General features: G+C 36.4%; 53 protein-coding genes and 1 pseudogene (2 of these 54 running past the window's edge). 53 read left to right on the top strand and 1 reads right to left on the bottom strand.

Annotated features, from left to right (window positions below):
• The 45 genes and pseudogenes from flhB to FG384_RS05120 all read left to right on the top strand — a co-directional run.
• Nucleotides 1–449 carry the final stretch of a flagellar biosynthesis protein FlhB gene (gene flhB / locus FG384_RS04900; RefSeq protein WP_142641467.1) on the top strand. 637 nt of this gene lie to the left of the window's left edge, so 449 of the gene's 1,086 nt are visible here — the last part of the coding sequence; its start codon lies beyond the left edge, outside the window; its stop codon occupies nt 447–449.
• A gap of 24 nt (nt 450–473) precedes the next feature.
• Nucleotides 474–2,507, top strand: coding sequence for a flagellar biosynthesis protein FlhA (gene flhA / locus FG384_RS04905; RefSeq protein ID WP_142641468.1), 2,034 nt, complete (start codon nt 474–476; stop codon nt 2,505–2,507).
• Nucleotides 2,504–3,619 carry a flagellar biosynthesis protein FlhF gene (locus tag FG384_RS04910; RefSeq protein ID WP_142641469.1) on the top strand — a complete coding sequence of 372 codons (1,116 nt, stop codon included), beginning with the start codon at nt 2,504–2,506 and terminating at the stop codon, nt 3,617–3,619. Before flhA ends, FG384_RS04910 begins: the two co-directional genes overlap by 4 nt.
• Nucleotides 3,603–4,469: a MinD/ParA family protein gene (locus FG384_RS04915; RefSeq protein WP_142641470.1), complete on the top strand. Its 867-nt coding sequence runs from the start codon at nt 3,603–3,605 to the stop codon at nt 4,467–4,469. The genes FG384_RS04910 and FG384_RS04915 overlap by 17 nt, the downstream gene beginning before the upstream one ends.
• 4 nt (nt 4,470–4,473) lie before the next feature.
• Nucleotides 4,474–5,583: a protein-glutamate methylesterase/protein-glutamine glutaminase gene (locus tag FG384_RS04920; RefSeq protein WP_142641471.1), complete on the top strand. Its 1,110-nt coding sequence runs from the start codon at nt 4,474–4,476 to the stop codon at nt 5,581–5,583.
• 14 nt (nt 5,584–5,597) lie between these two features.
• Entirely contained in the window at nt 5,598–7,652 is a 2,055-nt protein-coding gene (locus FG384_RS04925) for a chemotaxis protein CheA (protein ID WP_142641472.1), read from the top strand.
• A 33-nt stretch (nt 7,653–7,685) separates the two neighbouring features.
• On the top strand, nt 7,686–8,141 hold the full coding sequence (locus FG384_RS04930; protein WP_142641473.1) for a chemotaxis protein CheW: 456 nt from the start codon (nt 7,686–7,688) through the stop codon (nt 8,139–8,141).
• Nucleotides 8,142–8,144: 3 nt separating this feature from the next.
• Nucleotides 8,145–8,774 carry a chemotaxis protein CheC gene (locus FG384_RS04935; RefSeq protein WP_142641474.1) on the top strand — a complete coding sequence of 210 codons (630 nt, stop codon included), beginning with the start codon at nt 8,145–8,147 and terminating at the stop codon, nt 8,772–8,774.
• 1 nt (nt 8,775) lies between these two features.
• The gene (locus FG384_RS04940; RefSeq protein WP_142641475.1) at nt 8,776–9,273 is read left to right on the top strand and encodes a chemotaxis protein CheD; all 498 of its coding nucleotides are present in this window, start codon (nt 8,776–8,778) and stop codon (nt 9,271–9,273) included.
• Nucleotides 9,273–9,566 carry a hypothetical protein gene (locus tag FG384_RS04945; protein ID WP_142641476.1) on the top strand — a complete coding sequence of 98 codons (294 nt, stop codon included), beginning with the start codon at nt 9,273–9,275 and terminating at the stop codon, nt 9,564–9,566. Before FG384_RS04940 ends, FG384_RS04945 begins: the two co-directional genes overlap by 1 nt.
• Before the next feature lie 368 nt (nt 9,567–9,934).
• Complete coding sequence (locus FG384_RS04950) at nt 9,935–10,708, top strand: FliA/WhiG family RNA polymerase sigma factor (protein WP_142641477.1); 774 nt, start codon at nt 9,935–9,937, stop codon at nt 10,706–10,708.
• A 165-nt stretch (nt 10,709–10,873) separates the two neighbouring features.
• A complete protein-coding gene (locus tag FG384_RS04955) occupies nt 10,874–11,176 on the top strand; it encodes an RNA polymerase subunit sigma (protein WP_142641478.1) in 303 nt (100 codons plus the stop codon).
• A gap of 8 nt (nt 11,177–11,184) precedes the next feature.
• Complete coding sequence (locus FG384_RS04960) at nt 11,185–11,667, top strand: DUF6115 domain-containing protein (RefSeq protein ID WP_142641479.1); 483 nt, start codon at nt 11,185–11,187, stop codon at nt 11,665–11,667.
• 149 nt (nt 11,668–11,816) lie between these two features.
• The gene (gene rpsB, locus FG384_RS04965; RefSeq protein WP_142641480.1) at nt 11,817–12,536 is read left to right on the top strand and encodes a 30S ribosomal protein S2; all 720 of its coding nucleotides are present in this window, start codon (nt 11,817–11,819) and stop codon (nt 12,534–12,536) included.
• Between the two features lie 89 nt (nt 12,537–12,625).
• Nucleotides 12,626–13,510, top strand: coding sequence for a translation elongation factor Ts (gene tsf, locus FG384_RS04970; RefSeq protein ID WP_142641481.1), 885 nt, complete (start codon nt 12,626–12,628; stop codon nt 13,508–13,510).
• A gap of 264 nt (nt 13,511–13,774) precedes the next feature.
• A complete protein-coding gene (gene pyrH, locus FG384_RS04975; RefSeq protein ID WP_142641482.1) occupies nt 13,775–14,500 on the top strand; it encodes a UMP kinase in 726 nt (241 codons plus the stop codon).
• Entirely contained in the window at nt 14,500–15,057 is a 558-nt protein-coding gene (gene frr / locus FG384_RS04980; protein WP_142641483.1) for a ribosome recycling factor, read from the top strand. Before pyrH ends, frr begins: the two co-directional genes overlap by 1 nt.
• A 296-nt stretch (nt 15,058–15,353) precedes the next feature.
• The gene (locus FG384_RS04985; RefSeq protein WP_142641484.1) at nt 15,354–16,148 is read left to right on the top strand and encodes an isoprenyl transferase; all 795 of its coding nucleotides are present in this window, start codon (nt 15,354–15,356) and stop codon (nt 16,146–16,148) included.
• On the top strand, nt 16,145–16,936 hold the full coding sequence (locus FG384_RS04990; protein ID WP_142641485.1) for a phosphatidate cytidylyltransferase: 792 nt from the start codon (nt 16,145–16,147) through the stop codon (nt 16,934–16,936). The genes FG384_RS04985 and FG384_RS04990 overlap by 4 nt, the downstream gene beginning before the upstream one ends.
• A 17-nt stretch (nt 16,937–16,953) precedes the next feature.
• Complete coding sequence (dxr, locus tag FG384_RS04995; RefSeq protein ID WP_142641486.1) at nt 16,954–18,102, top strand: 1-deoxy-D-xylulose-5-phosphate reductoisomerase; 1,149 nt, start codon at nt 16,954–16,956, stop codon at nt 18,100–18,102.
• Nucleotides 18,103–18,147: 45 nt separating this feature from the next.
• On the top strand, nt 18,148–19,407 hold the full coding sequence (rseP, locus tag FG384_RS05000; RefSeq protein ID WP_142641487.1) for an RIP metalloprotease RseP: 1,260 nt from the start codon (nt 18,148–18,150) through the stop codon (nt 19,405–19,407).
• Nucleotides 19,408–19,679: 272 nt separating this feature from the next.
• Nucleotides 19,680–23,999, top strand: coding sequence for a PolC-type DNA polymerase III (locus FG384_RS05005; protein ID WP_142641488.1), 4,320 nt, complete (start codon nt 19,680–19,682; stop codon nt 23,997–23,999).
• A gap of 360 nt (nt 24,000–24,359) precedes the next feature.
• Nucleotides 24,360–24,839: a ribosome maturation factor RimP gene (gene rimP / locus FG384_RS05010; RefSeq protein WP_142641489.1), complete on the top strand. Its 480-nt coding sequence runs from the start codon at nt 24,360–24,362 to the stop codon at nt 24,837–24,839.
• Between the two features lie 22 nt (nt 24,840–24,861).
• Nucleotides 24,862–25,992, top strand: a complete 1,131-nt coding sequence (gene nusA / locus FG384_RS05015; protein WP_142641490.1) for a transcription termination factor NusA — start codon at nt 24,862–24,864, stop codon at nt 25,990–25,992.
• Between the two features lie 19 nt (nt 25,993–26,011).
• The gene (rnpM, locus tag FG384_RS05020) at nt 26,012–26,290 is read left to right on the top strand and encodes an RNase P modulator RnpM (protein ID WP_142641491.1); all 279 of its coding nucleotides are present in this window, start codon (nt 26,012–26,014) and stop codon (nt 26,288–26,290) included.
• Entirely contained in the window at nt 26,287–26,607 is a 321-nt protein-coding gene (locus FG384_RS05025; protein ID WP_142641492.1) for a YlxQ family RNA-binding protein, read from the top strand. Before rnpM ends, FG384_RS05025 begins: the two co-directional genes overlap by 4 nt.
• A 4-nt stretch (nt 26,608–26,611) precedes the next feature.
• On the top strand, nt 26,612–28,837 hold the full coding sequence (gene infB / locus FG384_RS05030; protein ID WP_142641493.1) for a translation initiation factor IF-2: 2,226 nt from the start codon (nt 26,612–26,614) through the stop codon (nt 28,835–28,837).
• Nucleotides 28,837–29,115 carry a DUF503 domain-containing protein gene (locus tag FG384_RS05035; protein ID WP_142641494.1) on the top strand — a complete coding sequence of 93 codons (279 nt, stop codon included), beginning with the start codon at nt 28,837–28,839 and terminating at the stop codon, nt 29,113–29,115. The genes infB and FG384_RS05035 overlap by 1 nt, the downstream gene beginning before the upstream one ends.
• Nucleotides 29,116–29,138: 23 nt before the next feature.
• Entirely contained in the window at nt 29,139–29,489 is a 351-nt protein-coding gene (gene rbfA / locus FG384_RS05040) for a 30S ribosome-binding factor RbfA (protein WP_142641495.1), read from the top strand.
• Between the two features lie 75 nt (nt 29,490–29,564).
• Nucleotides 29,565–30,485 carry a tRNA pseudouridine(55) synthase TruB gene (gene truB / locus FG384_RS05045; RefSeq protein ID WP_142641496.1) on the top strand — a complete coding sequence of 307 codons (921 nt, stop codon included), beginning with the start codon at nt 29,565–29,567 and terminating at the stop codon, nt 30,483–30,485.
• Nucleotide 30,486: 1 nt separating this feature from the next.
• A complete protein-coding gene (ribF, locus tag FG384_RS05050; protein WP_142641497.1) occupies nt 30,487–31,434 on the top strand; it encodes a riboflavin biosynthesis protein RibF in 948 nt (315 codons plus the stop codon).
• A 133-nt stretch (nt 31,435–31,567) separates the two neighbouring features.
• On the top strand, nt 31,568–31,837 hold the full coding sequence (gene rpsO, locus FG384_RS05055) for a 30S ribosomal protein S15 (RefSeq protein ID WP_142641498.1): 270 nt from the start codon (nt 31,568–31,570) through the stop codon (nt 31,835–31,837).
• Between the two features lie 294 nt (nt 31,838–32,131).
• A complete protein-coding gene (pnp, locus tag FG384_RS05060; RefSeq protein ID WP_142641499.1) occupies nt 32,132–34,249 on the top strand; it encodes a polyribonucleotide nucleotidyltransferase in 2,118 nt (705 codons plus the stop codon).
• 96 nt (nt 34,250–34,345) lie between these two features.
• A complete protein-coding gene (locus tag FG384_RS05065; RefSeq protein ID WP_142641500.1) occupies nt 34,346–35,575 on the top strand; it encodes a M16 family metallopeptidase in 1,230 nt (409 codons plus the stop codon).
• 686 nt (nt 35,576–36,261) lie between these two features.
• On the top strand, nt 36,262–36,534 hold the full coding sequence (locus FG384_RS05070) for a YlmC/YmxH family sporulation protein (RefSeq protein WP_142641501.1): 273 nt from the start codon (nt 36,262–36,264) through the stop codon (nt 36,532–36,534).
• Nucleotides 36,531–37,331 carry an NAD(P)-dependent oxidoreductase gene (locus tag FG384_RS05075; protein WP_142641502.1) on the top strand — a complete coding sequence of 267 codons (801 nt, stop codon included), beginning with the start codon at nt 36,531–36,533 and terminating at the stop codon, nt 37,329–37,331. Before FG384_RS05070 ends, FG384_RS05075 begins: the two co-directional genes overlap by 4 nt.
• The gene (locus FG384_RS05080) at nt 37,331–37,918 is read left to right on the top strand and encodes a dipicolinate synthase subunit B (RefSeq protein ID WP_142641503.1); all 588 of its coding nucleotides are present in this window, start codon (nt 37,331–37,333) and stop codon (nt 37,916–37,918) included. Before FG384_RS05075 ends, FG384_RS05080 begins: the two co-directional genes overlap by 1 nt.
• Before the next feature lie 78 nt (nt 37,919–37,996).
• Entirely contained in the window at nt 37,997–39,043 is a 1,047-nt protein-coding gene (locus FG384_RS05085) for an aspartate-semialdehyde dehydrogenase (protein WP_142641504.1), read from the top strand.
• Between the two features lie 4 nt (nt 39,044–39,047).
• The gene (gene dapA, locus FG384_RS05090; RefSeq protein ID WP_142641505.1) at nt 39,048–39,929 is read left to right on the top strand and encodes a 4-hydroxy-tetrahydrodipicolinate synthase; all 882 of its coding nucleotides are present in this window, start codon (nt 39,048–39,050) and stop codon (nt 39,927–39,929) included.
• Nucleotides 39,930–40,511: 582 nt separating this feature from the next.
• Nucleotides 40,512–40,742, top strand: a pseudogene (locus tag FG384_RS05095) (transposase); the annotation flags it as partial.
• A gap of 195 nt (nt 40,743–40,937) precedes the next feature.
• Nucleotides 40,938–41,627, top strand: a complete 690-nt coding sequence (locus FG384_RS05100; RefSeq protein WP_205961745.1) for a response regulator transcription factor — start codon at nt 40,938–40,940, stop codon at nt 41,625–41,627.
• Nucleotides 41,624–42,970, top strand: coding sequence for a HAMP domain-containing sensor histidine kinase (locus tag FG384_RS05105; RefSeq protein WP_142641506.1), 1,347 nt, complete (start codon nt 41,624–41,626; stop codon nt 42,968–42,970). Before FG384_RS05100 ends, FG384_RS05105 begins: the two co-directional genes overlap by 4 nt.
• Before the next feature lie 263 nt (nt 42,971–43,233).
• Entirely contained in the window at nt 43,234–44,148 is a 915-nt protein-coding gene (locus FG384_RS05110; protein WP_142641507.1) for an ABC transporter ATP-binding protein, read from the top strand.
• The gene (locus tag FG384_RS05115) at nt 44,148–44,858 is read left to right on the top strand and encodes an ABC transporter permease (protein WP_142641508.1); all 711 of its coding nucleotides are present in this window, start codon (nt 44,148–44,150) and stop codon (nt 44,856–44,858) included. Before FG384_RS05110 ends, FG384_RS05115 begins: the two co-directional genes overlap by 1 nt.
• Nucleotides 44,859–45,593, top strand: coding sequence for an ABC transporter permease (locus tag FG384_RS05120; RefSeq protein ID WP_142641509.1), 735 nt, complete (start codon nt 44,859–44,861; stop codon nt 45,591–45,593).
• A 195-nt stretch (nt 45,594–45,788) separates the two neighbouring features.
• Here the strand turns inward: FG384_RS05120 and FG384_RS05125 are convergent, their stop codons facing one another.
• Nucleotides 45,789–46,718 carry a LuxR C-terminal-related transcriptional regulator gene (locus tag FG384_RS05125; protein WP_338101317.1) on the bottom strand — a complete coding sequence of 310 codons (930 nt, stop codon included), beginning with the start codon at nt 46,716–46,718 and terminating at the stop codon, nt 45,789–45,791.
• 430 nt (nt 46,719–47,148) lie between these two features.
• Between FG384_RS05125 and FG384_RS05130 the strand changes: the two genes are divergently transcribed.
• The 8 genes from FG384_RS05130 to yfmF all read left to right on the top strand — a co-directional run.
• Nucleotides 47,149–48,816: a ribonuclease J gene (locus FG384_RS05130; RefSeq protein WP_142641511.1), complete on the top strand. Its 1,668-nt coding sequence runs from the start codon at nt 47,149–47,151 to the stop codon at nt 48,814–48,816.
• Between the two features lie 121 nt (nt 48,817–48,937).
• On the top strand, nt 48,938–51,172 hold the full coding sequence (locus FG384_RS05135; RefSeq protein ID WP_142641628.1) for a DNA translocase FtsK: 2,235 nt from the start codon (nt 48,938–48,940) through the stop codon (nt 51,170–51,172).
• Between the two features lie 155 nt (nt 51,173–51,327).
• Complete coding sequence (locus tag FG384_RS05140; protein ID WP_142641512.1) at nt 51,328–52,056, top strand: GntR family transcriptional regulator; 729 nt, start codon at nt 51,328–51,330, stop codon at nt 52,054–52,056.
• A 47-nt stretch (nt 52,057–52,103) separates the two neighbouring features.
• Nucleotides 52,104–53,171 carry a BMP family lipoprotein gene (locus FG384_RS05145; RefSeq protein WP_142641513.1) on the top strand — a complete coding sequence of 356 codons (1,068 nt, stop codon included), beginning with the start codon at nt 52,104–52,106 and terminating at the stop codon, nt 53,169–53,171.
• A 257-nt stretch (nt 53,172–53,428) separates the two neighbouring features.
• The gene (locus FG384_RS05150; protein ID WP_142641514.1) at nt 53,429–54,979 is read left to right on the top strand and encodes an ABC transporter ATP-binding protein; all 1,551 of its coding nucleotides are present in this window, start codon (nt 53,429–53,431) and stop codon (nt 54,977–54,979) included.
• Nucleotides 54,969–56,015: an ABC transporter permease gene (locus FG384_RS05155; protein WP_142641515.1), complete on the top strand. Its 1,047-nt coding sequence runs from the start codon at nt 54,969–54,971 to the stop codon at nt 56,013–56,015. Before FG384_RS05150 ends, FG384_RS05155 begins: the two co-directional genes overlap by 11 nt.
• A 1-nt stretch (nt 56,016) precedes the next feature.
• Nucleotides 56,017–56,976, top strand: coding sequence for an ABC transporter permease (locus FG384_RS05160; RefSeq protein ID WP_142641516.1), 960 nt, complete (start codon nt 56,017–56,019; stop codon nt 56,974–56,976).
• A gap of 148 nt (nt 56,977–57,124) precedes the next feature.
• A protein-coding gene (gene yfmF / locus FG384_RS05165) for an EF-P 5-aminopentanol modification-associated protein YfmF (protein ID WP_142641517.1) crosses the window boundary here: on the top strand, nt 57,125–57,671 show its start. 734 nt of this gene lie beyond the right edge of the window; 547 of the gene's 1,281 nt are visible here — the first part of the coding sequence; its start codon is at nt 57,125–57,127; its stop codon lies beyond the right edge, outside the window.

Here is a 57,671-nt window from a genome sequence, read left to right on the forward strand (position 1 = left end):
TCTTAGACTATTTTTATCAACGGTTTGACTACGAAAAAAATCTAAAGATGTCGAAACAAGACATTAAAGATGAACATAAAAATTCCGATGGCGATCCGATTATTAAATCTCGTATTAGGCAGAGACAAAGGGAAATGGCTATGCGTCGAATGATGCAAGAGGTTCCTACTGCAGATGTAGTTATCACAAATCCGACTCACTTTGCAATTGCTCTTAAATACGATGATGAGTCCATGGATGCTCCAACAGTTGTTGCTAAAGGTGCTGATTTTGTTGCACAAAAGATAAAGCTTATCGCAAAAGAAAATGATGTAGTAATGGTAGAGAACCGTCCACTTGCTCGTGCTATGTTCGATCAAGTAGAAGTTGGTCAACGAATTCCGGATGAATTTTTCAAAGCCGTAGCTGAAGTACTTGCTTATGTATATCGTATTAAACAAAAAATTTAAAGGTAAAGATTGAGGTGGAAGTATATGCAAGTCCGCGATATAACTGTATTAGCATCTGTAATATCAATTGTGGCGATGCTAGTAATACCTCTTCCTCACTGGTTATTGAGCTTCCTAATAATTATTAACATAACCATCGCATTGCTCATATTAATGACTGCAATGAACATGCAAGAGGCTCTTCAATTTTCTGTATTCCCTCCTTTACTTTTGCTAGTTACTTTGTTCCGACTTGGACTAAATGTATCGACAACGAGAGCGATATTGTCGGAAGGGGATGCTGGAAAAGTTGTTGAAACCTTTGGTACTTTTGTAACTGGAGGCAACATTCTAGTAGGTTTAGTTGTATTCTCAATATTAGTGATTATTCAATTCATTGTTATTACTAAAGGTGCGGAGCGAGTATCTGAAGTAGCTGCTCGATTCACATTAGATGCAATGCCTGGTAAACAAATGAGTATTGATGCGGATTTAAACGCTGGAATGATTTCAGAGAAGGAAGCAAGAGAAAGACGAGAGAAGGTTAGTAGAGAAGCAGACTTTTACGGAGCAATGGATGGAGCAACAAAATTCGTAAAAGGTGATGCTATCGCAGGTATTATTATTGTTCTCATAAACTTAACAGTTGGAATTATTATTGGTGTAGTACAGTTAGGACTTCCATTCGGAGAAGCCGCAGTATTGTTCTCTACCTTGACGGTTGGGGATGGATTAGTTTCTCAAATTCCTGCATTATTAATTTCAACTGCAACTGGTATTGTTGTTACGAGAGCAGCTTCTGAAGGAAATCTAGGTAGTGATATTACGAGTCAGTTATTTTCACAACCTAAATTACTTTATGTTGCAGCAGGTACGATTGCTTTACTTGGTATAGTTACTCCAATTGGAGTATTTATTACTTTTCCAATTGCGATTGCATTAGCAGCTGGAGCATATGTCATGAATAAGTCTAGTAAAGAAGATCCAAGTGAAATCGAAGAATATGAAGAAGAAGCTACTACAGACAATATGAAAAGTCCTGAAAATGTTATTAATCTATTAAACGTAGATCCAATCGAGTTTGAATTTGGATATGGGCTAATTCCTTTAGTAGACGCTGCTCAAGGTGGAGATTTGCTCGACCGTGTAGTTATGATTCGTCGACAGCTAGCATTAGAACTTGGAGTAGTTATTCCTGTTGTACGTATTCGCGATAACATCCAATTACAGCCAAATGAATATCGGATAAAAATAAAAGGAAATGAAATGGCACGTGGTGAACTGTTGTTAGATCATTATTTAGCTATGAGTCCTGGAGATGATGATTCGATTGAAGGAATTGACACAATCGAGCCTTCCTTTGGATTGCCGGCTAAATGGATTTCGGAATCAGTAAAGGAAGAAGCTGAAATACTCGGCTATACTGTTGTCGATCCTCCGAGTGTTGTTTCTACACATATGACAGAGATTATTCGAAATAACGCGAATGAATTACTAGGTCGTCAAGAAACAAAACAACTTATCGATCACATTAGAGAAACGTACCCGATACTTGTGGACGAATTAACTCCTACACCATTAACAGTAGGAGAGATACAAAAAGTGTTAGGGAATTTATTGCGTGAGCATGTGTCGATTCGAAATTTGCCAATTATCTTTGAAACACTTGCAGATTATTCAAAAATGACTTCTGATGTCGATATATTAACTGAATATACACGACAGTCATTGGCAAAACAAATTACATCACAATATGCTGGAAATAGTCATATATTAAAAGTTCTTACTGTTTCAGGTAGAGTGGAGAAATTAATAGCAGATAGCATTCAGCAAACTGAACATGGAAATTATTTATCCGTAGATCCAAATGATTCACAAACAATATTGGAATCTATGGCAAGAGAAGTAGAACGAGCATCATTATTGGAACAATCACCAATTATTTTATGCTCACCAGCAGTTAGAATGTATTTACGTCAAATGACAGAACGATATTTTCCTCAAATACCGATTCTATCTTACAACGAATTAGAATCTTCCATTGAAGTACAAAGTGTTGGGGTGGTGAACATAGAATGAAAATGAAAAAATATTCTGCAAGCACAATGCCTGAAGCGATGAAACAAATAAGAAAAGAGCTAGGCGAGGAAGCAGTAATTTTAAATTCTAAGGTTGTTTATTCAAAAGGGTTTTTAGGTTTGTTTAAAAAGAAGTCTATTGAAGTGTTAGCAGGTATGGATACATTTGAAAGTCATTCGAACATAATAGATACTCCAACTATACAAATAGATTATCCAGAAAAAATGTCTGACGACATTAAGAGAGAATTAGAAGACTTAAAGCAAATGGTTAAATCAATTCAACGCCCACGGATGAATGATAATTATCCAGAACAATTTGGAGCAATTATTGATTATCTGAAGGAACAAGAGTTAGCAGAGGAGCTTATCACAACAGTAAGTGATGAGCTTTTTGTGCATATGAAACAAAAAAATGAAGAAGTTGAGTTGGAAGATCAAATTCATCTTACTGAAAAATGCTTAGCTGCACATCTTAATGAGTTACCATTTGGCGGAATCTCATATCAGAAGAAATATATTAATGTGCTAGGTCCTACCGGTGTTGGAAAAACAACGACTATTGCAAAAATGGCTGCAAGAGCAGTATTAGAGAAAAAGAAAAAAGTAGGTTTCATAACGACCGATACATACCGAATTGCAGCTATTGAACAATTAAAAACATATGCTGGATTACTTCAAGCACCCATTGAAATAGTTTACAGTGAAAAAGATTTACAGGAAGCGATGAAAAAGTTTGAATTGCTTGATATTGTATTTATCGATACTGCTGGTCGAAATTATAAAGAAATAAAATTTGTAGAAGACTTACAGAAGTTGATTGACTTTAAGGAGAATACGGAAACTTTTCTCGTTCTCTCATCAACGTCCAAACAAAAAGATATGGAAGTAATTATTGAACAATTTATTGACTTCCCAATTGAAAAATTCATTTTTACAAAGCTAGATGAAACAAATTCTATTGGCTCAATTATTAATTTAATGGTTAAATATAAGAAGGGACTTGCTTACTATACGGATGGTCAAGAAGTACCGGAAGATATTGTGGAATCTAATCTAAATGAATTACTCAGTTTATTTTTAAAGGGGATTCGTTATGAGAGATCAAGCTGAAGAATTAAGAATGCAAATGCTTCGTAGTCAAAATAAGTTAGGGCGTTCCATCGCAGTTGTAAGTGGAAAAGGCGGAGTTGGAAAAAGTAATTTTTCGATGAACTTTACAACAACTTTAAGTTCTATTGGTAAAAAAGTCGTTTTAATTGATATGGATATTGGTATGGGAAATATTCATATTTTACTTGGGAAAACAGTCCCTACTAATTTGAAAGACTATTTAGTAGGGGAAGCATCAATTGAAGAAGTAATGTTTGAAGGTCCAAATGGTCTTCAATACATTTCTGGAGGATCTGGATTATCCGGTGTATTGGAATGGACGGATGCCATGTTTAATCGACTAGTAGAAGCTTTTGAGTTTTTACAAAAAAACTTCGATTATATTGTGTTTGATATGGGAGCTGGTGCTACAAATCAAACGTTGGATTTGCTAGTTTCAGTAGATGATATTATTGTCATCACAACCGCAGAACCGACTTCAATAACAGATGCTTATTCGATGATGAAATTTATTTATTACAAGGACCAAGATAAAAACTTCTTTCTTTTATGTAATAGAGCCTTCGATGAGGAAGAAGCAACGGATACGACTTCTAGGTTAAAATTGGCAATGTCTAAGTTTTTATCGAAAGAAATTGTCATCCTAGGGTCGTTACCTGAAGATGCAGTCGTTCGAAAAGCAGTAAAAGAGCAGGTCCCATTCTCAATTCTATATCCTCATGCGGAAATAACCAAAAAATTGAAACAGATCGTTAGTAGATTCACCGAATTTGAGCTCGACGTAGATGACGTTCCTAAACAAAGTAAATTCATATCTCGATTGAAAAAAATTTTTTCGAGGAGGTTGTGAACCGATGGAGCTGTTGCAAAAAAAGAAACTTCTGATTGTCGATGATTCTGCCTTTATGCGGAAGCTAATAACAGACTTCTTCAGCGAAAGTAAGCTTATTGAAGTTATTGGGATTGCAAGAAATGGGAAAGATGCCATTCAAAAAATAAAATCTCTTCATCCAGATGTAGTAACAATGGATGTAGAAATGCCAGAAATGAATGGTTTAGATGCACTAAAACAAATTATGTCTGAAACTCCTGTTCCAGTAGTTATGTTATCAAGTACTACACAACGAGGTACAGAGAGTACGCTTCTTGCGATGGAATCTGGGGCAGTTGACTTTATTGCAAAACCGAGTGGAACGATCTCATTAGATTTACATAAAATTAAAGAAGAGTTAGTAGAAAAAGTTGAAAATGCAGCAAATGTTTCCATTACAAAAATGAAAAAAACTTTTAGCAAGAGTGAAACAAAATTAGCAAGTAGTTTTGTGGATAATAACGTGATAGAAACTATTCAAACTTCGATTACGAAAGTGCAAAGTTGGAATAAAACCAAGAAAAATATGGTATTAATTGGCACTTCTACAGGTGGACCAAGAGCACTTCAAGAAGTAATTACAAACCTTCCAAAGGACATAAAAGCCCCTGTGCTTATTGTTCAACATATGCCGGCAGGATTTACAAAATCTCTAGCAGATCGACTAAATCAATTGTCAGAGATAGAAGTAAAGGAAGCGCAAAATGGTGATATTTTACACGATGGACATGCATATATAGCTCCTGGAGGATATCATTTACGAATAAAAAGAACTGGAAATGTTTATACAATTGTTTTAGATAATATAGAGCCACCTAGAGCTGGGCATCGTCCATCAGTAGATGTTCTATTTGAAGATAATAGTAATTTTAATGATTTTGATAAAATAGCTGTCATTATGACAGGGATGGGTTCTGATGGAGCCAAAGGATTGCAAAAATTAAAGGAAAACGGAAATGTAGTTGCAATTGCAGAATCAGCAAACACATGCATCGTTTACGGTATGCCAAAAGCAGCCGTGGAAACCAACTTGGTAAATGAAGTAACTGATCTAGAAAATATAGCAAAAGTAATTAAACAATACTTGCCTTAAAGGGGTGCTAATTAATGGATACGAACCAATATTTAGAAATGTTTATAGAAGAAAGTAAAGAACATTTACAAGCTTGTAATGAACATTTATTAGAACTAGAAAAAAATCCATCAGACATTGCTATTGTAAATGAAGTTTTTCGATCTGCTCATACATTAAAAGGTATGTCGGCGACAATGGGTTATGAAGATATCGCCAACTTAACTCATAAAATGGAAAATGTTTTAGATATCATTCGAAATAATGGATTGCAGGTAACTCCTGAATTACTAGATGTTGTATTTATAGCAGTTGATCAATTAGAGGAAATGGTATTAGATATTGCCGCGGGTGGAGACGGAAAGTTGAACGTAGCAGATACTGTTCAAAAGCTTCATTTGATTGAAACAGGTGAAGAAGTTCCTGTAGCAGCTACAATTGTTGAAGCGAAAGTGGAAGCAGAAACGTCTCAGGATAATTGGTTATCCTATGATGATTATGAGTTAACAGTAATTCAGCAATCATTTGAGCAAAATTATCAGACTTATGAAATTTCAGTAGAATTGAGAGAAGATTGTCTTTTAAAAGCGGCTCGAGTTTATATGGTTTTTGAATTATTAGAAAAAATGGGAGACGTCATTAAATCTTCCCCGCCAGTTGAAAAGTTGGAAGATGAAGAATTCGACAACTTATTCTATATCGCACTTGTTACCAATGAACCTAAGGACGATGTACAAAAGAAACTTATGAAAGTTTCAGAAGTAACAGAAGTTAAAGTAATTCCAGTTACTATTGAACAATTAAAAAATCGTCAAAATAATGCATTAGACTTAGTGGAAGAAAAACTACAAAAAGAAGTGCATAATGAGGCAAAAGCAAATATAACTAAATCACAACCGACTGAAGCTGAAAAGTCAACTCCGTCTAAAGGTCAAACAGCAGGGAACAAAACAATTCGTGTAAATATTGAACGTTTAGATATTTTGATGAATTTATTTGAAGAGCTTGTAATTGATAGAGGACGACTTCAATCTATCTCGGAGGATTTGAGTAATAGTGAATTAGATGAAACAGTCGAACGAATGTCACGTATCACTGGAGATTTACAAAACATTATTTTAAATATGCGTATGGTTCCTGTAGAAACAGTATTTAATCGTTTCCCACGGATGGTACGACAATTAGCAAGAGATCTCAATAAGAAAATTAATCTAGAAGTTATTGGGGCAGAAACAGAACTTGATCGTACAGTCATTGATGAAATTGGAGATCCACTAGTTCATCTAATTCGAAACTCTTTAGATCATGGAGTAGAAAGCCCAGAAATCCGAAAAGCAAACGGTAAACCAGAAGAGGGAACAGTTGTTCTTCGAGCATACCATAGTGGAAATCATGTCTTTATTGAAATTGAGGACGATGGAGCAGGGATAAATCGCCAAAAAGTACTGAAAAAAGCTATCTCAAAAGGAATTGTATCCGAAGAAATGGCTACTACTTTAACCGATAAACAAGTAGCTGAGCTAATACTATCTTCAGGTTTTTCGACTGCGGATGTAATTTCAGATGTTTCAGGTCGTGGTGTAGGTTTAGATGTTGTGAAAACAACGATTGAGTCTCTAGGTGGAACAATTGACATTACTTCAACAGAAGGAAAAGGATCGTTATTTTCCATTCAGCTACCATTAACATTATCCATTATTTCTGTCATGTTAGTGGAACTTGGAGAAGAAATTTATGCAATTCCATTATCGTCCATAATAGAAACTGCTATCATTCGATCTTCTGATATATTAAATGCACATAATCAGAAAGTAATTGACTTCCGTGGAAAAGTTGTTCCATTAGTATTTTTAGAAGATGTGTTTGATGTACCAAAAGAAAGTAATGAAGATGAATTCCATTCAGTAGTTCTTGTACGTAAAGGAGATAAGCTTGCTGGATTAGTTGTAGACTCATTTATTGGCCAACAAGAAATTGTATTGAAATCACTTGGAACATACTTGACTAGTGTATTTGCTATTTCAGGAGCAACTATTTTAGGGAATGGTAAAGTCGCACTAATTGTTGACTGTAATGCATTGATAATTTAAGAGTAATTCTCTTTGGAAGGATGCGTAATCTATATGACAGAAACTGTGGATGTTAAAAATTTAAAAGTTGTTGTTTTTCAATTAGCGGATAAAGAATATGTAATTCCTGTAAGTCAAGTGCAAGGCATTGAAAAATTAATTCATATTACACGTGTACCTAAAACACCTTCATATGTAAAAGGTGTCATTAATTTAAGAGGTGTCGTAACCCCTATTATCGATTTAAAAAACCGCTTTGGTCTTGGGGAGAGTGTATTAAACGAATCTTCCAGAATTATAATTATTACATTAGAAGATATGCACGTAGGCGTAATAGTAGATTCTGCTAACGATGTATTAGATATTCCAATGGATGCAATTGAGCCTCAGCCAGAAGTAGTTGGAGGATTAGAGCAAGATTTTATTGCAGGTGTAGCAAAACTAGACAGTCGTTTGTTAATACTTCTCCATTTAAATCTTGTATTAAACCCAATAAAGTCAGGTGTTTAAGCTATGTATGAGAAAAATATCACTTCTATGCATTTAGATGTATTAAAAGAGATAGGAAATATAGGTGCTGCGCACGCAGCTACATCATTATCCACACTATTGAATAAGAAAATAGATATGAAAGTTCCAAAAGTCGAAATGGTAACTTTTGATGAAATGATGGATCTCGCAGGTGGGCCAGAAAATGTTGTGGCTGGAATCTATCTTCGTATTGAAGGAGATGTTACTGGTAGTATGTTTTTTGTGTTGCCAGTTGAACAAGCTAATCGTTTTATTAGAAGGTTAGTTCAAGATGAGCATTTTGATTTTCAAACTGGAGAAATTTCTGATATTGGTGCATCTGCAATGCAAGAACTCGGTAATATTCTTTCAGGTTCTTATTTATCGGCTCTTTCTGATTTCACACAGCTGAAAATCTATCCTACCGTTCCTGCGCTAAGTGTAGATATGGTAGGAGCAATTATTAGTTTTGGTTTAGTAGAAGTTTCTCATGTAAGCGATTATGTAATTGTAATCGATACAGCAATTAATGAGGAAGATGTACCGAACGAAGAAAGTGTAAGAGGACACTTTTTCTTATTACCTGATCCTGAATCATTTGAAGCTATTTTTAATGCATTAGGAGTAAACTAGTATGATTGGACAAGGACAAGTAGTCAAAGTCGGTATTGCGGATATGAACATTGTAAAATCACCGAATACAATTAGAACTTCTGGTCTTGGATCATGTGTTGGTGTTGTTCTTTATGATGAAAAATCACAAACAGCAGGATTAATCCATGTAATGTTACCAGATTCTAGTTTGGGTAGAGCGGAAAATATCAATATAGCGAAATTTGCAGATACAGGTATTTCGGCAATGGTAGAACAACTTAAATTAGAAGGTGTACAACCGTATAAATTGCGTGCGAAAATCGCTGGAGGAGCACAAATGTTTCAATTTACCTCAAGTAAAGACACGATGCGAATTGGACCCAGAAACGTTGAAGCAGTAAAAGAACAGTTGAAAAAATTTACAATTCCGATTATATCCGAAGAAACAGGTGGTAACAGTGGAAGAACGATAGAATTTAATCCTTCCACAAGTGTGTTAAATATCCGAACTGTTAACCAAGGGGTGAGAGAAATATAATGGTAGGAACAATTCTATCAAACTTTTGGGCTGCACTCTTTGCTTTTAGTATTTACTTTTTTTCCACTTATCCTTTTATTAATGCTGTAAATATTTTATTCAATGCAAGTGTAATTGCTATTATTGTATTTTTTGTCACTTTTATAATACGTGCTATTATTGCTTTTGTAATGGAAACACCCGTTGTATCAAGAGAAATAATTGGTTCATCTAATGTAGTAGGACATTCCCAGACTCCTTCATCAGAAGAAATGGCGAAAGTTATTAAATCTATGCTGAATGAAGACGAATAATATTTATACGTAGGCTCCTTGAAAACGCCTAGTAGTCAATACGTGTCAAGTAACGATGAATGTTGCGTTTCTTTGGCAGTAAGAGGGGGTCGAATATTGTTTCGACTCCCCATTTTTTATAAAATAAGAAACTATAAACTTTTTTACTCAGTATGGATCCAGCTCCAGCGCCTAGCCCCTCGAGGTCAAATAACCTTCCCCATTGAAGTCAAAGAACGACTTCTTTGGGGAAGAACATTTGCTCCTGCGCAAGCTCGTCGCAGCAAAAGAGCGTGCTTGTCGGGGCAGACAAAGGCGCTTGCGCATTTCATATATTAATTTGTTATAATAAACATATACATACGATATATTCGGAGAGGGGGACAATTGTGGGAAAACATAATTCGACAGAAGAGCAACTTCTTTGGGAAAAATGGATAGAAAGCAAAGATCCTCAAGCTGGAGATTTACTAATACGTAAATATACACCACTTGTTACCTACCATGTTCAACGTATTGGTGCAAGTATCCCTAAAAATATATCTAGAGACGAACTTAAAAGCCTAGGAATGATGGGTTTATTTGATGCTCTCAATAAATTTGATTATTCGAGAGATTTGAAATTTGATACATATGCTTCATTTAGAGTTAGAGGAGCGATAATTGACGGATTAAGGAAAGAAGATTGGCTTCCAAGATCTTCTCGTGAGAAAGCGAAAAAACTAGAATTGAAAATTGAAGAACTTGAACAAAGATTGATGAGACATGCTACTGCAGAAGAAATTGCAGACTTTGTAGAAATGCCAGTAGACGATGTATATCAAACTGTTCAAGAGCATTTTTTTTCTAATGTTTTGTCCATTGATGAGCAACTACAGGATAATGAGGAAATGGAAAGTAAATCATTCGTTATTAGGGATGATACACAGAAAACACCAGAGCAACAAATGGTTAAACGAGAATTGCTTCATGATCTTGCCAATCAAATCCACTTATTAAACGAAAACGAACAGCTAGTTTTGAGTCTTTTTTATACAGAAGAGCTAACCCTTACAGTGATTGGTGAAATGCTTGGGCTATCTACTTCAAGAATTTCGCAAATCCATTCAAAAGCTTTATTCAAATTAAGAAAACTATTAGTAAATGAAATGATAAATGCCTAAAAAGCGAAAGCGCCTTAGTAAGCTCTTGAGGGGCTAAGCGCAAAAGCGAATGAACATAGTTATCAACCTTATGTGAAGAATCGTTAGTTATATTAAGGATATCGTGCAAAACAATATCTTAAACGAGAGAATACATATTCTTAAAATAGTAAAGGGGCAGATGAAATGAGCCTAAAAGGTGTCGAACTTCAAATTGCAATTCCTAAAACATTTGATGCGGGAAAAGTAGCAGACCAACTTCAACAGCAAAATTCTGTGAACCAAGCAAACGCTCAAGCTGCCTCCGAAAGACAATTAGAAAAAAATAGAGAAACAGTTACCAAATCGAACAATACAGCAGAAGCTCATTTGACAGATGGTGAAAGAGATAAAGAAGAGCAAGAACGAAAAAAACGTGAAAAAAAAGAACAAGAACAGAAACAGGCCAAGCATCCCTTCAAAGGAAATTTTGTAGATTATAGTGGATAGGAGTAATTATGACATCTATCGTATTAGTAATTTTGTTTTTACTACAATTAATTAGTTTTTATGTAATAGCTTTGTTATATTCGAAGTTGAGTAAATTAAATGACATAGAAAAAAAACAAGACCAAGTTTTAGCAGAAATGGAAGATTCTTTTGTAGCTTATATAGCAGAAATAAAGGATGAAAATAATCGACTTTTACAAGAATTGAGAAATACTGAAAAATCGATTGCAGCATCTACTGTTGAAATTGTTCCTAAAGCAACGAATGAGAAAGAGCCATTTACTTTTGAACAACCTAAATCGTATGTGTCTAAAGTTCTTGCCGCTAACAGCTATCTAAAATCGGTAGCATCGAAAGAGAAAAAAAATCCTGTTACAATTCAAGAAAAAGTACTCTTTTATGAAGAAGAAGGAAAAAGTATTGATGAAATAGCAAAACTTTTGCAAATAGGTAAAACAGAAGTGGAGCTTTTCCTGAAATTTAAAAACTAATAGTTGAAAGTGTTAAATATGTATGGTATATTACAATACGGTATGAATACACACGCAGTTCGGATGGAATTAGCAGGTGCTCTATTTATAGAGTTGCTAATGAAAAATGATGAATGCGGAAGACTAAACCAAACTAGGAGGAAATAATCATGTCAGTAATCTCTATGAAACAATTACTTGAGGCTGGTGTACACTTTGGTCACCAAACTCGCCGTTGGAACCCAAAAATGAAAAAATTCATTTTTGTTGAACGTAACGGAATCTACATCATCGATCTACAAAAAACGGTGAAAAAATTAGAAGAAGCTTATGACTTCATGCGTCAAGTAGGTCAAGACGGTGGTAAAGTTCTATTTGTTGGAACTAAAAAACAAGCTCAAGAAGCTATTAAAGAAGAAGCTGAACGTTCTGGTAACTACTACATCAACCAACGTTGGTTAGGTGGTACTTTAACTAACTTCGGTACTATTCAAAAACGTGTAGCTCGTCTAAAAGCGATTGAAAAAATGGAAGAAGACGGTACTTTCTCTGTACTTCCTAAAAAAGAAGTTGTTCAACTTAAAAAAGAACATGAGCGTCTTGTTAAATTCTTAGGCGGTATCCGTGATATGAAAGCTATTCCGGATGTAATGTTCGTAGTTGACCCACGTAAAGAGCGTATTGCTGTAGCAGAAGCTCGTAAATTGAACATTCCATTAGTAGGAATCGTTGATACAAACTGTGATCCAGATGAAATCGACTATGTTATTCCTGCAAATGACGATGCAATTCGCGCAGTAAAATTATTAACTGCTAAAATGGCGGATGCATTACTTGAAGCAAGACAAGGTGAAGACGAAGTAGCTCCAGCTGAAGTTGCTGCTGAGTAAACACATGTAAGTAACAGGTGATAAGCGGCCAAACCACTTATCACCTTTTTTTGAGACATTGAATTTATTTGTACTAGGAGGAATATAAAATGGCAGTTACAGCACAAATGGTAAAAGAATTGCGTGAAAAAACTGGCGCAGGTATGATGGATTGTAAAAAAGCATTAGTTCAAACAGACGGTAATTTAGAAGCAGCAATCGACTTTTTACGTGAAAAAGGTCTTTCTTCTGCAGCTAAAAAAGCAGATCGTATTGCAGCAGAAGGTACTACTTTTATTCAAGTAGAAGGAAACAAAGCTGTATTATTAGAAATGAATGCTGAAACAGACTTCGTTGCAAAAAACGAAGCATTCCAACAATTAGTACTACAAGTAGCTTCACATTTATTAGCAACTGAGCCATCTTCAGTAGAAGAAGCTTTAGCTTCTACAATCGAAGAAGGGGTTACAGTAGAAAATGCTATTTCTAACGCTGTAGCAAAAATCGGAGAAAAAATTACTCTTCGCCGTTTTGTTATCGAAACAAAAACAGATGCTGATGCATTTGGTCCTTACCTTCACATGGGTGGACGTATTGGTGTTCTAACAGTACTTGAAGGTTCTGATAACGAACAAGCTGCGAAAGATGTTGCAATGCACATTGCTGCATTAAACCCAGCTTACATTTCACGTGATGAAGTATCTGCTGAAGAAGTTGAGCGTGAGCGTAAAGTATTAACAGAACAAGCGTTAAATGAAGGTAAACCTGAAAATATCGTTGCGAAAATGGTAGAAGGTCGTCTTGGAAAATACTTCGAAGATGTTTGCCTATTAGACCAAACTTTCGTTAAAAATCCAGATCAAAAAGTTCGCGTATTCGTTGAATCAACTGGTGGCAACTTAAAATCATTTACACGTTATGCTGTTGGTGAAGGTATTGAAAAACGCGAAGATAACTTTGCAGAAGAAGTAATGAGCCAAGTTAAAGGTAACTAATTAGAAATGCGGAAGACGCCGTTTAGCTGCGACAAGCAAATGACGGTTTCCGAGGAGGCAGTTCCTCAGCCACCGCAGGAAATTGGCATTTGACCTCGAGCGGCTGGCGTCTGCAGCTGGACAGTTACTAAATAGAAAAGTATTTCTGTAAAATTAATAAAGTGAAGAATCTTTCGAAAAGTATTTTTCACTAAATAGACAAAACTACTAGGGAGCACGTAATTTGTGTTCCCTATTTTTCAAGAAAAGAGATGGAGGATACCTATGAGCACACCACAATACAAAAGAATCGTTTTAAAATTAAGTGGCGAGGCGTTAGCTGGAGAAAAAGGTTTCGGACTATCACCCGATATTATTAAATCTGTAGCAGAGCAAGTAAAAGAAGTAGTTGAACTAGGTGTAGAAGTTGCAGTAGTAGTAGGTGGAGGAAATATTTGGCGAGGTAAAGTAGGAAGCGAAATGGGTATGGATCGTGCGACAGCAGATTATATGGGTATGCTTGCTACTGTTATGAATTCACTTGCATTACAAGATTCACTTGAGAAATCAGGTATTGAGACACGTGTTCAAACTTCTATTGAAATGCGTCAGGTTGCAGAGCCATACATACGTAGAAGAGCAATTCGTCATTTAGAAAAGAAACGAGTAGTTATTTTTGCTGCTGGAACAGGAAATCCTTACTTCTCAACAGATACAACTGCAGCACTTAGAGCGGCAGAAATCGAAGCAGATGTTATTTTAATGGCTAAAAACAATGTGGATGGTGTTTATTCTGCTGATCCAAAAACCGATACAACAGCAATAAAATATGATGAACTTTCATTTATTGAAGTGATTCAACAAGGTTTACAAGTGATGGATTCAACAGCTTCTACATTATGTATGGACAATGATATCGCACTTATTGTATTCTCAATAATGGAAAAAGGAAATATTAAAAGGGCTGTTCTAGGTGAAACGATAGGTACAGTCGTTAGGAGGAATTCATAATGCCGAAACAAGTAATTGAGCAAACGAAGGATAAAATGGCAAAAACGATACAAGTTTATAGTCGAGAGCTTGCTTCCATTCGAGCTGGTCGTGCAAATGCATCATTGCTTGACAAAATTTCAGTAGATTATTATGGTGCACCAACTCCACTTAATCAAATGGCTGGTATTTCAACTCCAGAAGCACGATTAATAACAATCCAACCATATGACAAATCAATTCTTGGTGATATCGAAAAAGCTATTATGAAGTCAGATTTAGGTATCACACCTACAAATGATGGTTCAATTATTCGTATCGCAATACCTGCTCTAACAGAAGAGCGTCGTAAAGATTTAGTAAAGCAAGTGAAAAAAGAAGCGGAAGAAGCAAAAGTTAATATTCGAAATGTTCGCCGTGATGGTAATGATGATCTGAAAAAACTTGAAAAGTCTGGAGATATTACAGAAGACGATTTAAGAAATTATACAGAAGAAATTCAAAAACTTACTGACTCTAACATTGATAAAATCGATGCAATTACGAAAGAAAAAGAAAAAGAAATTATGGAAGTTTAAGTTTTGAACTTTCTGTAGGGAAAAGGCGTCCTTTTAGTGGGACGTCTTTTTAAATTAATGAGGAGAGTATAAACAATTTCCTCAAGCATCCTTTGAGAAGGGAAAGCTTAACTTTTTTACTCAGAAAATTGCTCAGCTCCAGATGCCATCTACTCTTAAGGTTATACATCGAGGTGGAATCATGAGCAACATGGCGGATTCTGCAGCTTTTCCAAATTTCAATGCAGTAATATAAGAAGAAATTTGATATGATAGGATATATATGTTCCGAATTGGTTTAAAGTGGAGGATTCAGTATGCTAAAAAAACTTATTCGTAAAAATGAACAAACGATAAGTAACGATTTAATGAAGAGAAAAGAAATAGCTCAACAAGAACAATTACCAGACCATATTGCAATTATTATGGATGGAAACGGAAGATGGGCGAAAAAAAGATCCCTACCACGTGTTGCTGGTCACTATGAAGGTATGAAAACTGTAAAGAAAATAACACGGTTTGCCAATGAAATTGGGATAAAGACGCTAACACTCTACGCTTTTTCTACAGAAAATTGGAAAAGGCCTAAGTTAGAAGTGGATTTTTTAATGCGTCTTCCTGAGGAGTTTTTAGGAACATATTTACCCGAGTTGATTGAACAAAATGTTCGTGTAAAAATGATGGGAAATATTGAAACCTTACCTGAACATACTAAAAGAGCAGTTATGAAAGCAATGGAAAGAACAGCGAGCAATGATGGACTAATATTAAACTTTGCTTTGAATTATGGTAGTAGAGATGAAATTGTGCAAGCTGTCCAAAAAATAGTGAATGAAGTGCAAGAAGGAAAAATTTCTACAGATACTGTTTCAGAAGAACTGATTGACAATTATTTAATGACGAAAGATTTATCCGAACCTGACTTGCTTATTCGTACAAGCGGAGAAGTTCGTCTAAGTAATTTTATGCTTTGGCAGCTTGCTTATACAGAGTTTTGGTTCACAGATACGCTATGGCCTGATTTTGATGAAGCTTGTTTGATGGATGCGATTGAAAGCTATCAAAAAAGAAACAGAAGATATGGTGGCCTTAAGGGGGAAGAAGTTAATTGAAACAACGTATTATAACGGGGGCAATTGCTTTTGCATTGTTTGTACCGATTGTATTGTTAGGGGGACCCGTTTTTAACATCGTAATTTATTTGATGGCAACTATTGGGTTATTTGAGCTTTTAAGAATGAAGGGTATTAAATTAATTTCGATTGCTGGACTTATATCAATACTACTTTTATTCCTATTGTTAATCCCTTCATCTATTACAACTGATTTATTACAAGTAACTGGACATACGAAACTAGAGTGGCTATTTGTAGCAATTTTTCTAATGCTTATTTATACAGTATTAGTGAAAAATCGATTTACATTTGATGATGCTGCTTTTGCAATTATGGCCTCATTATATGTAGGGATTGGTTTTTATTATTTTATAGAAACTAGAGAAATTGGATTAACATATGTAGTATTCGCCTTACTAGTAGTATGGACAACCGATTCAGGTGCTTATTTTACTGGTAGAAAAATAGGGAAAAGAAAGCTATGGCCGGATATCTCACCAAATAAAACGATAGAAGGCTTTATTGGAGGAATTGTTTGGGCAATTATTGCTGCCTTCATCCTTCAATGGATTACTCCATTTAGCTCTTCTTATCTCATTTTAGTGGGAATAACGATAGCTGCTTCTATTTTTGGACAGTTAGGTGACTTGGTAGAATCGGCCATAAAAAGACATTATAATGTAAAAGATTCAGGTAAATTGTTGCCTGGACACGGTGGAATTTTAGATCGTTTTGACAGTTTACTTTTTGTCATTCCGTTATTGCACTTTTTACATTTTGTATAAGGAGAAGACATTAAATCATGACAAAAAGAATAAGTTTATTAGGAGCAACAGGTTCTATTGGAATACAAACATTGGATATAATTAAAGAACATCCGAATCAGTTTCAATTAGTTTCTTTTTCTGCTGGTAAAAATATCGAAGAGACTCGAAAAATTTTGAAACAGTTTCCAGTGGAAGTAGTTTCTGTTTCTCTTGAAGAAGACGCTCGTCAATTACAAACGGAATTTCCGAAAGTACAAGTTTTTTTCGGGGATGAAGGATTAGTTCAAGTGGCTGCAAATACAAATGCAGATGTTCTTGTAAATGCGGTTCTTGGGAGTGTTGGTTTAAACCCAACACTAGAAGCGATAAAAAAAGGAATAACAATAGCTCTTGCAAATAAAGAGACGCTTGTTACTGCAGGTCATCTTGTTATGAAAGCAGCAAAAGAAAATAATGTTCCAATATTACCAGTAGATAGTGAGCATTCTGCACTTTTCCAAGCAATGAATGGAGAAAGGAAATCTGAAATCTCTAAGATAATCATTACTGCTTCAGGCGGAAGCTTTCGTGATCGCTCAAGAGAAGAGTTACGAAATGTGACGGTAAAGGATGCTTTAAATCATCCAAACTGGTCAATGGGTGCGAAAATAACGATTGATAGTGCTACGATGATGAATAAGGGATTAGAAGTAATTGAGGCACATGTGTTATTTGATACTTCTTATGATGATATTGAAGTTTTACTACATAGAGAGAGCATTATTCACTCCATGGTTGAGTTTCAAGATACAAGTATCATTGCACAGTTAGGAACGCCTGATATGAGAGTTCCGATACAATATGCATTATCTTATCCGAACCGATTAGATCGTTCCAATGCCAAAAGATTAAACTTAGTTGAGATTGGTAAGTTACATTTTGAAGAAATGGACTATACAAGATATCATGCTTTAAAACTTGCTATCGATGCTGGTAGAGCTGGTGGGACAATGACTACCGTATTAAATGCTGCAAATGAAGCAGCAGTTGCCTTATTTTTGCAAGAGAAAATTGCATTTCTAACAATTGATGAATTAATTGAACGAGCGATGAATGAACATGTTAACATTTCTAGTCCAGATTTAGAAACGATTTTAACTGTCGATGCTAATACAAGAAAAAACGTTCAAAACATGATAAAATGAGGAAATAATGTAGGATAAGCTGTTTTACTATAAAGGTGGGGTATGATGGAAACGGCCATTGCGTTTATTATTATATTTGGTAGTATTGTTTTTTTTCACGAACTAGGGCATTTTATTTTTGCGAAAAGAGCAGGAATAATGGTGCGAGAGTTTGCTATTGGTATGGGACCGAAAATTTATGGAATGACAAAAGGCGAAACAATGTACACCATTCGATTATTGCCGATAGGTGGATATGTTCGAATGGCTGGGGAAGACTTGGACTCTGTCGAACTTCAGCCAGGTTATCGATTAGGTATACATCTAAATGTTAACGATGAAATAGATCAAATTGTATTAAATCAAAATAAGCAATTTCCGGACATGCTTTTCTTAGAAGTCGAGAAATCAGACTTATCGAAAGAAATGTATATCGAGGGATATGATGAGGAAGAGAAGTTAGTCCGATATAAAGTAGCACGAAATGCTGTACTAAATGAGAATGGCAAGGAAACATTCATTGCACCATTTGATCGTCAGTTTGGATCTAAAACAGTTGGTCAAAGATCGATGACCATTTTTGCAGGACCACTATTTAACTTTGTATTATCATTTTTCATCTTTTTATTAATAGGATTACTCCAAGGAGTTCCAACTTATGAACCGGTCATAACAACAGTAGTAGCTGACAGTCCGGCAGCGCAAGCAGGGATGAAAGATGGAGATTTAGTAACTAAAATAAATGGAAATTCCATTTCTACTTGGGAAGAACTGTCTGAGGAAATAAAACTAAGCCCAAATGAAAAAATGAATTTTACAGTAAATCGTAATGGACAATTAATAGAAATTCCGATGACACCAAAAGAAGTTACTTCTGGTAAAGAAAAAGTTGGCCAAATTGGTGTTCAATATGTTAGTCCACTAGAAAAAAATCCGATTAAGGCAGTAGCTTTCGGAGCCGAACAAACGTATGAATGGACAAAACGTATATTTACTTTATTGGGTACTTTGGTATCAGGTAATTTTTCAATTGATGATTTATCAGGTCCTGTGGGTATTTATAAAGCGACTGAAGAAGTTGCTCAATCAGGTGTATATAATTTAATGCACTGGGCAGCTATATTAAGTATTAACTTAGGTATTATGAATCTGTTGCCGCTTCCAGCACTTGATGGTGGGCGACTTTTATTCTTCTTATTTGAAGCTATTCGCGGAAAACCAGTCGATAAGCAAAAAGAAGGAATGGTACATTTTGTTGGAATCATGCTTCTAATGGTATTGATGGTAGTAGTAACGTGGAATGATATACAACGGTTTTTCTTTTAACCTTAAGTAGTAGCGCGTTCAAATGTCTACTATTGACCTACGTCGGAAGTGTCACAGGTTTTGTTTAGAAGTTTACCTTGCAAGCAATCTGGACGCAAATACGCTAAGGTAATTTTGATAAGGAATTATAAGAAGGGGAAGTTCGATAAAGTGAACTTTCCTTTCTTTTTCTTGGTGTAGGGATTTATAAGATTTTTACTTATATAACCCATGTTAATTTCCGTCGGATGTGTTTGTGTTTTTGGACGTAAAGTATTAAGGGGGGATTCACTATGATGCAAGATGGCAAGACAAGAATGCATATATTATTACAACAACTTGAATTAACAGATGATTCTTTCGTTAAGCATTTCGAAAATGCCTCCATCACAAGATTCACAGTCCATAAAAAAATTAGACAATGGCATTTTCATATTCATTGTTCTTTTATTCTTCCAATCGATGTATACACTATTTTTAGAAAAAGAATGGAAGAAAAGTTTGCTGGTATTGCAAGCGTTCATTTAACTATTGAAAGTGAAGTTACAGAAGTATCAGATGCTCAAATAAAAGAGTATTGGTTTCCAGTTATGAATGAATTAAGTGATATGGCACCACCATTGAAGGATCGTCTTCTTCAACAACAACCAGAGTGGAATGGACAAACAATTCAACTAACATGTGGACAAGAACTCGAGCTTCGTACATTTAAAAAGAAATATGTAGAACAATTGGCAGATACTTATGTTAGCTTTGGTTTCCCGAAAATGGCAGTTGATTTTCGATTGGTCGAAGATACACAAGCGCTAGCAGAGGCGCAACTTGCTTTTTTAGAACAACGAAAGTTAGAAGAAGAGGAACTAGGAAAGAAAGCATTAGTAGATTTACAAAAGAGAGAACAAGGTCGTCAAGAAAATGGGTCAGATGGGGCAGCAGAAGGTCCGTTCCAACTGGGTATTCCGCTTAAGAAGGAAGAACCTATTATGGAAATACGTCAAATTCAAGACGAAGAACGAAGAGTGACAATTGAAGGATTTGTCTTTGACGTTGAAGTAAAAGAGTTACGAAGCGGTAGGTCACTTTTGACGGTGAAAGTGACCGATTACACAGATTCTATCCTTGTGAAAATGTTCTCACGAGATAAAGAAGATGCGCAGATGATGGAACGATTGAAAAAAGGTATGTGGATAAAGGTAAGAGGGTCTGTTCAAAATGATACATTTGTACGCGATTTAATCATTATGGCACAAGACATGTGCGAGATTAATCCGGTCCTTCGTTTTGATACAGCAGATGAAAAGCGTGTTGAATTGCATTTACACACTCCAATGAGTCAAATGGATGCTGTATCATCAGTCAGTTCTCTTGTTACTCAAGCGGCTAAATGGGGTCATAAAGCAATAGCGATAACAGATCATGCAAATGTCCAATCTTTCCCAGAAGCTTTTGCAGCAGGGAAAAAGAACGGTATAAAAATCTTATATGGTTTAGAAGCGAATCTTGTTCACGACGGAGTTCCTATAGCTTATGATGAACAACATATTCAATTGGAAGACGCAACATATATTGTGTTTGACGTTGAGACGACAGGATTATCTGCGACTTATGATAAGATTATTGAGCTTGCTGCAGTAAAAATGAAAAATGGTAACATCATTGATAAGTTTGAACGATTTGCCAATCCTCACCATGCATTGTCTGCTACTACCATTGAGTTAACTGGAATAACGGATGACATGGTACGTAATGCGCCTGAAATTGAGCAGGTTATTCAAGATTTTTATGAATTCATTGGAGATGGAATAATTGTAGCTCATAATGCCTCTTTTGATATGGGCTTTTTATATGAAGGATACCGTCGATGTGGAATTGATCATTTTACACATCCAGTCATTGATACATTAGAATTAGCAAGATTTTTACACCCAGAATTAAAAACTCATCGACTTGGCTCATTAGCCAAAAAGTTTAACATTGAATTGACACAAGCGCATCGAGCTATATTTGACTGTGAAGCAACAGGATATTTACTTTTACATTTATTAAAGGAATCCTCAGAAAAGGATATATTATTTCATGATGATTTTAATAAACATATAGGTCAAGGAGATTCCTATAAAAGGGCTAGACCATCACATTGCACAATTTTAGCTGTCAATGAAGAAGGACTAAAAAACTTATTTAAATTAGTTTCTCTATCACATATTTCCACATTCTATCGTGTTCCTAGAATTAAGAGGTCTGTATTGCAAAAACATCGTGCAGGTCTTATTATCGGTTCGGGTTGCGACAAAGGGGAAGTATTTGAAGGGCTAATGCAAAAACCTTTGGAACAAGTTGAGGAAATTGCTAAGTTCTATGATTATTTAGAAATTCATCCAAAAGAAGTTTACTCTCATTTACTCGAGCTAGAACTAGTACGAGACGAATGGAATTTAGAAGATATCATTCGAAAGATGATCAAATTAGGGAAAAAACTAAATTTACCTGTTGTAGCTACAGGTAATGTACATTACTTACATGAAAATGACGCGATCTTTAGAAAGATATTAGTGAACTCTCAAGGTGGAGCAAATCCATTAAACCGTCATGAATTACCTAAAGTACATTTTCGAACAACAAATGAAATGTTAGATGCCTTTTCATTCCTAGGTGATGAATTAGCAAAGGAAATAGTTGTAACAAACCCACAAAAGATTGCTGATTCAATAGAGGATATTAAGCCAATTAAAGATGATTTATATACACCTAAAATCGAAGGTGCAGATGAAGAAGTAAGGACTCTAACTTACGCTAAAGGAAAAGAAATTTATGGAGAAAATCTTCCTGAAATAGTAGAAGCACGTATTGAAAAAGAGTTAGCTTCTATTATTGGACATGGATTTGCTGTTATCTATCTAATATCACATAAGCTCGTAAAAAAATCGCTCGATGATGGATATTTAGTTGGATCCCGTGGTTCGGTAGGTTCTTCATTAGTTGCAACTTTAACCGAAATCACAGAAGTAAATCCGTTACCACCACATTATGTATGTCCAAATTGTAAGCATTCCGAGTTTTTCCAAGATGGTTCTGTAGGTTCTGGTTTTGACTTACCAAACAAAAACTGTGAAAAATGTGATATTCCTTATGTAAAGGATGGACAAGATATACCGTTCGAAACTTTCCTTGGATTTAAAGGGGATAAAGTACCGGATATTGATTTGAACTTTAGTGGAGAATATCAGCCAACAGCGCATAATTATACGAAAGTTCTTTTTGGTGAAGATAATGTTTTCCGAGCTGGAACAATAGGTACGGTTGCAGAAAAGACCGCATATGGATATGTTCGTGGATATACGAATGATAATAATTTAACATTGAGGGGAGCGGAAATTGATCGCTTAGTACAAGGTTGTACAGGAGTTAAACGTACAACTGGTCAGCATCCAGGGGGAATTATAGTTGTTCCTGACTATATGGACATATTCGATTTCTCGCCTATTCAGTTTCCAGCAGATGCACAAGATTCTGAATGGAAAACAACGCATTTTGACTTCCATTCCATACATGATAATTTGCTGAAGCTTGATATTCTTGGACATGATGATCCAACGGTTATTCGTATGCTTCAAGATTTATCTGGAATTGATCCAAAAACGATTCCTACAGATGATCCAGAAGTGATGAAAATTTTTAGTGGTACTGAATCTTTAGGGGTAACAGAAGAACAAATAGATTGTAAAACAGGTACACTTGGTATTCCAGAGTTTGGAACTCGGTTTGTCCGTCAAATGTTGGAAGAAACGAAACCTTCCACTTTTTCGGAGCTCGTACAAATTTCGGGACTTTCTCATGGAACCGATGTATGGCTTGGAAATGCACAAGAACTTATTCAAGATGGAACTTGCCAACTATCAGATGTAATCGGTTGTCGGGATGATATAATGGTTTATTTAATCTATCAAGATCTCGAACCTTCATTAGCATTTAAAATTATGGAATCAGTTCGAAAAGGAAAAGGCTTAACTCCTGAATTTGAAGCAGAAATGAAAGCAAAAGGAGTTGCAAACTGGTATATTGAATCATGTAAAAAGATCAAATATATGTTCCCGAAAGCCCATGCTTCTGCTTATGTATTAATGGCAGTTCGTATTGCATATTTCAAAGTGCATTTTCCAATACTATATTATGCAGCATATTTGACTGTTCGAGCATCTGATTTCGATTTAATATCCATGATTAATGGTTCTCAAACGATTCGAGCGAAGTTGGATGAGATAAACGCAAAAGGTTTAGAAGCATCTACAAAAGAAAAAAGCTTAGCGACAGTATTAGAGATCGGATTAGAAATGTCGGAACGCGGAATCAAACTGCAAAAAGTTGATTTGTACAAATCTAAAGCAGCTGAATTTACGATTGAAGGAAATACCCTTATTCCTCCTTTCGATGCAATTCCAGGATTAGGAACGAACGTTGCAATCCAGATTGTCAAAGCAAGACAAGATGGAGAATTTTTATCAAAAGAGGACTTACAGCAAAGAGGTAAAGTTTCAAAAACAATTATTGAATACATGGATGCAATGGGTTGTTTAGAAGGGCTTCCAGACGCCAACCAGCTTTCTTTATTTTAAGTAATTTAGATTTGATCTATACTACTAGTTCTAGTGAAAATAGAGAAAGAATGATGTCGCTAGCGGTATATAAGCGCTTACGCTTTCCTCATGAATTTGCATGAAAATGATTAGTATGGTAATATAAAAACTACCAATGTTTCATAGTTCTGTGACGAAAGAGTGGGATTTCCCGCTCTTTTCTGTTGTTATCTAGGAATAATGAAAATTACACAAGTAGTAAACTTACTACAAGTGTTCTACGTCCAGACTCCAGCGTATAGACCTCCAGTATAGATAATAGTAAATCTAAGATACTGAGCTAGGCGCTTTCGCTTTTATTCTTATATATATAAAATCATTAATGTGTAGGAGGCTTGTATGAGTAATATCACTAGTAAAATTGAAGAGCTTGTAACGCCGATTTTGCAAGAGTTAAATTTAGAACTTGTAGATATTGAATATGTAAAAGAAGGTCGCGATTGGTTTCTAAGAATCTATATTGATACGCCAGCTGGTGGTATAGATATAGAGCAATGTGCTCAAGTTAGTGAAAAACTAAGCGAAAAATTAGATGTCATCGATCCAATCACGGAAAACTATTTCTTAGAAGTCTCATCTCCAGGGGCTGAACGTCCATTAAAAAAAGATGCAGATTTTCTCCAAGCAGTTGGAAAATACATTTTTATTAAAACGTACGAGCCTGTAAATGGTGCCAAAGAATTTGAAGGGACATTACTTTCTTATTCTGTAGAAGAAGGTGCATTAATAGAAGTACGTGTAAAAACTAGAAGAGTTAAAATTCAAATTGATAAAGAGAAAATTGCGCTTGCTCGTTTAGCAATCGATTTCTCTGCATAATGTATATTGAGGAGTGATAGCTATGAGTAGTGAATTATTAGATGCGTTAACTGCGCTCGAAAAACAAAAGGGAATTTCAAGAGATGTATTAATAGAAGCAATTGAGGCAGCTCTTGTTACAGCTTATAAAAGAAATTTTAATCAAGCGCAAAATGTTCGTGTAGATATCAATTTAGCTAACGGGTCTATGCTTGTATATTCTAGAAAAGATGTAGTGGAAGAAGTGGCAGATGACCGTTTACAAATATCTTTAGAAAATGCAAAAGCAATCAATCCACTTTACGAAGTTGGTGATATTGTAGAGGAAGAAGTTACTCCTCGTAACTTTGGCCGTATTGCTGCACAGACTGCTAAGCAAGTGGTAACACAAAGAGTAAGAGAAGCAGAACGTGGTCTAATTTATGAAGAATATGTTGATCGTGAAGACGACATTGTCAACGGGATTGTGGAACGTTTAGATGCACGTAATATTTACGTAGGCTTAGGTAAGGTAGAAGCTGTGTTACCGGTTAATGAGCAAATCCAAACAGAAACTTTTCGTCCTCATGACCGAATTAAAGTATATATAACAAAAGTAGAACGTACTACGCGCGGACCACAGGTTTTTGTGTCTAGAACGCATCCAGGATTACTTCGTCGCTTATTTGAAATGGAAGTACCTGAAATTTTCGAAGGAATCGTTGAGATTAAATCAATTGCTCGAGAAGCTGGAGATCGTTCTAAAATTTCCGTTTTTGCACATAATGAAGAAATAGATCCAGTTGGTTCATGTGTAGGAGCAAAAGGTGCTCGTGTACAAACAATTGTAAATGAATTAAGCGGTGAAAAAATCGATATCGTTGAGTGGTCAGAAGATCCAGTAGTTTTTGTTGCAAATGCACTTAGCCCTTCAAAAGTGCTAGATGTACAAGTAAACGAGGAAGAAAAATCTACAACTGTTGTAGTTCCAGATTACCAACTTTCATTAGCTATCGGTAAAAGAGGACAAAATGCACGCCTTGCTGCTAAATTGACTGGTTGGAAAATTGATATAAAGAGTGAGACAGATGCAAGAGAATTAGGAATCTATCCAAATGAAAACTCTCCTGAAGTTGTATTAGAGAGCTTAGATGATGATATGGATGACTTTGACTTCTATAAAGATGAAGAGTAAGCAAGGGTGGTGAGCTTGTATGGCTATTCAAAAGAAAATTCCATTACGTAAATGTGTTGCAACAGGTGAAATGTTTCCTAAAAAAGAAATGATTCGCATTGTTCGCTCAAAAGAAGGAGAAGTATCTGTCGATTTAACAGGCAAAAAATCAGGCAGAGGTGCTTATGTTTCGAAAACAATCGAAGCAGTCAATCAGGCAAAAAAGAAAAATTCACTTGGCAATCATTTAGAATCGCCAATTCCAAATGAAATATATGATGAGTTAATCGTCATTATAGAGAGAGAAAAACTAAAATGACAATCGAGCAACAAATAATGCAACTACTTGGCCTTGCGACTCGAGCTAGGAAGACAATTTCTGGCGAAGAGTTAGTAGTAAAAGAAATAAGAAGCAATAAAGCAAAGCTTGTTATACTTGCTTCAGACGCTTCTCAAAATACAGCAAAAAAAATAAATGATAAATGTGCATCTTTTAACGTTGAGCTGCATGTCTTTGGAGACCGGCACGATCTCGGACATGCGACGGGAAAAGAGGCCAGGGTGGCAATAGCCATTATGGATGACGGTTTCGCTAAAAAACTGTCCGGCCTTCTCAACGAATTTAACCGGGGGTGAGCTAATGACTAAAATCAGAGTTCATGAGTACGCGAAACAAATAGAAAAATCAAGTAAAGAAGTTATTGAGCAACTAGGAAAACTTAATATTCAAGTGACTAACCATATGTCAATGCTTGAAGGAGACGCTGTCCAAAAATTAGATAGTGTTTATAAAAAATCAGTGGAGCAGACGAAACAATCAGCTCCATCACAATCTAAACCAGCTGGGCAAAATGATCGCACAAACCGTCCAACAAATAATAATAGCCAAGGACAAGTAAAACCTGCACAAGGAAATACTAACCAAGGCACAAACAATCAATCAAAAGATAAAAAGTCTTTCAATAATAATAATCGACCAGGTGGACAAAATAGACCGGGCGGACAAAACAGACCAGGTGGACAAAATAGACCGGGGCAAAGACCTCAAAAAAGAAGAAAAGGACCAACAACTCCTGTTCAACCACCAGTACCAAGAAAAGAAAGAGAGCTTCCTGCAAAAATTACTTTTACAGAATCTTTGACAGTAACTGAACTTGCCAAAAAACTTGGTCGTGAGCCTTCAGAAATTATTAAAAAACTGTTTTTACTTGGAGTAATGGCAACAATTAACCAAGAACTTGATAAGGATGCAATTGAGTTAATTTGTGCAGACTATGGAGTAGAAGTAGAAGAAGAAATTAAAATCGATATTACCGATTTAGAAGTACATTTCGAATCTTCTGAAGAAGACGAAGCGAATTTAAAAGAACGTCCACCAGTTGTTACAATTATGGGACATGTTGACCACGGTAAAACGACACTTTTAGACTCGATTCGTAACACAAAAGTTACTGCTGGTGAAGCAGGTGGTATTACACAACATATTGGTGCATACCAAATAGTTGATAATGGTAAGAAAATTACTTTCCTTGATACTCCTGGACATGCGGCGTTTACAACAATGCGTGCACGTGGAGCAAAAATCACAGACATTACAATTCTTGTAGTTGCAGCGGATGATGGTGTGATGCCACAAACAGTAGAAGCGATTAACCACGCGAAAGCTGCGGAAGTACCTATTATTGTTGCTGTCAATAAAATGGATAAACCTTCTGCAAATCCAGATCGTGTTATGCAAGAGTTAACAGAGCATGGATTAGTGCCAGAAGCATGGGGTGGAGAAACAATTTTCGTTCCAATCTCTGCATTGAAAGGCGAAGGAATCGACAATCTTCTTGAAATGGTATTATTAGTTTCTGAAGTTGCGGAATTAAAAGCAAATCCAAAACGTCTTGCATTAGGTACAGTTATTGAAGCTCAGTTGGACAAAGGTAGAGGTTCAGTTGCTACATTATTAGTACAAGATGGTACATTACGCGTTGGAGATCCAATCGTAGTAGGTCATGCATTTGGTCGCGTACGTGCAATGGTAAATGATCTTGGTCGCAGAGTGAAAGATGCAGGTCCTTCTATGCCGGTAGAAATTACAGGTTTAAGTGAAGTACCACAAGCAGGAGATCGTTTCGTTGTATTCGAAGATGAAAAAACTGCACGTCAAGTTGGGGAAACTCGTGCTTCACAAGCTCAGGTAAACCAACGTTCTGAAAAAGCTCGCGTGACATTAGACAACTTGTTTGATCAAATGAAACAAGGTGAAATGAAAGAATTAAACTTAATAGTTAAAGCGGATGTTCAAGGTACTGTGGAAGCAATGGCTGCTTCTCTTATGAAAATCGAAGTAGAAGGTGTAAATGTTCGTATCATTCACACTGGTGCAGGGGCAATTACAGAATCAGATATTAGTCTTGCAGCAGCTTCGAACGCTATTGTTATCGGATTTAACGTTCGTCCTGATATTAATGCAAAACGTGCAGCAGACCAAGAAGGCGTAGATATCCGTCTACACCGAGTTATTTATAAAGTAATCGAAGAAATTGAATTTGCGATGAAAGGGTTACTTGATCCTGAATTCAAAGAGAAAATTATCGGTCAAGCAGAAGTTCGTGAAACATTTAAAGTATCTAAAGTGGGTACAATTGCAGGTTCTTATGTAACGGAAGGTAAAATTACTAGAGACAGCGGTGTACGTATTATTCGTGATTCAATCGTTATCTTTGAAGGCGAATTAGATACTTTAAAACGCTTCAAAGACGATGCAAAAGAAGTAGCAAAAGGGTACGAATGTGGTATTACGATTAAAAACTTTAATGATATTAAAGAAAATGACATTATCGAAGCATATGTAATGGAAGAGATTAAACGATAATGATTGTATACGCAGAGTGTGAATACATCATTTCTACTGCACATTCCTTAAAAGAAAAAAGAGCAGTTCTTCAAAGTATGCTCACTCGTACGAAACAGAAATTCAATGTTTCTATAGTGGAGTTAGATCACCAAGATGTATGGCAGCGGACTTGTATTGGCATTGTTACAATTTCTTCAGACAAACTTGCTGCAGAACGAGAGCTCATGCATGCCATTCGTTATTTGGATTCTAACCCCGAATGGGAACGGACTGAAACAAGAAAAGAATATTTATAGACAGAATATGAGGTGAAGCCATCATGTCGATGCGCGCAAACCGAGTTGCCGAACAAATGAAAAAAGAGTTAGGCGAAATTATTGTCCGAAAACTAAAGGACCCCCGCATTGGTTTTGTTACTGTAACGGATGTAGAGGTTACGGGTGATCTTCAACAAGCTACTATTTATATAACTGTACTTGGTGGAGAAACAAAACAAGAGGATACATTAAAAGCTTTAGAAAAAGCAAAAGGGTTTATTCGCTCTGAAATAGGACAACGAATTAGACTTCGTATTACGCCTGAACTATTATTTAAATTTGATGAGTCTGCAGCTTACGGAAATCGTATAGATGATTTATTGAGAAATCTTAACAAATCATCAGAAGAATAAACAGAAAACGAGAAGTCTGCTTACTATACCGAGCAGACTTCTTTGTTGTATATCAATGTTAAAGAGGTGAAGTCAATGTATGAAGGAATACTTCCGCTATGGAAAGAAAAAGGAATGACTTCTCATGACTGTGTGTTTAAGCTTCGCAAAATATTAAAAATGAAGCGTATTGGGCATACAGGTACACTTGACCCAAGTGTAGAAGGAGTATTACCAATATGTTTAGGGGAAGCAACAAAGGTATCCGAGTATATAATGAACGAAGGTAAAACGTATATCGCAACGATATCAATTGGAACATCAACAACAACAGAAGATTCGGATGGAGAAAAGGTCAGTCAAGATGAATCGGATAAGCATTTTTCTCGTGAGCAAATAGAAAGTACATTAAAAAAGTTAACTGGTGAAATTATTCAAACACCTCCGATGTACTCTGCAGTTAAAGTAAATGGGAAAAAGTTATATGAATACGCTCGAGAAGGAAGAGAAGTAGAAAGACCAAGTAGAATGGTGACTATTTATAAACTAAACCTACTTGATGAAGCGACAGATTTCGCTGGAAAAACTATCGAATTTACCATTGAAATTGGTTGTAGTAAAGGTACATATATTCGAACGCTCGCTGTGCAAATTGGGGAGTTACTCGGTTATCCAGCCCATATGTCTTCTTTAGTTCGAACTGCTTCGGGAAGTTTTACAAAGGATCAATGTTTAACATTGGCAGAAGTAGATGCAGCGAAAGAAAATGGATATCTTATGGATTCCATTTTTCCGATAAAGTATGCTTTAGAAAACTGGCCACATATTGAGATAACAGTTGATATAGAGAAAAGTATATTAAACGGGCAAGTTATAAAAGCACATTCTTTACTTGAACAAAATGAAAAAATTATCTATACAAAAGATTTAATTCCTAAGGCAGTATATATAAAGCATCCAACGAAAAATGGTATGATGAAACCTGAGAAAATGTTTTCAGCTGAAAAAGGAGAGTAATATGGAAGTATATCACTTATCTTATCCACATCATTTATTTGAAAATGAGCATAACAATGCATACTCATTAGCAATTGGTTTCTTTGATGGGGTACATAGAGGTCACCAAGAGGTAATAAAAAAAGCATTAGAAAAAGGTAAAGAGCTTCATATAAAGACCGCAGTAATGACGTTCGATCCTCATCCCTCTTTAGTGCTAGGTGGAAGTAAAGAACAAGTATTTTATATAACTCCACTTGAGCAGAAAATAGAAATATTAAAGGAACTAGAAGTAGACGCAGTTTTTGTTGTGAGGTTTACTTCAGACTTTGCTAAGCTAACACCTAAACAATTTGTTGATTCTTTTATAAAACATACAAATGTAAAGCATGTAACAGCAGGTTTTGATTTTTCATTTGGTGCATTTGGTAAAGGTACTATGAAGGAAATGGAAAATCTAGCTGCTGGAGATTATACAGTTTCCGTTGTGGACAAACAACAACTGACAGGTGAGAAAATTAGCTCTACTAGAATTAGAGCTGAGCTTAAAATAGGAAATTTGGAAGAAGTAAAAGAACTTCTAGGGCGCCCTTTTAAGTTAACTGGCGTTGTTATTCACGGGGACAAAAGGGGTAGAACGATAGATTTTCCAACCGCTAACGTTCAACCAACTGAAGGGCAATATACTCCTGCAACTGGTGTATATGCAGTAAAAATACGTGTGCAAGAAACATGGTATGAAGGAGTTTGCAATGTAGGATTCAAGCCGACATTTAACAACCCAGATGCTAAAAAACTTTCTATTGAAGTGCATATTATCAATTTTGATCAATCTATTTACGGTGAAGAAGTTGTTGTACACTGGTATAAACGGATACGCTCAGAACAAAAATTTAATGGAATCGATGAATTGAAAGAACAAATTGGAAAAGATAAATTAGTAGCAATCGATTATTTCAACCAAATTTAATTAGTTGCTTAGCATAATAGAATATGTTATTCTGTAAATGTACAAAACTGTACTTAACCATTCCTTGGCTTTTTCGATTCTCCAACGATTGCTCAGGAATAGGGGATACTTTGAATTCTAGGAGGAAATCAACATGGCAATTACACAAGAACGCAAAAATGAATTAATCGCTGAGTACAGAACTCACGAAAGTGACACTGGATCTGCAGAAATTCAAATCGCAATTCTAACAGAAGAAATTAATTCTTTAAACGAACATTTACGTACACATAAGAAAGATCACCATTCACGTCGTGGTCTATTCAAAATGGTTGGTCGTCGTCGTAACTTGTTAAAATACTTACGTGAAAACGAAGTACAACGTTACCGTGAGCTAATCGCTAAACTTGGTTTACGTCGATAAGATAACATTTAGAAAAAAGCGGGATTTATCCCGCTTTTTCTATTGGAATGATAAAAAAGCATTTTTATTTATTGTCTAGACTCCAGAGGGCATTCACTTGTAGCCGAATACAAACTGGAACTACTGCAGATTCTTATTGTAGGAACCCTTTGTTGAGGCAGATTTACAAGCTCATGCTATTCTTTTTAAAATATTTCGCATAGTTTCAATATTTTTGATACACTACTTATGATACATATAACTTTTATATACCCTTTATTAGGAGTTTTTTTAAGTTGAGAGGAGTCCAAATTGATGAGTGAAAAGAAAGTATTTACGTATGAATGGGCAGGACGTCCGTTGCAAGTAGAAATTGGACAACTTGCAAAACAAGCGAACGGTGCTGTTTTAGTAAGATATGGTGATACAACAGTATTATCGACAGCGACTGCTTCGAAACAACCAAAGAATTTAGATTTCTTCCCTCTAACATGTAACTATGAGGAAAAATTATATGCGGTTGGTAAAATACCAGGTGGATTTATTAAAAGAGAAGGAAGACCTTCTGAAAAAGCAATATTAGCTAGTCGTTTAATAGATAGACCAATCCGTCCTTTATTCCCAGATGGATTCCGTAATGAAGTACAAGTTATCTCCATTGTTATGTCAGTGGACCAAAATTGCACTTCTGAAATGGCAGCAATGCTAGGATCTTCGTTGGCATTAAGTGTATCGGATATCCCATTTGAAGGACCGATAGCAGGTGTACAAGTTGGTTTGATTGGTGATGAATTCATTATTAACCCAACTGTAGAGCAAATGGAGAAAAGTATTTTAGATCTTACTGTTGCTGGAACAAAAGATGCGATTAACATGGTTGAAGCTGGAGCTAAGGAAGTTTCAGAAGAAGTAGTGTTAGAAGCAATTATGTTTGGTCACAGTGAAATTATAAAACTGATTGAATTCCAAGAAAAAGTTGTAGCTGAAATTGGAAAAGAGAAAAAAGAGATTGTCCTGTTTGAACTAGATAAAGAACTATTTGCTGAAGTAAAAGCAATTTGCGAACCAAAACTTGTACAAGCTATACAAGTACAAGAAAAGCACGCTCGTGAAGATGCAATTTCTGAAGTGAAAAAAGAAGTATTGGAACAATACACACAACAAGAAGCAACGGATGAAACGTTGAAACAAGTTCGTGAAATCTTAGACACTATGGTCAAAGACGAAGTTCGTCGTTTAATAACAGATGACAAAATTCGTCCAGATGGCCGTAGAGTAGATGAAATTCGTCCACTATCATCTGAAGTTGGAATTTTACCAAGAACACATGGTTCTGGATTATTTACTCGTGGTCAAACGCAAGCATTAAGTATTTGTACTTTAGGGCCATTAGGCGATGTACAAATTATAGATGGTATCGGTGTAGAGGAATCGAAACGTTTCATGCACCATTATAATTTCCCTCAATTTAGCGTAGGAGAAACTGGGCCTATTCGAGCTCCTGGTCGTCGTGAAATCGGACATGGTGCACTTGGAGAACGTGCTCTAGAAGCAGTGATTCCGAGTGAAACTGATTTCCCTTATACACTTCGTCTTGTTGCGGAAGTATTAGAATCGAATGGATCTACTTCTCAGGCTAGTATTTGTGCTTCTACACTTGCTATGATGGATGCTGGAGTTCCTTTAAAAGCACCTGTAGCTGGTATTGCAATGGGACTTGTGAAAAAAGGTGAAAACTATACCATTTTAACAGATATTCAAGGAATGGAAGACCATTTAGGAGATATGGATTTTAAAGTAGCTGGTACATCTAAAGGGATTACAGCTCTTCAAATGGACATAAAAATTGATGGTTTATCTAGAACGATTTTAGAAGAAGCATTAACACAAGCTAAAATCGGACGTATGCAAATTTTAGAAAGCATGCTTGCAACAATCTCCGTACCACGTGAGAAATTGTCTAAATATGCACCTAAAATTGTAGTTATTAAAATAAACCCTGACAAAATACGTGATGTAATTGGACCAGGTGGTAAACAGATTAATAAAATTATTGATGAAACTGGTGTGAAAATCGATACAGAACAAGATGGTACGATCTATATCGCTTCTCCAGATGAAGATATGATTGCTCGCGCAAAACAAATTATTGAAGATATCGTTCGTGTTGCACAAGTTGGAGAGTATTATTTAGGTAAAGTGAAACGAATTGAGAAATTCGGTGCTTTCCTAGAAATATTCAATGGAAAAGATGGTTTACTTCATATTTCGGAAATTCAAGAAGAACGTACGAAAAATGTAGAAGACGTACTTAAAATTGGAGACGAGCTCTTAGTTAAGGTAATTGAAATTGATAACCAAGGCCGTGTAAATTTATCACGAAAAGTAGTACTAAAAGAAGAAAAAGAGCGCGCGGAACAAAAAGAACAATAATACTACCATAACGTTCCAACACACAAGGTTGACCGTAGGAAAAAATCTACGGCAACTTTTTTTTAATACTTGAATAAAATAGATAGGGGTGCCATATTGATAAACAAAATTACATGTAAAAACGGACTTCGTATCGTCTCTGAACATATCCCACATGTACGTTCTGTAGCGGTAGGTATATGGGTGCAGGCAGGGTCAAGATATGAACTTCCAGAGGAAAACGGGTTAACGCATTTTATCGAACATATGCTGTTTAAAGGAACTGCTACGAGGTCTGCGAAACAAATAGCAGAAGAATTTGATCGTATCGGTGGAAATATTAATGCATTTACATCTAAAGAGAATACGTGTTATTATGCAAAAGTTTTAGACCATCATTCGAAATACGCTATTGAAATACTTGCTGATATGTTTTTTAATTCCTTATTCGATCCAACTGAAATTGAGAAAGAAAGGCAAGTAGTACTAGAAGAAATTAATATGGTAGAAGATACGCCGGATGATATTGTTCATGAATATTTATGGAGAGCAATGTATGAAAACGATCCATTAGGTTCTCCGATTTTGGGTACAGAACAAACATTAAATAGTTTTACGAGAGATTCGATCTTGATGTATATGAAAAAGCATTACATTCCAGAAAACGTTGTTGTTTCTGTTTCTGGAAATATCCAGGATGGACTATTAGAATATATTGAAACATTATTTGAGCAGTTTGAACAAAGTAAAGGGGAAGTTTCCTCTGTAAATACTCCTACATTAAAGCCTATATATACGGAGAATTTCCGTGAAACAGAACAAGCTCATATTTGTTTAGCATTTCCAGGATTAAGCGTGAAAGCGGACAATATTTATAGCTTAGTTGTATTGAACAATATTTTGGGCGGTAGTATGTCATCTAGGCTTTTTCAAGAGATCAGAGAAGATAAAGGTCTCGCGTATTCCATCTATTCTTACCACTCTTCTTATGAGGATACAGGAGTTATTGTTATATACGGGGGCACGTCTAGTAACCAATTAAATGAATTAAAGTCTACCATTAATGAATCCATTCGTAAGATTGTCGACAATGGATTTACTGAAACAGAAATTTCTAATGCTAAAGAACAATTGAAAGGTAATTTATTGTTAGGGTTAGAAAGCACAAATGCTAGAATGAGTAGAAATGGAAAAAATGAGTTGCTTTATGGAAAACATCGCTCACTAGATGAAGTTAGTGAAACGATTGATGAAGTAACACAGGAGTCCGTAGTGACTCTAGCTAGAGAAATATTTTCTTATGAACCAGCAGTATCAGTTATAATGCCTAAAAAAGTCAATCAATGATGATTGATTTAGCTTGTCGACAAAATCATTTTTATGAATCAAAATGTATTAAGAACATAATGATTATTGTACTTTTCCTTTTGCAATCGCTTCCGGCGGACGCTTTCCGCGGGCTCGCGCCAAGCCTCGGGCCAACAGGATGTTGGTCATGATGGCGTTGCCGCAGGACGCGGCGATCTTAGCCTTCCTACTTATTGCCTGCGGGGTCTTGGACAGTCTCGCTGTCCCGCAGGAGTCGCCGCCTTCCGCTCATTTTAGTCTTCAATAAACAGAAAAGTGGACATTAAAAGCCCTTTCACTTGATGAAATGGGATAGTCAATCCGTTATTTTTATCAGATGTTCCGAGAAACATTGATTGATCACAGCATCTTCAGATTTCCACTTTCAACTTTTGAAAAATAGGCAGGGCCCGCCACGGAGACTCCTGTGGGAATAGCTTGAGCTGAAGACCCCGAAGGAACGGCAGTGACGAGGAGGCTGAAGCCAAGCCCACGGAAAGCGAAGTGGCGGGCCCCGCTGATTCTCTTATACATCTCAATTCATTGTAAAAACGAATTTGTTTACAGTCGGAGTCAATCAATGATGATTGACTTTTTTTTGTCTCTAAGTGTCTTTCGCTTTTCTATTCACTTTGTTTGAACAAAAGGCATATACATAAGTAGAAATATATAGGGGAGGGAAAAGGTTGTTACTTTCAGAACTTGCTGAAAAAGAGCTTATTCAAGTAAAAGACGGTGCTAGATATGGGAAACTAGCAGATACAGAGTTGTTGTTTAATCCAACTAATGGGAAAATCGAAGGATTCGAAGTATATCCAAAATCGGCATCTTTTTTTCAAGCAAATAAAGCAAATAAGAAAAAAGAATTTATTTCATGGGAAGAAATTATTCTTATAGGAAAAGATCGTATTTTGTTCAATGAAGCGGATTCTTCCGGCGATTCTAGTGTGTATTCATGAATAGAAAATGTGCCATTATCGGAACCGATGACCGCTTAAAGTACTTACAAGAAGCATTGTCTGGAGAATTAGAGCCTAAATTATTTTCAACGATGGTATGGAATGAAGAATTAGAATCAGCTATAAATGAATTCGAGCCAAAAATAATATTTTTTCCAATTCATGCTTTAAAAATGGAGCGTCCTTTCTCTTTACCCGAAACATGTGATGTGGTATTTGTGGGCAAGAAGTATGAAGAAATGGAACTAGTATGTAATCATCCAAATAGAAAAGTTTACTACTATTTAGAAGATGAGCAGTGGATTTGGGATAATGCAAATCTTACAGCAGAAGGGTTTATTAACTATTTTTACTTGAATGAAAAACAGGCGATTTACGATAAACAATTTATCATTACTGGTTATGGAAGAGTTGGGAAAAGACTAGCATTTGCATTGCATCATTTAGGTGCAAAAGTAATAATTTCGGTGCGCTCGGAGCATCAGCTTTATGAAGCGAAAAGCTACGGCTTTCAAATAGAAACATTTAAAAATGTTATCGAAAAACAAAAAGATTCTACAGCATATTTAATAAACACGATTCCATCTAAATGGCTCATAAATTCAGATGCAGCTTGTTTCAAACAAGTTTTCGATCTAGCTTCCAATCCAGGCTGTCTTTTAGATTCAATAGATAATAGGCCAGAGAATTACGTTCATGCAACTAGTTTGCCTGGCATGTTTTTTCCGCAAGATGCAGGATATTTAATTGCAACATCGGTTCAAACTCAATTGGCTTTATTGGAGGGGGAAAAATAGTGTTAAACGGTCTTCGAATTGGTCTTGGAATAACCGCTTCTCACTGTACGTACGAGGAAGTTATTCCAATGATTAAACAGTTTACAGATTTGGGTGCTACAGTCGTCCCAATAATAACGTATTCTGTTTTAACTGCTGCAACTCGATTTGGTACGGGGGAAGAATGGATTGAAAAAATTGAAGCGGCAAGTGGAAGTAATGTAGTATCGAAAATTGTGGAAGCAGAACCGTTTGGTCCTACTAATCCACTCGACTGTATGGTTATTGCTCCAATGACAGGAAATTCAATTAGTAAACTTGCAAACGCTCAAACTGATTCACCAGTATTAATGGCAGCCAAAGCGACATTAAGAAATGGAAAGCCAGTTGTACTTGGCATTTCTACTAATGATGCACTTGGACTTAATGGTATGAATATTATGAAGCTTCTTTCCACAAAAAACATTTACTTTATCCCCTTTGGTCAAGACAATCCTCATAAAAAACCAAATTCACTCATTGCTGATTTTGCTAAAATTATTCCAACTGTTGAACATGCTATTAAAGGAAAACAATTCCAGCCAGTGCTAATCACCCATAAATTATAAATATAAAAGATGATGTATTTTCATGTATAGTATGATACAATATCGCCAATATGTTTTGATTTTAGGAGGAGAGCTTTCATGTCACAAGGTTATACTGTAGCAGTAGTTGGAGCGACAGGTGCTGTCGGTCAGAAAATTATCGAAAAATTAATAGAGAGAAGCTTTCCCTACTCAAATTTAAAGCTTTTAGCTTCCAAAAATTCAGCAGGAAAAAACTTGGAAGTGAATGGCATCACATATATAGTGGAGGAGGCAACTCCGGATGCGTTTGAAGGGGTGGACGTTGCATTTTTCTCTGCAGGAGGCTCTGTTTCGAAAGCATTGGCAAAAGAAGCAAGTTCTAGAGGGGCAATAGTAATCGACAATACTAGTGCTTTCCGAATGGATAAAGATACACCACTAGTTGTACCTGAAGTGAACAAACAAGCGTTACATGAGCAAACAGGGATTATTGCTAATCCGAATTGTTCTACTATTCAGATGGTTTGTGCGTTGGAGCCTATTCGCCAACACTATGGTTTAAATAAAGTAATCGTATCCACATATCAAGCTGTTTCAGGTGCAGGCGCGTCTGCGATTAATGAGTTAACTGTTCAAAGTGAAGCTATTAAAGAAAATAATCCAAACCCTGAAATTTTACCAGTGAAAAGTGCGGAAAAGCATTATCCAATTGCGGGGAATGTTATTCCACAAATCGATGTATTTGATGAATCTGGTTATACATTAGAAGAACTAAAAATGATGAATGAAACGAAAAAAATTATGTCGATTCCAGAGCTATCTATTGCTGCAACATGTGTAAGAGTTCCAGTAATAACTGGTCACTCTGAATCGGTTTATATTGAAATAGATCAAGAAAATGTAACCGTAGATGAACTTAAACAATTACTTTCATCAGCTAAAGGAATTACTTTACAAGATTCTCCTGAACAGCAACAATATCCGATGCCATACTTTGCAGCAAATAAGGATGATGTTTTCGTAGGACGAATTAGAAAAGATCCTAGCAACAATAACGGGTTCCATATGTGGATTGTTTCAGACAATTTACTTAAAGGAGCAGCTTTGAATTCGATTCAAATAGCAGAAGCATTAATTGAAGAAGGAATTTTAAAAGAGGTGTAAGTAAATGAATATTGGCCATATATCGACAGCAATGGTTACTCCGTTTCAAAAAAATGGATCAATTGATTTTCCAGCAACTGAAAAGTTAATTGAGCACTTACTTTCAACTGGAACAGAGTCACTTGTTGTTTGCGGAACTACAGGAGAATCTCCAACTCTATCAACAGATGAAAAGCTAGAACTTATACAATTTGTTGTAGAAAAAGTGAATGGAAGAGTCCCTGTAATTGCAGGAACAGGAAGCAATAATACAGCAGCTTCTATTGATCTATCCCAAAAGGCACAAGCACTTGGTGTAGATGCGATAATGATCGTAACTCCTTATTACAACAAACCAAATCAAAGAGGGATGATTGCGCATTTTGAAGCGATAGCTAGTGCCACATCATTACCAATTGTTGTTTACAATATTCCAGGTCGTTCAGTTGTGAATTTAGAGCCCGAAACAATTGTAGCATTAAGTAAAATACCTTCGATTCAAATTGTGAAAGAAGCAAGTGGAAACTTGGATCAAATGACAAAAATATTGGCGAATGTTGACGACGATTTTCTTGTCTACAGTGGAGACGATTCTCTAACTCTACCATTATTAGCTATTGGTGGTTCAGGTATCATTTCTGTTGCATCGCACGTGATAGGGCGTGAAATGCAAGAAATGATTCAAGCATTTCACACTGGTGAGTATGCTAGAGCAGCAAAGATTCATCAGTTAATCCTACCAGTTATGAAAGGTTTGTTTGTACATCCAAATCCGGTAGTTGTAAAATATGCACTTTCTAAAGTAGGTGTAGAAGTCGGTTCATTACGATTACCGCTTGTAGAGATGACTGAAGAAGAAAAATTAGGTTTCGATCAAGTATGGGACGAATTTTTACAAAATAAATAAAACGTTAAAAGACTGAAGTTATTTGCTTCAGTTCAGACTGTAGACAAACTCTAAAAGTTGCTACAGTCTTTTTTTTTTATAGATAAGAAAGTATATAAAAATGATGTACTATGAACCCAGTGTTTATAGTACTTTTACTAGGAATAGTAAAGACTTGTAAGGGCGCTGAAAGAGTGTCACTCCAGGGTTGACCAATAGTCCAATTAATAAGAAAATCGTTGAAACGGCACTCTTTCCGCAGGCGTTGCCTCAGCCTCTTCGCTGCGAGGGCACTGAAAAAGTCCTCCAAGAGATTTCATAGAGAGTATGGTGAATGACAAGTTGTTCACATACTCTCTTTTTATTGGGAAATCGTTGATTTCCGTACCAGGCGGACGCTTTCCGCCGGCATGGCTTCAGCCGCTTCCCTTGCTCCTGCGCAAGCTCGTCGCAAAAATTAATTTCGCTACACTCAGTCCAGGGTCTTCAGCTCATGCTATTCCGGCTGGAGTCGCCGCCTTCCACTCCAATCAACTAGCATCCACCTATTCTTCTAAAAACCTTATTCGTTAATAATAGAGAGACTAAATGGTGGTGTGCAAAATGATTTCTAACCAAGAAACCCTTAATTTAAATGGCAATTTATGATTTGGTCGTTCCTAAAGATAATATACTTCGTCAAATAAACGAATTGGTAGACTTCTCCTTCGTTTTAGAGGAGTTGAAAACAAAATATTGTTTAGATAATGGTCGGAATGCCGTTCCCCCAATTCGGATGTTCAAGTACTTACTATTAAAGCAATTTTTGATGTATCCGATGTGGATCTAGTGAAACTGGGATAACCCCAGTTCCATTAGAGGAAACAGCAGAGATTATCCGTTTGATAGAAAAAATTAACGGTGTCCCTGTGTAAGAAACTATTTCTGAATTATGTGATGCACAGGGACAAATCCCAAGCAATGCCCCCTGTAAAGTGAGGTATAATTGATAGGAGAAAATGAGATTTTCTAGTAAATCAATGCTCCTGAATGCTGAAGGTGGGGATAGAAGTGAAAAAAATTCTATATTTAGAAGATGATTTGGAGATTGGACGTATTGTCAAAGAGGATTTAGAACAACGTGGCTATTTTGTCCATTGGCTAACTTCCGGTGAAGGAGCGGTAGAGGCACTAAAGGATGAGGAATTAGTCATTTTGGATGTGATGCTTCCTGGATTAGATGGTTTTACCGTAGGGCAGAGGCTAAAACGTCATCATCCTGAGGTGCCTATTTTGATGCTGTCTGCTAGGACCTCGGTAGATGATAAGTTACAGGGGCTAAATTTTGCGGATGATTATGTGACGAAGCCTTTTCATCCTGAAGAGCTGGCGGCAAGAATTGAAGTATTGCTAAGAAGGAATCAGCGCGCTATGCCAGAAGAAATTCGGGTAGGTCGATTAATTGTTAATTTGACTGAAAATCGAATTTTAACGCAAAGTGGCGAAGAAATACTTTTGACAGCAAAGCAACACCAAATTTTTATGTATTTATTACGACATCCAAATCAAATTTTAACGAAGGAGCAATTGTACGAGGCGGTATGGGGAGCGTCCTTTTTAGAAGGGGATAAAAGTTTAATGGTTCATATTCGTTATTTACGCGAAAAAATTGAAGAGCAGCCGAGTGAACCCAAAATTGTTGAAACGATTCGAGGGATCGGTTATCGGGTGAAGTTATGAAAAAGCTCAGGCAGTCATTATTGATACAATATGTATTGATAATTTTAGTAGCGACGATGTTTATCCCAATTACTGTTCCAGCCCTCTCCATTCTTTTTTTTAACTTTACTCCTGAAGATGATTCTTCTGATCGATACTATAATGGAACTGATATAGAGCAAATGTGGTCTTCGACTGCAAAAGAGCTAGGAGGGGCTACAGAAGAACAGATTCGCGATAAGTTTTTGGAGATGAAAGGGATTTATCCGGAGGCCTCACTCTATTTTATAGATGAAGAGGGACAGAATCGATTGAAATATCCGGAATCTTTAGAGATACCTCAACATTGGAGTGCGTCCTATGCCGTTGATTTTATGAAAAAGAATCGTGGGGGAGAGGTCGATCCTTTTACAGTTGTTTCTTTCATAGGTGACGACCAAGGAGAAGGGTTTATCGTATTGCAAATTCCGCGTTCGGATATGGTTAGTCCTAGTAGTATAAATGGAGAGTTATACAATTATTTTATCATAGGCACGTTTATCCTTATTTTAATAGGATTCATTGTTATATCGACACTATTTTTTTACCGCATTCGAAAGCGCCTCCTTCATTTACAAAAAGTGATGGATACTTCTGAAGGAAATAGTATCCCATCAGCTGTTGAAGTGAAGCATCAGGATGAGATTGGGCGTTTAGGACAGTCGTTTAATCGAATGGTTGAGGAGCTTGAAACAGGAAGAAAGCGTGAGCAAGAAGAGGAAAAGCTGCGGAAAGAATTAATTGCCAATTTATCACATGATTTACGGACGCCCTTGACGACCATTCGCGGACATGCATACCGTTTGAAAAAAGAAAGTCTTAGTGAAGATGGGCAAGAATCCGTTGATTTAATAGATGAAAAAGTTAACTTTATGGCTGAGCTGATGGAGAATTTACTCTCTTATACATTACTTCATGCTGGGAAATATCCATACCATCCGGAAGAAGTGGATATAGTGCGACTCATACGTACTTCTTTTGCGGGGTGGTATCCTATATTTGAAAACATGAAATTCAAAATTGAGTTAGAGATTCCTGATGAGCGAATTGTGTGGAATATCGATCCGCAATGGTTTCATCGTATACTCGATAATTTCTTTCAAAATGTTTATAGGCATGCGGGTAACGGAAGATATGTAGGGATAAAAATTGAAAATAGATCAGTTATAATAGAAGATCGTGGTCCGGGAATGAGTGCTCAATCAGGCAAAAAAGGTGCTGGTGTTGGACTATCTGTTGTCTCGCTAATGCTTAAAGAAATGCAACTCAATTGGGACATCGATACAAGTGAACAGGGAACAACAATGAAAATTACTCCAAAATAAGAAGAGATGGGCCATTGACGAGGCCTGTCTTTTCTTTTATTAGACAAAAGTATAACTATGAAAGGGAAACGACTTTTAATTGGAATTTTTGGGCATTTAGTTGTAAAAATAAGAGGTTTAGTTGGAAAATGATCATTTGGACCAGCTCAATCTCGTTGAGAAAAGCAGGGGTGCCATATGTTTTTCTAATTTAAACAAAATTTAAACTACATCTACCCTTCGTTTTAAACTTCAAGAGTTACGATAGGTTTGAGGTGAAGATCATGAGTAATTACATTATTGAAACGGAGAAGTTGACGAAAAAGTATGGGGCTAGACGTGTCGTACATCAAGTGGATTTGAAAGTGAAGAAAGGAGAAATATATGGATTCTTAGGGCCGAACGGTGCTGGGAAGACGACAACGATTAAGATGTTGTTAGGTCTTGCGCGTCCAACAAAAGGTTCGATTCATATTTTCGGTAAGGATATGAAAAAAGATAAGCTTGCTGTTTTAAAGAAAATTGGTTCTCTCGTGGAATATCCTTCGTATTATGGACATTTGACAGCATATGAAAATCTGGAAGCTGTAAGAATTTTATTGGATGCACCCAAGTCAAGAATTGATGAGGTACTATCCATTGTACGGTTGACGAGGGATGCAAAGAGACCGGTTAAAGGTTTTTCTTTAGGAATGAAGCAACGACTTGGCATTGCGACTGCATTATTGGGCAATCCAGAATTGTTAATTTTGGATGAGCCGACAAATGGCCTTGATCCGTCGGGGATTATCGAAATACGTGAACTTCTTAAAAGCATGCCAAAAGAGCATGGTATTACGATAGTCGTGTCGAGTCATTTATTATCTGAAATCGATCAAATGGCAACACAAGTCGGTATTATTTCAAAAGGGGAAATGATTTTTCAAGACTCCATTGAAACGTTGAGAAAACGCTCTTCAAGTAAAATCAAGTTGACCGTGAACGATGCTCAATCTGCTTGGAGAAATTTAATGTCCAATGGGTTTAAAACGGATGTAGTTCAAAATCAATTATTTGTAGATAGTGTTACGGATGAAAAGATTGCTGAAATCGTGTCATCACTAGTTAAAAACGATTATTCCATTTACCGAGTAGAAGAAGAGAAAAAGTCACTTGAAGAAATTTTCTTAGAGTTGACAGGCGGGGAGGGAAGTTTGTAATGGGTCGCATTATGGCTTCCGAAATGCTTAAAATTAAAAGGAAAATGATATTATTTTTAATCTTTTTAGGCCCCATCGGAGTGGTTGCTTTAGAAGCGTGTAATTTTGGGCTCAGGTATGACTATCTTACAAAAGTATATAAGGATGATTTGTGGGGAGGACTCATTAATGAGGCTTCACTACTATCGATTCCGACGATTTTGATTGGTTTAACGATTATTACGTCGATGATTGCCAATATTGAACACCAAACAAATGCTTGGAAGCAATTACTTGCTTTGCCGATATCCAAGACGAAGGTGTATACCGGGAAAGCATTATTAGCATTCCTGTTACTTATCTTGTCGTGCGTAGTTTTAGCAGGTGGCATAATAGTTCTTGGATTGCTGTTGAAATTTGGGGTAAATATTCCTTTTCTTTATTTACTCAAAATGTGTTTCTTTCCGTTCCTTGCATCGCTGCCGTTTCTAGCTTTGCAAATATGGTTAGCGATTACGATGAAGAATCAGGCGATTCCACTTACTGTGGGGATTATGGGGACAATTATTTCGATGTATTCGATGAATTTTCCAAATTGGGTGCCATGGAAATGGCCATTGTTAGTCAATGATTTGGAGAAGGCTGTTTATTCCATTGTAGCAAGTATCGTTATTGGTTTACTACTCTATTTGGTTAGCCACTTAGATTTTCATAGGAAGGAAGTGAGATAATTGGGTAGATTATTTCAATCTGAATTTTTAAAGTTAAGGAAATCTTTAATATGGCTTCTCATTTTTGTAAGTCCAATCTTATCATTATTTCTTGGTTTACTAGAGTCAAATGAAATAACGAATGTAAAGGGCGCAGAGTGGATGACGACGCTCTCCATGATGACGATTAGCCATGCGATTCTGTTTTTGCCTTTGCTCGCAGGTGTTTTTTCAAGTTTTGTTTGTCGTTATGAACATGCGGGGGGTGGATGGAAACAGCTGTTAGCAATGCCTGTTTCAAGAGGGAGTATCTATGTGGCGAAGTTGCTCGTTGTCGCTGCTTTGATAGCGGCGACACAATTACTGTTCGTCGTATGTTTGTTGTTCATCGGTTGGGTGAAGGGTTATCCGAGTGTTATTCCATGGGATAGTATTGCGATCAGTATCGTTGGGGGATGGGTTGCTTGTCTACCATTGATTGCCTTACAAATGTTCGTGTCGGTTGCATGGTCAAGTTTTGCTGCACCGCTTGCGCTCAATGTTATTTTGACGATTCCGAATATGTTGATTATAAACTCTGAAAAGTTTGGACCGTATTACCCTTGGGCACAGCCCTTCTTAGCTATGATGCCAAATTCATCTGAAGGTTTTGGTGCTTTAAATGTTTCGTTAGTGACATTATTAATCGTTATTCTAGGGAGTCTCGGATTGTTTTTGAGCTCTGGATTTGTGTACTTCAAGAGGAAGGAAGTTTAGTCTAGGAATAATTCTAACGATAGTCTACAAGTAGCCGAAGAGAAATTTTCGGCTACTATATTTAAATTTAAAAATGGATATTTTTCACAGATAACTACAGTTAGTTGGAAAATATACAGTTCATGTGCTAACTCATCGAAGAAAAGAGTACATTTAAACTTCAATACCAGTGGTCAAGCCCCTTTAAAGCGAACTCTACTTAATCAGCATAACCTTCGCTCTAAAATTAACCCCAAGCCTACTGTAAATAGTTGTTAAGTAGACGCGTACAGTTCCTTCGGAAAGAAAGAGGCGTTCAGCAATTTCACGATTGGTTGCACCATCTACTAACAATGTGAACACTTCCTTTTCACGTGGGGTAAGTGAGTCTAGTAAACTCCCCTGTGAATATCTATGTTCGATCAGCTGTTCTAGATAGGATAGCAGAACAAAACTCCAATGTAGTTTTGTATTCGTCTGCTGAACTTTCAAGTATGTTTCCATCAAAGGAACAATGGCCTTCTCATCTAGAAAAGTGCGGATATACCCATAAGGTGCGCCGTGTCCTAATGCTTCGTTCAACGCCATCAATGCAGCATCTTCATGATCCAATTCCATTTCACAAATTGCTTCAAGGACAGCTGTTTCTATAATGGTGGATACTTGCATTTCCTGTAATGCTTTCGTTTTTACTTGAATAATCGTTTTTAGCGCGTCTTCTGCTTGTCCTTTTACCAATAATAAGCGGGTATTTACTAGTAACCAAAAAGGTTGTCTCGATTCTGCTTTGCAAAGTTCGACTTCTGCTTGTGAAATATTTCCTTCTATTAAATTACAGCAAGCTTTCATTGTGCGCAATGAGTTAATCCAATGCTTTTCTTTGACAATTTCCATCGTACTATCTAGCAAAGCATGGGCTGCTACAAAATTTCTGTTCATTGCATGAATATGAGCTTTTAGTATATACATAGGGATAAATAAACCTGAATCGTTCATGCGATGCCCATATTGAAGGGCTACTTCTAACTCAATGATCGCTAGATCTAATACGTAACCTCGTTTATTTTTCAGAGCATTAGTTGATTGGAGCGGAGGGCGACGACTCCTGCGGGAATAGCGTGAGTCTTGAGACCCTGCAGGGAGTATAGCGACCGAAGCGGCTCAAGCCACGCCCGCGGAAAGCGTTCGCCAGGAGCGGGAAATGTGGATACCTTCCTACAAACGTTCTTAGGTACAGACAAGGGCTCAAGCACGTAGGAGAAGAACTGTCTCACGGTTTCTTACTTTGTTCCAAACGTTGCATCTTCAGGTGCCTTTAATTTGTAAGTAAGGATTATTATACTGATTATCCAAACCATAGAGCTTCCGTTATTCTTTTAATCGATGTTGCTTTTAATTTGATTAAACCGAACGAATAACTCTCAAGTCCAAATAGGGTGTTTGACTTTTATATCTATCTAGATAAATTCTTCCTAACAAAAAGTTGTAGAATGCTTTTATTATTGTGCGAATCGACGACCTTCGATATAATGAAAATTAGTGGATGTTGGTCGGGTTAATATTAGGAGGAAAACAATTGGTAAAAGTGAAAAATGAACTTATTCGAATCATCCCACTCGGTGGAGTTGGGGAGATCGGAAAAGCAATGTATGTAGTAGAAATTGATGAAGAGATATTCGTTGTAGATAGTGGGCTGATGTTCCCAGAAAACGAAATGCTCGGTATTGATATAGTTATACCAGATATTACCTACTTAGAAGAAAATAAAAATCGTGTAAAAGGAATATTTTTAACACACGGTCATGAAGATGCAATTGGATCTATTTCATACCTATTGCAAAAAGTACAAGCCCCTGTTTACGGATCAAAATTAACGATTGCCCTTGCAAAAACACATTTAAAAGCGCTACCTACAAAGCAGCCTGTTAAATATTTTGAAGTGACAAATAAAAGCCGAATGAATTTCCAAAGTACATATGTGACATTTTTCCACACAACACATAGTATTCCAGATTCACTAGGCATTGTATTTCACACTTCAGAAGGTCCAATCGTCCATACAGGAGAATTTAAATTCGACCAATCGGCAAAAGGTAAGTATCGTCCAGATATTTCAAAAATTGCGGCACTTGGAGAAGAAGGCGTATTTATTTTATTATCAGATTCAACTGAAGCAGAAAGACCAGGACATACAACGTCAGAAGCAGTTATTGAAAACCAATTATCAGAAACATTCCACGCTGCTCGAGGTCGTATTCTAGTGTCTTTATATGCTTCAAATTTTATCCGTATTCAACAAGTATTTGATAAAGCATCAGAAACTGGCAAAAAGGTTGCAATTGCAGGGAAAAGCTTAGAAAATATCTTTGAAATTGGATTAGATTTAGGGTACTTCACAGTTGAAGAAGAGACGATTATTCCAATAAAAGAAATTTCAAAGTATGAAGACGAAGAAATTGTAATAATTGTCTCAGGTAATCAAGGAGAACCATTAGAAGCGCTAGAAAAAATGGTTCGCAAGCATCATAAAGATATTAAAATAAAAGATTCTGATACTGTTTTAATCACATTTACACCTTCGCCAGGTATGGAAGTTAGTATGTATCAAACGATGAATCAAATTGCTAAGGCGGGAGCGAAAGTATTAACTGCAAGTAAAAACGTCCATGTATCTGGGCATGGTAGTCAAGAAGATTTAAAGATGATGCTTAACTTGACGAAACCTAAGTATTTTATCCCTATCCAAGGTGAATACCGTATGCTAATAGCTCACTCTAAATTGGCACAAGATATTGGAATGACAAAATCGGAAATCTTTATTGCGGATAAAGGAGATATTGTCGAATATAAAAGTGGCAAGATGAGAATGAGTGGAAGAGTACAAGCAGGAAATGTTCTGATTGATGGAATCGGGGTAGGTGATGTAGGTAATATCGTACTGCGAGATCGTAAACTTCTATCACAAGATGGTATTTTTATCGTAGTAGTCACATTAAATCGTGCGCAAAAGAAAATTGCATCGGGTCCAGAAATTCTATCTCGAGGCTTTGTCTATGTAAGAGAGTCAGAAGAACTTATGGATGAATCAGCAAAACTTGTAAGAACAATTGTTGAAAAATATGTGAATAAAGAAACGTTTGAATGGACAAACATTAAACAAGAAATCCGCGATACGCTAAATTCATATTTATTCCAACAAACAAAACGACGTCCAATGATCATCCCGATTATTATGGAATATTAATATGAGTTTGAGGATTTCCTTGCCGCTAGCGGAAGGAAATCCTTTTTATCTTTAAGGAAAGTAGGTGGTTATTTTGGCTAGAAAGAAAAAAAGACCAACAAAAAAACAAAGTAATCAAACAATGCATCCTCTAATGTATGAAATTATAGGATTACTCGTTATTGGCGTTGCCATCATTTCTTTCTTTGAATATGGCTTAGTTGGCAGGGGGTTTGCTTACGTTGGTTATTTCCTATTTGGTAACTGGCATATTGCAGTCCCATTTATTTTAATAGTTTTTGCACTAATCATCATGATAAAGCAGACTGTACCTTCTTGGAATCATCGATTGCTATTAGGCTGTGCATCTATATTATGTAGTCTTTTATTATTTAGTCATTTGGCACTTTTTCAACAATTATTTGATGGTAAAGCTTTGGTTTCCAATTCCGTCCTTAGAGAAAGCTACCGAGTTATAGTCGAGAGTGGTGGAATTGTTGATAGGAGTAGTTCCCTAGGAGGCGGAATGATTGGTGCAGTTCTGTTTGCGACATTCCATGTTTTGTTTGATTCTGCTGGGGCAAAAGTTGCTGGTTGGTTATTACTCTTAATAGGTCTTATATTATTAACGGGAAAAGCACTTGTGCCATACTTAATAGAGGTGTCTCCGAGAGTAAAAGAACTGATTATGAATAGAAAGAAAAAAAAGAAGCAAGTTGTTTCTGAAAGAAAAGCTAGAAGAACGAAGAAAGAAGCACTACAGGAAGAGGCTGTCACAATACATGAAGTACGACCAGTAGTAATGGAGGAAGAAGTGGAACAGGTAACTGCTCCAATTATATCCGCTTTTACAGAACGCATTTCCAAAAGAGAAGAACCGGTCGAATCGAACGAACCTAATGAGCCTATGGAAATTAATATGGATTCAGAAGTTGTAGAAAATATAGATTATCAACTGCCTGCTATCTCTCTTTTAAATGCTCCCGCACATAGCGATCAGAGTGGCGAATTGAATGCTATTCAAGCAAATGCGAAAAAACTAGAACAGACTTTTTTAAGCTTTGGAGTAAAAGCAAAAGTAACTCAAGTACATCTAGGTCCTGCTGTTACAAAATATGAAGTACTACCAGATGTAGGGGTTAAAGTAAGCCGTATTGTTAGTCTTCATGATGACTTAGCGTTAGCATTAGCTGCTCGAGATATTCGAATTGAAGCTCCAATTCCTGGTAAATCAGCAGTTGGAATTGAAGTTCCTAACAAGGAAGTTGCTATTGTTAGTTTAAGCGAAGTGCTAGAGTCTAAAGAGAATAATAAACCAAACTTAAAACTACTCATCGGTTTTGGACGAGATGTAACTGGTCAAGCAGTGTTAGCAGAGCTAAACAAAATGCCTCACTTACTTGTAGCTGGTTCTACTGGTAGTGGGAAAAGTGTTTGTATAAATGGGATTATTATTAGTATTATGATGAGAGCAAAGCCTCATGAAGTAAAAATGATGATGATTGACCCTAAAATGGTTGAGTTAAACGTATATAATGGGATTCCGCATTTACTTGCTCCGGTTGTAACGGATCCTAGAAAAGCATCACAAGCACTGAAAAAAATCGTATCTGAAATGGAACGTAGATACGACTTATTTTCGCATACTGGTACACGGAATATGGAAGGTTATAACGAGCATATTGATAAATGGAATGAAGAAAATGAAGAAAAACATCCAAAGTTACCGTATATCGTTGTCATTGTTGATGAGTTAGCGGACTTAATGATGGTTGCTTCAAACGATGTAGAAGATTCTATTACTCGTATAGCACAAATGGCTCGAGCAGCTGGTATCCATTTAATCATTGCAACACAAAGGCCAAGTGTAGATGTAATCACAGGTATTATTAAAGCAAACATTCCTTCAAGGATTGCATTCGCTGTTTCTTCTGCAATTGATTCACGAACGATACTAGATATGGGTGGTGCAGAGAAGCTATTAGGAAGAGGAGATATGTTATTCCTACCTGCAGGAAGTTCAAAACCCGTTCGTGTTCAAGGTGCTTACTTATCTGATGCAGAAGTAGAGCGAGTAGTTGATTTTGTTATTGAGCAACAAAAAGCAAGTTATCAAGAAGAGATGATTCCAGATGAAGCAGAAGCGACAGAAGAACAAATGGATCGAGACGAACTATATGATGATGCTGTGCAATTAGTAACAGAAATGCAAACTGCATCCGTATCTCTACTACAGCGTCGTTTCAGAATTGGGTATTCTAGAGCAGCCCGGATTATAGATCAACTGGAGTTGAGTGGAGTAGTTGGGCCTTATGAAGGAAGTAAACCGCGTCAAGTACTTGCTCCAAAACACCCATTAGATAATGATTTAATGTGACAATAAGATTACAGCAACATAAAATTTTCATTAAATCTTTTTTTGAATTATGAATAAAACTATTTATTTCAATGATTAAAAATGGTATAGTATGACTGATTAGTAGGAAAGTTTTACATCAGAGGTCTGATCTCTTCAAAATGGTGGTGTTTTCGTTGACAATAAAATTAGACCATCGTCATTTATATCTTCAAGTAATTGATCGTCTTAAACAAGACATTGAAAATGGCGTATTCAAAGAGAAGGAAAAACTTCCTTCTGAATTTGAATTGGCTAAATCACTTGGAGTAAGTCGTGCAACTTTAAGAGAAGCTCTTCGATTACTGGAAGAGGAGAATGTTATCATTAGAAGGCATGGTGTAGGCACATTTGTGAATTCTAAACCTGTTTTCACTTCAGGAATTGAGCAACTTACAAGTGTTTCATCTATGATCCGAAGTGCTGGAATGGAGCCTGGTACAATTTACTTGAGTTCTATGCAATCGCTTCCTTCTGAAGATGATATAAAACGCTTTCAATGTAGTGAAGAGCAATCTATCATTTCTATGGAACGTGTTCGGACTGCAAATGGGGAACCAGTTGTGTATTGTATCGATAAAGTTCCAGAAAACTACTTACCAAATGATTTTCTCGTTAGAGAAGAAGGTTCAATTTTTACTGCCTTAGAGGAATCTGGAAATATTCGTGTATCTCATGCAGTAGCATTTATTGATCCTGTAGGATATCATGAGGTTGCCTCACCAACATTAAATTGTGAGCCAGAAACTTCATTGCTTGTATTAAAACAACTTCACTACGATGAAAATGATCGAGTAGTTTTATACTCGAAAAATTATTTTCGAGCAGATAAGTTTAGCTTTCATGTTGTTCGGAAAAGGGTGTAAAATGATTTAAATTCCTGCTAATAAGAAAATTAATGGAGGTTTTCAATTTGTCAAAACGTAAATTTGGACTAGGACTGTCACTTGTACTTGCTGCCGGTACTATCCTTGGAGCTTGTGGAACAAAAGAAGAAGGAACAACTTCAAAAGGTTCAGAAGGTTCTTCTGAAGCAAAAGATTTCTCTCTTGCAATGGTAACGGATGTTGGAGGGGTAGATGACAAATCATTCAACCAATTAGCTTGGGAAGGTATTGAAGCATTTGGTAAAGAGAACGGCTTGGCAAAAGGTGACGGTGGTTATGATTACCTTCAATCTGCGTCAGACGCTGATTATATCACAAACTTAAACAGCTTAGTACGTCGTGACTTCGATGTAGTTTATGGAATCGGTTTCCTAATGGAAAAACCAATTGGTACAATTGCTGACCAACAACCAGATGCACAACTTGCAATTGTCGATGGGATTGTAGATAAACCAAATGTTGCTTCTGTAATGTTTAAAGAGCAAGAAGGTTCATTCCTTGCTGGTGTTGCTGCTGCTTTAATGTCAGAATCTAAACAAATCGGTTTTGTTGGTGGGATGGAAATTCCAGTAATTGAACGCTTTGAAGCTGGGTTCTTAGAAGGAGTTAAAGCTGTAGATCCAAGCATTAAAGTTGATGTACAGTATACTGGTAAATTTGATGATGCAGCACTTGGTAAAACAACTGCTAACCGTATGTACTCTTCTGGAGTGGATATTATTTTCCACGCTGCTGGTGGTACTGGTAATGGTGTATTTGCGGAAGCGAAAGAACGTAAAACAAAAGATGCTAATGCTAACGTTTGGGTAATCGGAGTTGACTCTGACCAATATGAAGAAGGTGCTGTTGGTGATACTAACATCACACTTACTTCAATGCAAAAACGTGTTGACATCGCAGTTCAAACAATTGCGAAAGAGGCAATGGCTGGAAACTTCCCTGGTGGGAAAACAGTTACTTATGGTTTAGCAGAAAAAGGTGTACAGCTTGCAGATTCTCGTGGTGCAATTCCACAAGACGTTTTAGATCAAATTGAAGAATACTCTAAAAAAATCGCTGCTGGCGAAATTACTGTTCCTGAAACAGTAGAATAATTTACTTTATCTAACATCATAAAGGCCGATGCTTTTCGGTCTTTATGATATTTTAATTAGTAGAAGAAAGATTTTAAATATTTAAAGTCTTATTTTGGTAGAATGCAAAATCTAATTTTGCAGGTGGACATGTTCAGATTGTCTCGATAATGCTTGACAATAATGATGAATATAGCATTCTTTTAACATTCTGGTAGTTAAAAATTTAAAGTCTTTCCTGTATTAATTTTGTACTAGTATAGTAGGGAGTGAATTCATTGGATTATGTAATAGAGATGCTGGGCATTCGGAAAGAGTTTGGATCGTTTGTAGCAAATGATAATATCACCCTTCAACTAAAAAAGGGAGAAATTCATGCGCTCTTAGGGGAAAATGGAGCTGGGAAGTCTACTCTAATGAATGTATTATTTGGCTTATATCAACCAGAAGCAGGGGAGATAAAAGTTAATGGGAAATCTGTAAAAATTACAGATCCTAATGTAGCGAATGATCTAGGTATCGGAATGGTTCACCAGCATTTTATGCTTGTGGAAAAATTTACGGTAACTGAAAATATAATTTTAGGTAATGAGTTAACGAAGAGTGGAATTATTAACATTAAAGATGCTGCTAAAAAAATCCAGTCTCTATCTGAAATGTATGGATTAGAAGTTGATCCTTACGCTAAAATTGAAGATATATCTGTAGGGATGCAACAGCGCGTTGAAATTTTAAAGACACTTTATCGTGGAGCAGAAATATTAATCTTTGATGAGCCAACTGCATCTCTTACTCCTCAAGAAATACATGAACTAATTCAAATCATGAAGCGACTTATCCAAGAAGGAAAGTCTATTATTTTGATTACGCATAAATTACAAGAAATAATGGATGTATCTGACCGTGTTACAGTTATTCGCAAAGGTGAAGGTATTGGAACTGTTATTACTAAAGAAACAAATCCAAATGAACTTGCTTCGTTAATGGTTGGTAGACAAGTAGATTTCACTACAGTAAAAGATGAAGCAAATCCTACAGAAGAATCATTAGTGGTGAACAACTTAGTTGTCACAGATTATCGTGGGATTGAAAAAGTTAAAGGTCTAAACTTAACTGTTCGTAAAGGCGAAATTGTTGGAATAGCAGGGATTGATGGAAACGGTCAATCAGAATTAATCGAATCTATTACAGGTCTTCGTAAAGTAAAAAGTGGTTCGATCAAGATAAATGGACAAGATGTTACAAATAAAAAGCCGCGTCAAATAACAGAAGCTGGTGTTGGGCATATTCCACAAGACCGTCATAAACACGGATTGGTTATGGATTTCTCAATTGGACATAATATTGCTTTGCAAACATATTATGCACCTCCAATTTCTAAAAACGGCATTATCGATTATGGTAAGGTTTCAGAACTAGCACAAAAAATTATTAAAGATTATGACGTTCGGACACAAGGTGAAGAAACGCTTGCTCGTTCTTTATCAGGTGGAAATCAGCAAAAGGCAATTATTGGACGCGAAGTTATTCGAAATCCAGAGCTTTTAATCGCTGCTCTTCCAACTCGTGGTCTTGATGTTGGAGCTATTGAGTTTATTCACCAACGCCTTATTGAACAGCGTGATAAAGGGAAAGCTGTACTTTTACTTTCCTTTGAATTAGACGAAGTAATGAATGTTTCTGACCGTATTGCTGTTATTTATGATGGTCAAATTGTCGATACTTTACAGCCAAAAGATACTACCGAGCAAGAATTAGGGTTACTAATGGCAGGTCAACATAAAACAGGAAAAGATGTAAAACAGGGGGAACAACAGCATGTCGAATAGATTAGTTAATATACTTGTCCCTGTTATATCCGTTATTTTAGGTTTGCTCGTAGGGGCCATTGTCATGTTAGTAAGTGGATATGATCCTGTAAAGGGCTACACTGCATTATGGAATGGTATTTTTGGAGATTCATATGCAATTGGTGAAACAATTCGCCAAATAACACCTTATCTGTTATCAGGACTAGCGGTTGCATTCGCTTTCCGTACTGGATTATTTAATATCGGAGTGGAAGGACAACTTCTTGTCGGCTGGTTTGCAGCAGCATATGTTGGAGTAGCTTTTGATCTTCCGATGTATATTCATTTGCCATTTGCAATTATTGCTGCCGCTGTTGCAGGGGGATTATGGGCTTTAGTTCCAGGTCTTTTAAAAGCAAAATTACAAGTCCATGAAGTAATTGTAACAATCATGATGAACTATATTGCGCTTCATACAACCAACGTACTAATACGAGCGATGTCTGATGGCGGAGAAAATACAGGAACTATTAAAGAAACCGCTTCCTTAAAATCTGTATTTTTTGAAAGCATAACGGATTATTCTAGATTACATTATGGTATTTTCATTGCACTTGCTATGGTATTAGTTATGTGGTTTATATTAGAAAAAACAACGATTGGTTTTGAATTGAAAGCAGTTGGATTCAATAAAAATGCTTCTGAATATGCAGGTATGAATGTAAATAAAAATATTATTCTCTCTATGGTTATCTCAGGGGCATTTGCAGGACTTGCTGGTGCGATGGAAGCACTTGGTACTTTTCAATACGCGAGTGTTAAAGGTGGCTTTACTGGAATTGGGTTTGATGGTATTGCGGTAGCGCTTTTAGGTGCGAACACACCTTTAGGAGTTGTTTTTGGTGCAACATTATTTGGTGCATTAAAATATGGAGCTTTAAATATGCCTAACGCAGCTGATATACCAGTTGAAATTGTTTCTATTGTAATAGCAATCATCATTTTCTTCGTAGCATGTGGTTACGTTATTCGCTACTTCCTTGAGAAAAAGAATAAGAAAAAGGAGGCGAAATAATATGAGCTTTTTAGAGGTTCTATATTTTATTGTCCCATCTGCTATTTTCTATGCAGCTCCTTTAATTTTCACTGCTATTGGTGGAGTTTTCTCTGAACGTTCAGGAGTTATTAACATTGGACTTGAAGGTTTAATGGTTATGGGTGCTTTTATTGGGATCCTTTTCAACTTGTTCTTTGTGGATACATTTGGCGCAGCGACTCCATGGGTAGCATTACTAGCTGCAATGGTTGTATCAGGTATTTTCTCATTAATGCATGCGGTAGCGGCAATTTCGTTCCGTGCGGATCAGACAATATCAGGGGTAGCAATCAATATGCTTGGGGTAGCAGTGGCTCTATTCTCTGTAAAAATGATTTATGGTAAAGGACAGACTGACTATATTCAAGAACGCTTTATTCGATTTGATATTCCGTTTTTAAGTGAAATTCCAGTATTAGGTCCAATGTTTTTTAAAAATGTATATTCAACATCGATTTTAGCAATCGGAGTAGCTTTATGTGCTTGGTTTATTATTTATAAAACACCTTTTGGCTTGCGTTTACGTGCAGTTGGAGAACATCCAATGGCTGCTGACACGATGGGAGTTAATGTAACAAGAATGCGCTATATTGCAGTAATAGTATCTGGTGCATTAGCTGGTATCGGTGGTGCAGTATATTCTCAATCGATTTCTGGAGAGTTTAGTCATACGACTATTAATGGACAAGGGTTCATGGCATTAGCTGCAATGATCTTTGGTAAATGGCATCCACTTGGGGCACTCGGAGCTGCCTTATTCTTTGGTTTTGCCCAAGCCTTAAGTATCGTAGGTGGTCAAATTCCATATATTGATCAAGTCCCAAGTTATTATTTGCATATTTTACCATATGTATTGACAATTTTGGCTGTTGCTGGATTTATTGGAAAAGCTCATGCACCAAAATCGATTGGTAAGCCTTATATTAAAGGGAAAAGATAATAAAAGTTGTACAGTTCGTTTTTTGTACTACTTACTTCAGAAGAGGGACCAAATTTGTTGGTCCCTTTTTGTTTGTATTGGAATAACTTGAACATGTATAGTGAATAGATGAATGAGTTAAACTAGAGAGAAAAAGGGGGATAATTATATGTTTCAACAATTTAAGCTCGCGCAAGGTGTGAAGCTTTATGTAAGACCAACAGAACAATTTAAAACGATCAGTATCTCATTTAAGTGGAAACAGCAAATAACTGAACAAAATGCTGCTATTCGTTCTGTACTCGCAAATATATTGCAATATAGTAATAATGTGTATACGTCGAATGCAGAGTTTCGAAAACGCTTAGATGATTTATATGGAGCAGTTTTATATTTCGATACAACGAAAAAAGGGAATTATCATATCCTTTCTTTAAATGCTGAAACAGTGAATGACGCGTATTTGTCCAATGAAAAGGTAGTAGATGAAGTCTTTTCATTATTATCAACTGTCATTTTTGAACCACTTATGAAGAATGGAAAATTTGTGGATTCCATTGTAAAGCGCGAGAAGGAACAGGTCATTGAAAGAATTCAATCGATGTATGATGATAAAACTAGGTATGCACAGCAACGTTTACTAGAAAATATTCGACCAAATCATCCTGCATCTATTTCTGCAAATGGAACGGTATCTACAGTGCAACAGATAACTA

This window comes from Psychrobacillus vulpis (genome assembly GCF_006861825.1).
Classification (GTDB): Bacteria; Bacillota; Bacilli; order Bacillales_A; family Planococcaceae; genus Psychrobacillus; species Psychrobacillus vulpis.

Excerpts from the sequence above, each read along its gene's own strand:
- FG384_RS05035 (WP_142641494.1), top strand. The coding sequence starts at position 28,837 with ATGATTGTATACGCAGAGTGTGAATACATCATTTCTACTGCACATTCC.
- FG384_RS04940 (WP_142641475.1), top strand. The coding sequence starts at position 8,776 with ATGATTGGACAAGGACAAGTAGTCAAAGTCGGTATTGCGGATATGAAC.
- FG384_RS04955 (WP_142641478.1), top strand. The coding sequence starts at position 10,874 with ATGAGCCTAAAAGGTGTCGAACTTCAAATTGCAATTCCTAAAACATTT.
- FG384_RS04920 (WP_142641471.1), top strand. The coding sequence starts at position 4,474 with ATGGAGCTGTTGCAAAAAAAGAAACTTCTGATTGTCGATGATTCTGCC.
- FG384_RS04945 (WP_142641476.1), top strand. The coding sequence starts at position 9,273 with ATGGTAGGAACAATTCTATCAAACTTTTGGGCTGCACTCTTTGCTTTT.
- FG384_RS04960 (WP_142641479.1), top strand. The coding sequence starts at position 11,185 with ATGACATCTATCGTATTAGTAATTTTGTTTTTACTACAATTAATTAGT.
- FG384_RS05160 (WP_142641516.1), top strand. The coding sequence starts at position 56,017 with ATGAGCTTTTTAGAGGTTCTATATTTTATTGTCCCATCTGCTATTTTC.
- FG384_RS05075 (WP_142641502.1), top strand. The coding sequence starts at position 36,531 with ATGAATAGAAAATGTGCCATTATCGGAACCGATGACCGCTTAAAGTAC.
- FG384_RS04935 (WP_142641474.1), top strand. The coding sequence starts at position 8,145 with ATGTATGAGAAAAATATCACTTCTATGCATTTAGATGTATTAAAAGAG.
- FG384_RS04910 (WP_142641469.1), top strand. The coding sequence starts at position 2,504 with ATGAAAATGAAAAAATATTCTGCAAGCACAATGCCTGAAGCGATGAAA.
- FG384_RS05115 (WP_142641508.1), top strand. The coding sequence starts at position 44,148 with ATGGGTCGCATTATGGCTTCCGAAATGCTTAAAATTAAAAGGAAAATG.
- frr (WP_142641483.1), top strand. The coding sequence starts at position 14,500 with ATGCCGAAACAAGTAATTGAGCAAACGAAGGATAAAATGGCAAAAACG.
- FG384_RS05155 (WP_142641515.1), top strand. The coding sequence starts at position 54,969 with ATGTCGAATAGATTAGTTAATATACTTGTCCCTGTTATATCCGTTATT.
- rpsO (WP_142641498.1), top strand. The coding sequence starts at position 31,568 with ATGGCAATTACACAAGAACGCAAAAATGAATTAATCGCTGAGTACAGA.
- rimP (WP_142641489.1), top strand. The coding sequence starts at position 24,360 with ATGAGTAATATCACTAGTAAAATTGAAGAGCTTGTAACGCCGATTTTG.
- FG384_RS05135 (WP_142641628.1), top strand. The coding sequence starts at position 48,938 with ATGCATCCTCTAATGTATGAAATTATAGGATTACTCGTTATTGGCGTT.
- infB (WP_142641493.1), top strand. The coding sequence starts at position 26,612 with ATGACTAAAATCAGAGTTCATGAGTACGCGAAACAAATAGAAAAATCA.
- flhA (WP_142641468.1), top strand. The coding sequence starts at position 474 with ATGCAAGTCCGCGATATAACTGTATTAGCATCTGTAATATCAATTGTG.
- dapA (WP_142641505.1), top strand. The coding sequence starts at position 39,048 with ATGAATATTGGCCATATATCGACAGCAATGGTTACTCCGTTTCAAAAA.
- dxr (WP_142641486.1), top strand. The coding sequence starts at position 16,954 with ATGACAAAAAGAATAAGTTTATTAGGAGCAACAGGTTCTATTGGAATA.
- rseP (WP_142641487.1), top strand. The coding sequence starts at position 18,148 with ATGGAAACGGCCATTGCGTTTATTATTATATTTGGTAGTATTGTTTTT.
- rpsB (WP_142641480.1), top strand. The coding sequence starts at position 11,817 with ATGTCAGTAATCTCTATGAAACAATTACTTGAGGCTGGTGTACACTTT.
- nusA (WP_142641490.1), top strand. The coding sequence starts at position 24,862 with ATGAGTAGTGAATTATTAGATGCGTTAACTGCGCTCGAAAAACAAAAG.
- FG384_RS05005 (WP_142641488.1), top strand. The coding sequence starts at position 19,680 with ATGATGCAAGATGGCAAGACAAGAATGCATATATTATTACAACAACTT.
- FG384_RS05025 (WP_142641492.1), top strand. The coding sequence starts at position 26,287 with ATGACAATCGAGCAACAAATAATGCAACTACTTGGCCTTGCGACTCGA.
- rnpM (WP_142641491.1), top strand. The coding sequence starts at position 26,012 with ATGGCTATTCAAAAGAAAATTCCATTACGTAAATGTGTTGCAACAGGT.
- pyrH (WP_142641482.1), top strand. The coding sequence starts at position 13,775 with ATGAGCACACCACAATACAAAAGAATCGTTTTAAAATTAAGTGGCGAG.
- FG384_RS05100 (WP_205961745.1), top strand. The coding sequence starts at position 40,938 with ATGCTGAAGGTGGGGATAGAAGTGAAAAAAATTCTATATTTAGAAGAT.
- truB (WP_142641496.1), top strand. The coding sequence starts at position 29,565 with ATGTATGAAGGAATACTTCCGCTATGGAAAGAAAAAGGAATGACTTCT.
- FG384_RS04925 (WP_142641472.1), top strand. The coding sequence starts at position 5,598 with ATGGATACGAACCAATATTTAGAAATGTTTATAGAAGAAAGTAAAGAA.
- pnp (WP_142641499.1), top strand. The coding sequence starts at position 32,132 with ATGAGTGAAAAGAAAGTATTTACGTATGAATGGGCAGGACGTCCGTTG.
- FG384_RS05085 (WP_142641504.1), top strand. The coding sequence starts at position 37,997 with ATGTCACAAGGTTATACTGTAGCAGTAGTTGGAGCGACAGGTGCTGTC.
- rbfA (WP_142641495.1), top strand. The coding sequence starts at position 29,139 with ATGTCGATGCGCGCAAACCGAGTTGCCGAACAAATGAAAAAAGAGTTA.
- FG384_RS04985 (WP_142641484.1), top strand. The coding sequence starts at position 15,354 with ATGCTAAAAAAACTTATTCGTAAAAATGAACAAACGATAAGTAACGAT.
- tsf (WP_142641481.1), top strand. The coding sequence starts at position 12,626 with ATGGCAGTTACAGCACAAATGGTAAAAGAATTGCGTGAAAAAACTGGC.
- FG384_RS04915 (WP_142641470.1), top strand. The coding sequence starts at position 3,603 with ATGAGAGATCAAGCTGAAGAATTAAGAATGCAAATGCTTCGTAGTCAA.
- FG384_RS05110 (WP_142641507.1), top strand. The coding sequence starts at position 43,234 with ATGAGTAATTACATTATTGAAACGGAGAAGTTGACGAAAAAGTATGGG.
- ribF (WP_142641497.1), top strand. The coding sequence starts at position 30,487 with ATGGAAGTATATCACTTATCTTATCCACATCATTTATTTGAAAATGAG.
- FG384_RS05105 (WP_142641506.1), top strand. The coding sequence starts at position 41,624 with ATGAAAAAGCTCAGGCAGTCATTATTGATACAATATGTATTGATAATT.
- FG384_RS04930 (WP_142641473.1), top strand. The coding sequence starts at position 7,686 with ATGACAGAAACTGTGGATGTTAAAAATTTAAAAGTTGTTGTTTTTCAA.